This window comes from Leifsonia sp. ALI-44-B, assembly GCF_001984125.1.
Lineage (GTDB): Bacteria > Actinomycetota > Actinomycetes > Actinomycetales > Microbacteriaceae > Okibacterium.
In genome coordinates, this window is record NZ_MTQL01000006.1 from 287,850 (window position 1) to 345,520 (window position 57,671).

Consider the following 57,671-nt stretch of genomic DNA (forward strand, 5'->3'; position numbering starts at 1 on the left):
TGATGTCATCCTTCTCGGCCGCGATCAGCAGGGTGGGCTCGCCGATGCGCGCCGCATACTCGCTGACATCGTGGCTGACCGACGCCTGGAACGCCTGCATGAGCGTGTCCCGATCGGAGAACACGCTGAAGTAGAGGTCGTGCTGGTTGTGCACGAACGCGCGCAGGGTGGGGTTCTTCGTCTTGACCATGGCCAGGCTCATGATCCGCACGATCAGCGGATTGCGCAGCAGCGCGAAGCCGGCCTTCGCCGGCAAAGCCGACGCGGCCCAGTAATAGAAGACGGCCAGACGTGTGAGTACGCCACGAGGCCCTTGGAGCGCTGGCGCGGCGATCGGGTTGACGAGGATGACGCGCGACGCCGACATGCCAGACGCCATCGCCGCGCTGACGACGATCGAGCCGAACGAGTGCCCCAGGATCACGGGACGCTCGGCGAACTCGAGCCGCGCCACGAACGATTGCAGCCACGACGCATAGGCCTCGATGGTGTGCTCGCCGACCGGGAACGGGCCCGACTCGCCGAAGCCGGGAAGATCGGGGCTGATGATTCGGTAGCCTGCGAGCTGGGCGACGACGGGTTCGAGCCCGTGGTGATCGCCGCGAAAACCGTGCACGAGGATGATCGTGCCGCTCTCGCCATCCCACTCGTCGACGTACTCCCAATACCGTGTCGGGGCGCCGTTCACCGTGATCTCGGACGAGACGACGGTGAAACGGCCGAGCTGTTCGGCATAGGGCGAGGTGGCAGACATCCGCGCCAGTTTACGACGCCTTTACGAGGATGCGTCGGCCCACGCTCGGGCGGCGCGCCCCACCGGCCGAAACCGGGCCCGAAACGCGCCCCCACTGCCCGCGACGACCGCGCCTCTGGACATAGACTCGGACAGACCCGAACCACCGGGGTGACCCGCCCCGCCAACGCATCCAGCTTCTCTCCGATTGGATCCTCGTGACCTTCACCGCGCCCATTCAGCTGCCCGGCCTGCAACGAGACCCGCTCTGGTATCGCCGCGCCGTCTTCTACGAGGTCATGGTGCGGTCGTTCGTCGACTCGAACGGCGACGGCTCGGGTGACCTCGGCGGCCTGTCGTCGAAGCTCGACTACCTGCAGTGGCTCGGCATCGACGCGCTGTGGCTGCCGCCGTTCTTCACGTCTCCCCTGCGCGACGGCGGTTACGACGTGGCCGACTACTACTCGATCCTGCCCGAGTTCGGCACGCTCGACGAGTTCCGCGACCTGGTCACGAAGGCGCACGAGCGCAACATGCGCATCATCATCGATATGCCCATGAACCACACGTCCGACCAGCACGATTGGTTCCAGCAGTCGCGGTCAGACCCCGACGGGCCCTACGGCGACTTCTACGTGTGGAGCGATACGGATGAGAAGTGGGAAGACATCCGCATCATCTTCACCGACACCGAGGACTCGAACTGGGCCTTCGACCCCGAGCGTCGACAGTTCTACTTCCACCGTTTCTTCTCGCACCAGCCCGACCTGAACTTCCGCAACCCCGCCGTGCACGACGCCATGTTCGACGCCGTGCGGTTCTGGCTCGACCTGGGCGTCGACGGGTTCCGGCTCGACGCCATCCCCTACCTCTACGAGTCCGACGAGGGCAACGGCGAGGGTGAGCCAGAGACGCACGAGTTCATCAAAAAGCTGCGCGCCATGGTCGACCTCGAATACCCGGGGCGCATCATGATCGCCGAGGCCAACCAGTGGCCGCGCGAGGTGGCCGCCTTCTTCGGCACCGACGAAGAGCCCGAATGCCACATGGCCTTCGACTTCCCCGTCATGCCGCGCATCTTCTACTCGCTGCGGTCGCAGCAGGCCGAAGAGCTCGTGCGTGTGCTGGGCGAGACCACCGATGTGCCGTCGTGGGCGGGCTGGGGCGTGTTCCTGCGCAACCACGACGAGTTGACGCTCGAGATGGTGTCAGAGGACTACCGACAGGCCATGTATGGCTGGTACGCCTACGACCCGCGCATGCGAGCCAACGTCGGCATTCGTCGGCGCCTCGCTCCCCTGGTCGACAACTCGCGCGCCGAACTCGAACTCGCGCACGCGCTCCTGTTCTCGCTCCCCGGCGCGCCGTTCCTCTACTACGGCGACGAGATCGGCATGGGCGACAACATCTGGCTGCCCGACCGCGACTCCTCGCGCACGCCCATGCAGTGGACACCCGACCGCAACGCCGGGTTCTCGGCCGCCGACCCGGGCAAGCTCTTCCTGCCCGTCGTGCAGTCGCTCGTCTACAACTACGCGCTCGTCAACGTCGAGTCCCAGCTGGCGCAGTCGCGGTCCCTGCTGCACTGGATCCGCAACGTCATCCACATCCGCAAGGGTCACCCAGCCTTCGCGCTCGGCAAGATCAAGGTGCTGAAGACCGACCACGAGTCGGTGCTCGCGTTCATCCGCACCTATGAGGGTTCTGGCACACACTTCGGCGACCAGCCCGAAGACGTGCTGTGCGTGTTCAGCTTCTCGCACCACCCCGTTTCGGTGAAGATCGATGCGGGCGATCTGCAGAATGCGCGCCTCTACGACCTCTTCGGCGGCAACGAGTTCCCGAGCGTCGACGAGAACGGCCAGCTCACGCTGACCATCGGCACGCAGAGCTTCTACTGGCTGCACGTCGGCTACACGACCTACGTCTAGCGGTCCCGCAGCCCCGCCCTCTCGGATGTCTGCGGCGAGGGCTCCTCACCGCTGTCGGTGGTCGAACGTAAGGTGAAAACGTGAATGCAGAAGAGATACATCCCTGGGCCCACCGACTCGGCGTCTTCGACCTCGAGACCACGGGCATCGATGTGCGCACGTCGCGCATCGTCAGCGCACACGTCGGCCTGATCGACGCCAACGGCGAGGTCGTGCGCCGCACCGATTGGCTGGCCGATCCGGGCATCGAGATCCCCGCCCAGGCGTCTGCCGTCCACGGCATCAGCACCGAGCGGGCGCGGGCCGAGGGTCGTGACGCGGCCGTCGTGGTGGCCGAGATCCTCGCCGAGCTGAAGGCACTCATCGCCGCCGGCATCCCCATCGTCATCTACAACGCGCCCTACGACTTGAGCCTGCTGCACCACGAGGCCGAGCGCTACGGGCTCGAGCCGCTGAAAGAGCCGGCCCCCGTCATCGACCCGCTCGTGATCGACAAGGCTGTCGATCGCTATCGCAAGGGCAAGCGCACGCTCGAGGCGGCGGCCGCCCACTACGGGGTCGAGCTGACCGATGCGCACGACGCCGGCGCCGACGCCATCGCCGCGGGCCGCGTGGCCCAGGCGCTCGCCCGCGCCCACGGCGAGAAGCTGCTCTTCGAGGCCATCGAGCTGCACAAGTTGCAGGTCGGCTGGTGCGAAGACCAGGCCGCGAGCTTCCAGGACTACATGCGCCGCACGCGCGACCCCGCCTTCACCACGAGCGGCGCCTGGCCGATTCGCTAACGCCGATTCCCTGGCGCCGATTCCCTGACGCCTTCACGGCCGGCGCGTCACGGGCTAGCGCCACGATGGCTAACGCGTCACCTTGCCTGTCGTGGGCGGGTGCCGAAAAGGGCTGAACGATTTCCGACTTGTTCAGCCCTTCGTCGTACGCCGCACCCGGCTTGGCACCTCACCCCTCGACCACCCGCGGGTACGACAAAGGGCCGCGCAACCTGACGGTTGCACGGCCCTTTGGAGCGACTCTGGATTGGGCGACCCGCTCTCGCGGAGCCCGAATCAGAGGGAGGAGCTTATTTGCCGAAGCCCTTGAAGCGCTGGTTGAACTTCTCGACGCGGCCGGCCGAGTCCATGATGCGCTGCTTGCCCGTGTAGAACGGGTGCGACTCGGACGAGATCTCGACGTCGATGACGGGGTACTCGACGCCGTCGAGCTCGATGGTCTTGTTCGACGAGACGGTGGAACGGGTGAGGAAGGTCGCACCCGAAGCGAGGTCGCGGAAAACGACCGGTGCGTACGTGGGGTGGGTGTCAGTCTTCATGAGGTTCCTTGCGATCGTTGTCTGTGTGGTGGCACTAAAAGAATCTGGCGCAGACGCCAGCTACTTACTTTATCAGATGGTTGGCCGTCTGCGTGAGCGTTGCGGCGAGGCGTGTCGCGCGCGGCGAACGCTACTCGGCGCGGGCGTTGAAGCGGCCGTTGTGCTCCTCGAGCACGATCGGCAGCCCGAACGCGTTCGTGAGGTTCTCGGAGGTGAGCGTCTCGGCGAGCGGGCCCTGGGCCACGATGCCGCCGTTTCCGAGCAGCAGAGCGTGCGTGAAACCGATGGGGATCTCCTCGACGTGGTGCGTGACCATGACGATGGCGGGGGCCTCTTCGGAGCGGGCATAGCCACCGAGCAGCGCGACGAGCTCTTCACGAGAGCCGAGGTCGAGGCTGGCGGCCGGCTCGTCGAGCAGTAGCAGCTCGGGGTCGGTCATGACGGCTCGCGCGATGAGGACACGCTTCTGCTCGCCGTCGCTCAACGTGCCGAAGGTGCGGTCGGCCAGACCCTCGAGCCGCCACTCGGACAGCACGCGGTGGGCGCGGCGCTCATCGATCTGCTCGTAGTCTTCTGTCCACCGGCCGGTCACCGAGTAGGCGGCCGTCATGACGACGTTGAGCACCGTCTCGTCGTGCGGCACGCGGCGGGCCATGGCGGTCGATGCGAAACCGATGCGCGGGCGCAGCTCGAAGACGTCGATGCCGCCGAGGCGTGCGCCGAGCAGATCGACCTGACCGCGGGTCGGATGGATGAAGCTCGAGGCCAGCTGCAGCAGGGTGGTCTTGCCGGCGCCGTTCGGGCCGAGGATCACCCAACGCTCGTTCTCCTCGACCGACCAGGTGATGGAGTCGAGGATGGGGCTTCCGCCACGGTTTACGGATACATCGGTGAATTGAACAACGCTCGCCATGGGTCAAGCCTATCGGCCGGTGGTGCGCCCGGAGTGCCGTTTGCGCTCTCCGGACGCACCGAATTTCAGTCCGCGGCGATGGAGCGGTACAGCGCCTCGGTCTGATCGGCTATCCGTTGCCAGCTGAACTCGGTTTCGGCACGCTCGCGGCCGGCGCGCCCCATCTCGCGGGCCCGTTCCGGATCGCTCACGACCTCGATCAGGGCATCCGCGAGGTCGCGCACGAACTTCTCGGGGTCGGTGGGGGTGCCCGTGCCATCCGTCGCCTGGTCGATGGGCACGATGCGGCCCGTCACACCGTCGACGACGACCTCGGGGATGCCGCCCGTTCCCGTTCCGACGACGGCCGCGCCGCACGCCATGGCCTCGAGGTTGACGATTCCGAGGGGCTCGTAGACCGACGGGCACACGAACGTGGTGGCCGCGGTGAGGATGCTGGAGAGCTCACGTCGGGCAAGCATCCGGTCGATCCAGATGACGCCCTCGCGTTCCTGCTGCAGCTGACGCACACCCTCCTGCACCTCGGCGAGGATCTCGGGGGTGTCGGGGGCTCCGGCGCACAGAACGACCTGCACGTCGGCGGGCAAGAATCGCAGCGCCTTGAGCAGGTACGGCAGACCCTTCTGGCGCGTGATGCGGCCCACGAATACCACGGACTGTTTCTGAGGGTCAACCCCTAAAGATCGCACCAACTCGTCGTCGTGCACGGGCGCCCAGGCATCGATGTCGATTCCGTTGTAGATCGTGACGACCTTCTCGGGGTCGATCGAGGGATAGCTGCGGAGGATGTCGGCGCGCATACCGTTCGACACGGCCACGACGCGATCGGCCGCCTCGAACGCGGTCTTCTCGATCCAGCTCGAGACGCGATAGCCGCCGCCGAGTTGCTCGGCCTTCCACGGACGCAGGGGTTCGAGCGAGTGCGCGGTCACGACGTGCGGGATGCCGTGCAGCAGTTTTGCAATGTGACCAGCGGCGTTTGCGTACCAGGTGTGCGAGTGCACGACGTCGGCGCCCGCGGCATCCGCCACCATCTCGAGGTCGGTGCCGAGCGTTCCGATGGCGCCGTTCGCACCCGTGAGGCCCTCGGGCAGGGCATACGCGGTCGTGTGTTCCTCGGACCGCGGCGCGCCGAAGCAACGGACTTCCACATCGATGGACCGGCGGAGCGCAGAGACCAGCTCCGCCACGTGCACACCGGCGCCGCCATAGATCTCGGGGGGATATTCCTTCGTCAACACATCGACTCGCATGTCGAGAACGCTAGTACACCCCTGAGGTTGGCTCTAGTGTGGGGGAATGGTTGCATCGAAGAAGATCTTTGGCATCGTCTTGGCCGGTGGCGAAGGCAAGCGTCTTATGCCCCTCACGGCCGACCGGGCAAAACCGGCGGTTCCGTTCGGCGGTCAATACCGGTTGATCGACTTCGCGCTCAGCAACCTGATCAACTCGGGTCTCACGCAGATCGTCGTGCTCACGCAGTACAAGTCGCACTCGCTCGACCGTCACGTATCGCAGACCTGGCGTCTGTCGGGGCTGCTTAACTCCTACGTGGCCTCGGTGCCCGCGCAGCAGCGGCTCGGCAAGCGGTGGTTCTCCGGTTCGGCCGACGCCATCCTGCAGTCGCTCAACCTCCTGCGCGATGAGAAGCCCGACATCGTCGTCGTCGTCGGCGCCGACCACGTCTACCGCATGGACTTCACCCAGATGATCGAGGCGCATATCGCTTCGGGTCTCGGGGCGACGGTCGCGGCCATCCGCCAGCCCATCGAGCTGAGCGACCAGTTCGGCGTCATCGACGTCGACCAGAACGACCCCACGCGCGTCGAGCGCTTCCTCGAGAAGCCCATCGACGCCCCCGGCCTGCCCGATGCGCCGCACGAGGTGCTCGCGTCGATGGGTAACTACGTCTTCAACGCCGACGCCCTGATCGATGCGGTCACACGTGATGGCGAACGCACCGACTCGAACCACGACATGGGTGGCGACATCATCCCCGATTTCGTGAACCGCGGGGATGCCGGTGTCTACGACCTGCGTCGCAACGACGTTCCCGGTTCCACCGATCGCGACCGCTACTACTGGCGCGACGTGGGAACGATCGACTCGTTCTTCGAGGCCCACCAAGACCTCATCTCGACGCTGCCGATCTTCAACCTCTACAACCGCGAGTGGCCCATCTTCTCGCAGCAGCTCAACTCGCCGCCCGCCAAGTTCGTGCGCGACGCCAAGGGCAACCTCGGCACCGTCATCGACTCGATCGTGTCGCTGGGTTCGCTCATCTCGGGTGCGCACATCGAGCGCAGCGTCTTGGGCCCGTGGGCTCAGCTCGAGTCGGGTGCCCGCGTCGTCGACTCGGTCGTGTTCGACCGGGTGCAGATCGGTCCGGACGCCGTCGTGCAGCGAGCCATCCTCGATAAGAACGTGCTCGTGCGGCCCGGCGCCCAGATCGGCGTCGACCACGACCGTGACCGTGCGCGTGGTTTCACCGTGACCGACTCGGGTCTGACCGTGGTCGGCAAGGGCGTGTGCGTCGAGCCATGATGCATTCGGATGCCGCGACCGCTCCCCCGCGCGGCCGCTTCCTCGTCGTGCTCGATGCCGATTCGACGCTGCTGCAGAACGAGGCCATCGAGCTGCTGGCCGCCGAAGCCGGGTCGCTCGACGAGGTCGAACGCATCACGACGCAGGCGATGCGCGGCGAGCTCGATTTCGCGGCCAGCCTGCGCGCGCGCGTGTCGACCCTGCGGGGACTCGACAGCTCGGCGCTCGACCGGGCCCGCGAACAGATCACACCGACATCCGGTGCCCGAGAGTTGGTCGGCGCCGTTCACGCGGCGGGCGGCCTGATCGGCGTCGTCTCGGGCGGGTTTCACGAGCTGCTGGATGCGACGGCCAACGGGCTCGGACTCGACTTCTGTCTGGCCAACCGCCTGGCGCTGGCCGACGGTCGCCTCACCGGTGAGGTCGACGGCCCCATCATCACGGCTACGACGAAGGCCGAATCGCTCACCGCCTGGGCGTCGGCCTCCAGCATTCCTCTTCACCGCACGCTTGCCGCCGGTGATGGCGCTAACGACCTCGAGATGATGGCAGTCGCCGGCATCGGGGTCGCGTTCAACGCCAAGCCGGTCGTGCGTGAGCGCGCCGACGTCGTGGCGCACGAGGTTGACCTCCGCGCCCTGCTGCCACTCCTCGGCATCCCGCGCGGTTCTCTCTAGTCCTGTTCACGCGGGCGCCGAACGGTGGCGCCGCCTGGTAAGGCGCACGACAGTCGGCGACCCGCTGAGGTGCACGACACTCGGCGACCCGGCCCGCTGAGGCGCACAACAATCGGCGATCCTGCATGCAGGGGCGCACAATAGTCCGCGCCCCGTTCGCGGAGGCACGAGACAGCCGCACCTCCGGGGCTCAGCTGCCCTCGCCAGGCCAGAAAAATTCCTCGGGTCTAGTGGCCCATTCCCAGGCCGCCGTCAACGGGGATGACCGCGCCGGAGATGTAGGCGGCGTCGTCGCTCGCGATCCAGGCAACGACCTTTGCGACCTCGTTGGCCGTGGCGAAACGACCGGCGGGGATGCTCTTCTTGTAGTCGGCCTGCGTGGCCTCAGGAAGCTCGGCCGTCATATCGGTCTCGATGAAGCCGGGGGCGACCACGTTGGCCGTGATGCCGCGGCCACCCAGCTCGCGCGTGATGGACCGCGCCATGCCGACGAGTCCGCTCTTCGACGCCGCATAGTTGACCTGACCGGCCGAACCATAGAGGCCGACGACGCTCGAGATCAGCACGATGCGCCCGTACTTCGCCTTGAGCATGCCCTTCGAGGCGCGTTTGACCAGCCGGAACGAGCCGCCCAGGTTGGTGTCGACGACAGCGTCGAAGTCCTCGGCCGTCATGCGCATGAGAAGCGTGTCTTTGGTGATGCCCGCGTTGGCCACGACGACCTCGACCGCACCGAGTTCGGCTTCGACCTCGGCGAAGGCGGCGTCGACGGATGCCTGATCGGTCACGTCGGCGCGCACGGTCATGCTCCCAGCGGGGCCCTCGCCCGAACGGGCCGTCACGGCCACGCGGTGCCCCTGGGCGATGAACTCTTCCGCGATGGCATAGCCGATGCCGCGGTTGCCGCCCGAGATGAGTACCGTTCGTGCCGTTGCCATCAGATCATTCCTCCGTATTGCCTTCAGGTCCGCGTATCCGCGGAGAATCCGTACCAGCATAGGCGAGGGGAAGACGTAGGCTTGACCCATATGAAAACGCAGGCCATCACGTCCCTGCCACCGTCGCCGGAAGACGATCGACGCAGCAGGATGATCAAGTACACGGTTGCCATGAGCATCCGCGTCGTTTGTGTCGTGCTCCTCGTTTTCGTGCGCGGATGGGCCATGTGGATCATCGCCGCCGGCGCCATCATCCTGCCTTACATCGCCGTCGTGTTGGCCAACGTGGGCAACACTCCCCCGCAGCCCGACGTCGAGCGCCCGGGGGCCCTCGTGCCCGTGGGCCGGCCGGCGCGTTTTGCCGACGAGCCTCGCGGCGAACGTGCCGCAAGACCCGACGGTGGGGACGAGCGTGCCACAGCCTCGAGCGAAGGTTCGGCTCGAGCGGGCGACGACGCACCGCCGACCGGCGCATCTACGCCTACGGCCACAGCCGGTACGACCGCGAACGCGGCCACATCCTCGGCCGCGGCTGCCCAGCCCGGATCCAGCGCGCCCGCTGCGCGACGCACATCGACGAGCGACAATGTGTTCGTCGTTCCCGAGAACGTTCGTGAATCCGACAATGCCACTCCCCCCGGCGATTCCGGTCGGTCGGGCGATGCCACCCGAAGCGTTCCGGACGCCGAGGACGCCGAGGTCGTCGACGACGCCGGACCCACCGCCGATCGGCGCGCCTCATGAGCTTGTTCGATCTCGGCAACGACCCCTCCGTCGCGCAATGCTCCCGAGCCGGATGCCGCGCTGCCGCCTCGTCCCGGGTCGAATGGCGCAACCCGAAGATCCACACCCCCGATCGCGTGAAAGTGTGGTTGGCCTGCGATGAGCACGTCGAGTACCTGCGCGATTTCCTGGCCGCGCGTGAGTTCCCCGTCCGGGTCGTAGCCTTCGAGAGGACCGCCGAATGACGTCTCCCGATCAGCGCACCGCCCGTTCGTCCGCCGCCACCCCCTCCGGCCGCCCGGTTCCGGCCGGCCCCGGCTGGTCCTTTGCCTTCTCCAAACGCTGGGCCGGATATCTCGCCCTCGTCATCGTGTTCGCACTCGTCTGCTGCGCCCTCGGCGCTTGGCAGCTGGCCCGACGTGCCGAGGCCCGCGTCGAGATCGACCGCGTCGCCGCCAACTTCGACCACACGCCCGTGCCCATCGACCAGGCTCTCCCCTCGCTCGACTCCTTCGACGAGGACGACAAGTGGTTGCCCGTGAGCGTCACCGGAACCTACCTCGTGGACGAGCAGGTGCTCGTGCGCAACCGTCCCCTCAACGGCAACCCCGGCTTCGAGGTCATCACTCCGCTCGAGCTGGCGAACGGCGACATCTTCATCGTCGACCGCGGCTGGCTGCCGACGGGGAGCGGCCAAGACTCCCCCGACAACATCCCGGCTCCCCCGGCCGGCGAGGTCACCGTGTCGGCGCGCCTCAAGGCCGGAGAGCCCACGCTGCCCGGCCGTGGCGCCCCCGAGGGCCAGATCGCAACCATCCAGCTCGATGATCTGCAGAAGACGCTGGACGAACCCACCTACACGGGCGCCTACGGTTTGCTGGCGAGTGAGTCACCGGCACCGGCCGAGGCCGCACCCGTCGGCGTCACGCGTCCCACTCCCGATGAGGGCCCGCACCTGTCGTATTCGTTCCAGTGGTTCGTCTTCGCCATCCTGGGCTTCATCGGCTTCGGTTGGGCCGTGCGCCAGGAGTACCGCAACTTGAACGCCGACGACCCGGAGGAGCGTATCCGCGCCGACGAGCGCGCCCGCAAGAAGGCCATCGCCCAGGCGGAGTCGGACAACGAGGTCGAAGACGCCATCCTCGGCTCGGGTCGCTGACCTGAGCCCTCCGTTCCGCTGCGAGCTGTGAGCCGCAACGAGTGCTGCGCGAGCGGCCCCCGTCAGGTCCGCTCGTCCATGGCCATTAACGACGAAGGGGCTGACTGCGCACTGCAGCCAACCCCTTGAGTCCGTTCGTCCGTGCCGGCGTTGAGACCGACCGAACCTACGCCAGCGAAATCAGGTCGGCGTAGTCCTTGTTCCAGTGGTCTTCGACACCGTCGGGCAAAATCAGCACGCGCTCCGGGTTGAGCGCCTCGACGGCACCCTCATCGTGGCTCACGAGCACGACGGCGCCTTCGTAGTGCGCCAGGGCGTCGAGGATCTCCTCGCGGCTCGCCGGGTCGAGGTTGTTCGTCGGTTCGTCGAGCAGCAGCACGTTGGCCGCCGAGACGACGAGCATGGCAAGGGCCAGACGCGTCTTCTCTCCACCGGACAGCACGCCAGCGGGCTTATGTGCGTCGTCACCCGTGAAGAGGAACGAGCCCAGCACCTTGCGCGCCTCGGTCTCGGTGATGTGCGGCGACGACGACACCATGTTCTCGAGCACCGAACGCTTCACGTCGATGGTCTCGTGCTCCTGGGCGTAGTAGCCGATGCGCAGGCCGTGCCCCGGCTCGATCTGCCCGGTGTCAGGCTTGTCGACGCCCGCGAGCATGCGCAGGAGAGTCGTCTTGCCCGCGCCGTTGAAGCCCAGGATGACGACCTTCGAGCCGCGGTCGATCGCGAGGTCGACGGCCGTGAAGATCTCGAGCGAGCCGTAGCTCTTCGACAGGTCGCTCGCCATGAGCGGCGTGCGACCACACGGGGCGGGCGCGGGAAAGCGCAGCTTGGCCACGCGGTCGACCGCCCGCACCTCGTCGAGCCCCGACAGCATGCGTTCGGCCCGCGCGACCATCTGGTGCGCCGAAGCGGCCTTGGATGCCTTGGCCCCGAACTTCGCGGCCTGCAACTGCAGCGCGGTCGCCTTCTTCTCGACGTTGACGCGCTCCTTCTTGCGGCGCTCCTCGTCGGCGGCGCGCTGCCGCTGGTAGTTCTTCCAGTTCATGTTGTACACGTCGATCACCATGCGGTTGGCGTCGAGGTAGAACACGCGGTTCACGGTCTCGCCCACGAGCTCCACATCGTGGCTGATCATGACCACGCCACCCTGGTAGTTCTTGATGAATTCGCGCAGCCACACGACGGAATCGGCGTCGAGGTGGTTGGTGGGCTCGTCGAGCAGCATCGTTTCGGCACCCGAGAAGAGGATGCGTGCGAGCTCGATGCGTCGACGCTGACCACCGGAGAGGGTGCGGAGCGGCTGATCGAGGATGCGATCGGGAAGGCTCAGGTTGGACGCGATCGAGGCGGCCTCGGCTTCGGCGGCGTAGCCCCCGAGGGCGAGGAAGCGGTCTTCGATCGCGCCGTAACGCTTCATGGCCGCGTCGCTGATGGCGGCGTCGGGCGACGCCATCTCCTCCATCGCCTTGCTCATCTGTAAGACGGCCTGGCCGAGGCCGCGGGCGTCGAGGATGCGCGTGCGTGCGAGGTCGTCGGGGTTGCCCGAGCGCGGGTCCTGCGGCAGATAGCCGATCTCACCCGTGTATTCGATCTTGCCTGCCGTCGGGGGCAGCTCGCCCGCGAGGGTCTTGGTGAGCGTGGTCTTGCCGGCGCCGTTGCGACCGACGAGCCCGATCTTCTCGCCGGCGGAAACGCGGAAGTTGACGTCTTCCATGAGGACGCGTGCGCCGACACGAATCTCGAGGTCGTGCACACTCAGCACAGGCAAAGTCCTATTCTTTGGTGACGTTCATACAACGTCGTTCAGGGGGGTCAGCCCTCTAGTATAAATCCTGGGCCGACGGTTCGATAATCGTCCGGCCAGATCCCCCACCGATCTTCATCAAGGAGACCCATGACCAGTGTGACATTCGACCGGGCCCGCCCCACGCTCGCCGACGCGCTCGTGCAGAATCGCAGCCTCGCCACCGATGCAGCCCTCGTGGTCGCAGGCACCGCTGTCGTCGCCGGCCTCGCCCAGGTGAGCATCCCGCTCTGGCCCGTTCCCATCACCGGTCAGACCCTCGCGGTCATCCTCGTCGGCGCGTCGCTCGGCGCCCGCCGTGGGTTCGCGTCACTCGCGCTCTACCTCGTGCTGGGCGTCGCCGGTCTGCCGATCTTCGCCGAGTTCACGGGCGGCCCGCTCAGTGTGCTGAAGCCGAGCTTCGGTTTCATCATCGGCATGGTCTTCACGGCCGGCCTGGTCGGATGGCTCGCCGAACGCAACTGGGACAAGAAGTTCTGGCTCGCCTTCCTCGGCTTCATCCTCGCCAGCATCGTCCCGTTCCTGTTCGGCGTGCCCTACATGGCCATCGTGCTCGGCAACCTGGGCATCGACAACTCGCTCGCCAACGTTCTGGCGCTCGGAGTGCAGCCGTTCATCATCGGCGGCATCGTGAAGGCAGCCATCGCCGCGGGCGTGCTGCCCCTCGCCTGGAAAGGCGTCCGCGCGATCGACGCCCGCAAGGACGGCTCCGCGAAGTAGCGGCTCGCGGGAAACGACCCGCAGCAACGAGAAAGGCGCGCTCCCCGCGAGGGAGCGCGCCTTTTCGTTTGTCGAGTTGCCTGAGCCTGAGCCGTGCCTAGATCGAGAAGCCCAGCGCGCGCATCATGTCCCGACCATCGTCGGTGATGCGCTCGGGGCCCCACGGCGGCATCCAGACCCAGTTGATGCGGAACGCGTCGACGACGCCATCCAGCGCCTGGGCGGTCTGCTCCTCGAGCACGTCGGTCAGCGGGCAGCCGGCCGAGGTGAGGGTCATGTGAATGATGAGGGCGTCGTTCTCGTCATCCCAACCGAGGTCGTAGATGAGGCCGAGGTCGACGACGTTGACGCCGAGCTCGGGGTCCATGACGTCCTTCAGGGCCTCTTCGACCTCGTCGAACTTCTGCGGTGCCAGTGTGGTAACCATGTCGTTATCTTAGGCAGACGCTTCGGCCGTGAGGAAGCGGTCGTAACCCTCTTCTTCCAAACGGTCGGCGAGCTCGGGGCCGCCCTCTTCGGCGACCTTTCCGGCGACGAACACGTGCACGAAGTCGGGCTTGATGTACCGCAGAATGCGCGTGTAGTGCGTGATCAGCAGAACGCCGAGACCGGTGTTCTCCTTGGCGCGGTTGACGCCCTCGGAGACGATCTTGAGCGCGTCGACGTCCAGGCCGGAGTCGGTTTCGTCGAGTACGGCGAAGTTCGGCTTGAGCAGCTCGAGCTGCAGGATCTCGTGGCGCTTCTTCTCGCCACCCGAGAAGCCTTCGTTGACGTTGCGCTCGGCGAACGCGGCATCCATGCGCAGGTCGGTCATCGACTTCTTGACGTCTTTGATCCAGTGGCGGATGGAGGGAGCCTCACCGTCGATGGCCGTCTTGGCCGTGCGCAGGAAGTTCGTGACGGTCACACCGGGGATCTCGACCGGGTACTGCATGGCGAGGAACAGGCCCGCGCGGGCGCGCTCGTCGACGCTCATGGCGAGGACGTCTTCGCCGTCGAGCGTGATGCTGCCCGAGTCGACCGTGTACTTGGGGTGGCCGGCGATCGTGTAGGCCAGCGTGGACTTGCCCGAGCCGTTGGGGCCCATGATGGCGTGCGTCTCACCCGTGCGGATCGTCAGGTCGACGCCCTTGAGGATGGGCTTCGTGCCCTGTTCGGTTTCGACGCTGACGTGCAGGTCGCGGATCTCGAGTACAGACATGGATCTAAATCTCTTTCGTTACGGTCGGGTCGATGAAGATGTCGCCGTCGACCACGTCTACGTTGTAGACCGGGACGGGTTCATAGGCGGGCAGCGTGAGCGGCTTACCCGTGGTGAGCGAGAACTGCGAACCGTGCGCCCAGCATTCGAGCGTGTCGTTCTCGACGAAACCTTCGGAGAGCGAAATGTCTCCGTGCGTGCACGTGTCGCCGATGGCGAAGATGTCGCCGGCCGAGTCTTGAACGAGGGCGATGGGATGTCCCTCGACCACCACGCGCTTGGCCTGGTTGGGCGAGAGCTCCGAGACGGAACAGACGCGGGGGGCCATGTTTATTCGCCCCCGGTGATGGCGGTTTTCGCCAGCTCGTCTTCGATCGCCGCCTGCAGCCGCTCTTCGAGCTCGGCGACGCCGATCTTCTGCACGATCTCGGTCAGGAAGCCGCGCACGACGAGTCGGCGCGCCTGAGCCTCGGGGATGCCGCGGGCCTGCAGGTAGAAGAGCTGCTCGTCGTCGAAGCGACCGGTCGCGCTGGCGTGGCCGGCGCCCTGGATGTCGCCCGTCTCGATCTCGAGGTTCGGCACCGAGTCGGCGCGCGTTCCATCGGTGAGCACGAGGTTGCGGTTCTGCTCGTAGCTGTCGGTGCCGGGGGCGCTCTGCTGGATGAGCACGTCGCCGATCCACACTGTGCGGGCGCCGGCGCCCTGCAGGGCACCCTTGTAGTTGACGCGGCTGCGCGTGTTGGGCGCATCGTGGTTGACGTAGACCTGCTGCTCGAGGTGCTGACCGGCGTCGGAGAAGTACAGGCCGAGCGCTTCGACGTCGGCGCCCTGCGAGGCGAGGTGCGTCGTCGGGTTGACGCGCACGACCTTGCCGCCGAGCGTCACGACGACGTGCTTGAGCTTGGCGTCGCGGCCGATCTTGGCGAAGTGCGATGCCAGGTGCAGGGCGTCGTCGTTCCACTGCTGCACGGTGACGACGGTCAGCGAGGCGCTGTCGCCCACAATGATCTCGACGTTCTCGGTGAGCTGGGCGTCGCCGTCGTTCTGCAGGATGACGAGACCCTGGCTGAACGGCTTGGCCTCGATGATCGTGTGCGCGGCGCGCGGTGCCGTTCCGAGAGCGGAGCGCGCGACGGTGACCGACGCTGCCTCTTCGCCCGAGACAGTGATCGCGAGAGCCTTCTCGAACGAGCTCCACGCGTTGGCCGAGGCACGTTCTTCGGGGATGCCGGCCGTACCCACGCGGGCGTCGGTGCGATCGACCCAGCTGATGTCGATGCCGACGCCCGGCTCGGCCTGGAACTCGTACCCCGAGCCATCCAGCTCACCGTCGATGAGAGATGCGACGGTGGCTACGGGCGTGAGCTTCCACACGGCTTCGCGGCCGGTGACCGTCGGGAAGTCGAGGACGCTCGTCGACGCGAACCGCGCGGAGCGGGTCTGCACGGGAACGTAGCCGCCATCCGAGTGTGCCTTGAATCCGTGCTGACCCGACTCGTCGAGGCGACTCGTTGTTGCTTCTGGTGCTTGGGTCGACATTTAACCGACGGATCCTTCCATGCCCATTTCAATGAGCTTGTTGAGTTCGAGCGCGTATTCCATCGGCAGTTCGCGGGCGATGGGCTCGATGAACCCGCGCACGATCATGGCCATGGCCTCGTCTTCGGGCATGCCGCGCGACATCAGGTAGAAGAGCTGCTCTTCGCTGACCTTCGAGACGGTGGCCTCGTGGCCGAGCTGCACATCGTCGACGCGGATGTCGATCGCGGGATAGGTGTCGCTGCGCGAGATGGTGTCGACGAGCAGAGCGTCGCAACGCACGGTGTTGGCCGAGTGGTGCGCGGCTGCGTCGACACGGACCTCGCCGCGGTAACCGGCACGACCGCCGCCACGGGCGATCGACTTGGAGACGATCGACGACTGCGTGTAGGGAGCCATGTGGATCATCTTGGCGCCGGCGTCTTGGTGCTGGCCGGGGCCCGCGAAGGCCACGGAGAGCGTCTCGCCCTTGGCGTGCTCGCCCATGAGGTAGATGGACGGGTACTTCATGGTGACCTTGGAACCGATGTTGCCGTCGATCCACTCCATGGTCGCGCCCTCGGCGACCGTGGCGCGCTTGGTGACCAGGTTGTAGACGTTGTTCGACCAGTTCTGGATCGTCGTGTAGCGAACGCGGGCGTTCTTTTTCACGATGATCTCGACCACGGCCGAGTGCAGCGAGTCGGACTTGTAGATGGGAGCCGTGCAGCCCTCGATGTAGTGCACGTAGCTGCCCTCGTCGGCGATGATCAGCGTGCGCTCGAACTGGCCCATGTTCTCGGTGTTGATGCGGAAGTAGGCCTGCAGGGGGATGTCGACGTGCACGCCCGGCGGCACGTAGACGAACGAGCCACCCGACCAGACGGACGTGTTGAGCGCCGCGAACTTGTTGTCACCCGAGGGGATGACGGTGCCGAAGTACTCTTCGAAGATCTCGGGGTGCTCGCGCAGCGCCGTGTCGGTGTCTTTGAAGATGACACCCTGCTGCTCGAGGTCTTCGCGGATCTGGTGGTAGACGACCTCGGACTCGTACTGAGCCGCGACGCCACCGACCAGGCGCTGACGCTCGGCCTCGGGGATGCCGAGCTTCTCGTAGGTGTTGCGGATGTCTTCGGGCAGGTCTTCCCACGTCTGGGCCTGCTTCTCCGTGGAACGCACGAAGTACTTGATGTTGTCGAAGTCGATGTCCGACAGGTCGGCACCCCACGTGGGCATCGGTTTGCGCTCGAACAGCTGAAGCGCCTTCAGGCGTCGCTGGAGCATCCACTCGGGCTCGTTCTTCAAGCGCGAGATGTCGGCGACGATCTCGGGGGAAATTCCACGACGGGCGGAAGCGCCGGCCGCATCGGAGTCGGACCAGCCGAACTCGTACTGACCCAGAGACTCGAGCTCGGGGCGGTCGATCAAGACATCAGACATAAATACCTCTTTTCCTACCGCTAGAAACAGGATCTCTGTTCACGGCATTCCCGCCGGGCCCGAATTATCACCGCATGATCAGGTCACCGATGTCTCGGAGGCTGACCGCTCGACGCGCCGCGAGCGACGGGCGAACGTGCAATGGCCTTCGGTGGCCGACTTTCTGGTTTTCCGAGGGCTGCCTCAGTGATGAGCCGCTCGTTGGAACGTGTCGATGGTCGAGCACATCGGTGCAAGTTGTGATCTCGGGCCGCGAACGTGTCCGCGGCCGCGCGATGCGAACTTACAATTGTGAGTGAACTCGAGCTTTGATGTTCAAACGTTCGGCCTGCCTCTGCAGTGCTTCCGACGTGGAACCTGGGCCAATTCTACAGGGAGAGACGGGTAAAAGGCCCCACTCTCCCAGCTTGTTGTGACGAAATATCTGAGAGAACGGACTGCGTCGATCGTGGAGAACCTGAGAGCGCTGACACGCCGATTCTGGAACTGGCTGCCGAACGGTGTCGACGACCGTCGAGTGCGTGTCCTCGGTTGGACCACGCTCGTCGTCCAGACGGTCATCGTGGGCACGGGCGGACTCGTGCGGCTCACGGCATCCGGCCTCGGCTGCCCCACGTGGCCCAAGTGCACGACGGGTTCGCTCGTGAACACGCCCGAGATGGGCATCCACGGTGTCATCGAGTTCGGCAACCGCCTGCTCACGTTCGTGCTCGTCATCGTCGCCATCGCAGCTTTCATGGCCGTCATCCGGTTCCGGGCCGAGCGCCGCGACCTGTTCGTGTTGACCCTGCTCATCGGCCTCGGCATCCCGGCGCAGGCGATCATCGGTGGCATCAGCGTGCTGACCAAGCTCAACCCGTACGTCGTGGGCTTCCACTTCGTCGTGTCGGTCGTGCTCGTGGCGCTGTCGACCGCCCTGGTCTACCGCATCTACACGCCCACCGGGCACCGCATCCTCGACGTGCCCCGCTGGTATGCGATCACGGCTCACGTCACGAGCGCCGTCGTGGCCGTCACCATCGTGGTGGGCATCCTGACGACCGGTTCGGGGCCGCACGCGGGTGACGCCGACGCGCCCCGAAACGGGCTCGACTCCGAGTTCCTGCAGCACGTGCACAGCTGGCCCGCCTACGCCACGTTGGCGCTCACACTCGTGCTCGTGATCGGGGCCTTCGCCTCGCCCTACGTGGGTCTGCGTCGCTGGACCGCCCTGCTCCTCGCCGTCGAGGTCGTGCAGATCATCGTGGGGCTCACTCAGGCGCGCCTCGGGCTGCCCGCAATCCTCGTGGGCATCCACATGGTTCTCGCGTGCTTGCTGGCCTCGGCCATGACCGCGGTCGTGCTCAACCTCAAGTCGCCGGCCATCGCCCTCTCCCCCGGCGACGATCTTGCCGACCTGGATGCCGCAGCGCAGACATCCTCGCGCCGCCGACGCCCCGACGCACTGACGCCCCAACGCGCTGACCCGCTGAACAACTGACCGGGTCCATGCCGGGTCGTAGGCCCTTTGGCCCTCTACATGGGTCGGTTACAGCACCTGTCCGGTGAGGCGGCCCCGCATGCGGTGCTCGACCGTCGTCGTCACCGGATGATCCCCCACAACGAAGAAGCCCCTCGAAGTCGGATGACTGGAGGGGCTTCTTCGTGCTCGCGGGGAGGTGCGGACCGCGCCTAGTTGAAGGGGAAGAAGAGCAGCAGCGGGTCGATGGCCACGGCCAAGAACAGCAGCGTGAGGTAGCTGATCGAGCCGTGGAAGACGCGCATGGGCGACACCTTCTCGCCGCGGATGGCCCTGTTGTACAGGCGGTGCGTCTCGTAGATGAACCAGCCGCCCGCAATGAGCGCCGTCGCCGTGTAGATGAGACCCATGTGCGCGACGGGCGTCAGCAGCAGCGAGCACGCGACCGTGGCCCACGCGTAGAGGATGACCTGCAGGCCCACCTGGGCGCGACCGCGCACGACGGCGAGCATGGGGACGCCGACGGCCTTGTAGTCCTCGCGGTACTTCATGGAGAGGGGCCAGTAGTGCGGCGGGGTCCACAGGAAGACGACGCCGAAGAGGATGAACGGTGCCCACGTGAGATCGCCCGTGACGGCCGCCCATCCGATGAGAACCGGGAAGCAGCCCGCGATGCCGCCCCAGATGATGTTCTGCTGCGTGCGGCGCTTGAGCCACAGCGTGTAGATGAACACGTAGAAGAGGATGGCGGCGACGGACAGTGCGGCGGCCACGAGGTTGGTCGTGAGCGCGAGCCACACGGTCGACAGCACGCCCAGCGCCCAGGCGAAGACATACGCCTCTCGCGGGGTGAGGACACCCGTGACGAGCGGACGATTCTTGGTGCGGTTCATCACCTTGTCGATGTCGCGGTCGATGTAGCAGTTGAATGCTGCAGCGGACCCGGCGCTCATGGCGCCGCCGATGACGGTCGCGACGATCAGCCAGAAATTGGGCAGACCGTTCTGGGCAAGGATCATCACCGGGATGGTGGTGACCAGCAGCAGCTCCATCACCCGGGGTTTCGTCAAAGCGACGTAGCCTTTGAGCTTCGTTCGGAAGTCGATGGGTCTCTGGCCGACCTGGGGCTCTACGGCAACGTCCATTGCTCCTCTAACCGGTGGAAATCTGTTATCGATTCTAGGTCATCCGGCGCGGGGCACAAATTGTAGACCCGTTGCGCCCGAGGCGAAATCACCCGCAACGTTCCCGAAATGTGGCAGGCATCCTCGCTATGCTTGACACGCTCGCCAACCAATACGTGCGCGGCTGCATGCCCGCAAGACGTGTTCGGCTGTGCCGTGCCGTCACTCTGCCAACGATGCCAGCGCGTGCGTGTTATCTCCTCCGGATCGGCCTGGGTTAGGGTCATCCGCAACTCAAGAAGGGTCAATAAGACTGTGGCAGCTCTGCAATGGGATTCCATCGACAACAAGGCGGTAGACACCGTCCGAGTGCTGGCGGCAGACGCCGTCGAGAAGGTGGGCAACGGCCACCCCGGCACCGCGATGAGCCTCGCCCCCGCGGCATACCTTCTCTTCCAGAAGGTCATGAAGCAAGACCCGACCGACACTCACTGGCTCGGGCGTGACCGCTTCATCCTCTCGGTCGGGCACAGCTCCCTGACCCAGTACATCCAGCTCTACCTGGGCGGCTACGGCCTCGAGCTCGACGACCTCAAGGCTCTGCGCACCTGGGGTTCGCTCACGCCCGGTCACCCCGAATACGGTCACACCAAGGGTGTCGAGATCACCACGGGCCCCCTCGGCCAGGGCCTCGCCTCCGCCGTCGGTTTCGCCTACGCCGCTCGCTACGAGCGCGGCCTGTTCGACCCCGAGACCCCCGCCGGTGAGAGCCCGTTCGACCACAACATCTATGTCATCGCCGGCGACGGCGACCTGCAGGAAGGCGTCACGAGCGAAGCATCCTCGCTCGCCGGCCACCAGCAGCTCGGCAACCTGATCGCCATCTACGACTCCAACCAGATCTCGATCGAAGACGACACCAACATCGCCTTCACCGAAGACGTCAAGGCGCGCTACGAGGCCTACGGCTGGCACGTGCAGACGGTCGACTGGAAGAAGACCGGCGAATACGTCGAAGACGTGCACGAGCTGCACGACGCCATCGAGGCCGCCAAGGGCGAGACCGACCGTCCGTCGCTCATCGTGCTGCGCACCATCATCGGATGGCCCTCGCCGAAGAAGCAGAACACGGGCAAGATCCACGGCTCCGCCCTCGGCGCCGACGAGCTGCGCGGTGTGAAAGAAGTCCTCGGCTTCGACCCCGAGCAGACCTTCGAGGTGGCCGACGAGGTCATCGAGCGCACGCGTTCGCTGCAGGAGCGCGGCGCAGCCGACCACCAGGAGTGGAACAAGAAGTTCGACGCCTGGGCCGAGAAGAACCCCGAGAAGAAGCAGCTGCTCGACCGCGTGCTCTCCGGCGAACTGCCCGACGGCCTCGTCGAGGCTCTCCCGGTGTTCGAGCCCGGCAAGGACGTTTCGACCCGCGCCGCCTCCGGCAAGGTGCTCAACGCCATCGCACCGCTCATGCCCGAGCTGTGGGGCGGTTCGGCCGACCTCGCCGAGTCGAACAACACCACCATCGAGTCCGGCGCGTCGTTCATCCCGTCCGAGCACTCGACGCACGAGTGGACCGGTAACGAGTACGGCCGCGTGCTGCACTTCGGCATCCGCGAGCACGCCATGGGAGCCATCCTCAACGGCATCGTGCTGCACGGCCCGACGCGCGCCTTCGGTGGAACGTTCCTCATCTTCAGCGACTACATGCGTCCCGCGGTCCGCCTCGGCGCACTCATGAACGTGCCGTCCATCTTCGTGTGGACGCACGACTCGGTCGCCCTCGGTGAAGACGGCCCCACGCACCAGCCGATCGAGCAGATCGCCTCGCTGCGCGCCATCCCTAACCTCGCCGTGGTCCGCCCCGGTGACGCCAACGAGGTCGGCTACGCCTGGCTCGAGATCCTGCGTCGCCAAGAAGGCCCCGCCGGTATCGCCCTCACGCGCCAGAACATCACCGTGTTCGAGCGCGGCGAAGACGAAGCATCCGGTGACACCTTCGCTTCGGCGAAGCACGTCGCCAAGGGTGCTTACATCCTGGCCGAGGCCCCGAACGGCACGCCCGACGTGATCCTCATCGCCACGGGTTCCGAACTGCAGCTCGCCGTTCAGGCGCGCGAAGACCTGGCCGCCGAGGGCATCAACGCCCGCGTCGTCTCGGCTCCCGCGCTCGAATGGTTCGCCGAGCAGAGCGAGGAATACCGCGAGAAGGTGCTGCCCAAGGCCGTCACCGCTCGCGTGTCGGTCGAAGCCGGGCTCTCGCTCGGCTGGCGCGAGATCGTGGGCGACCGCGGCCGCTCCGTCTCGATCGAGCACTTCGGTGCATCCGCCGACTGGAAGACCCTCTTCCGCGAGTTCGGTATGACCCGCGAAGCCGTCGTCCAGGCCGCCAAAGACTCGCTCGGCGACAACTGATCGCTCCCACGATCAGACCACCGAGCAACAAGGAGAACAGAAGAAAATGACTGAAACCAACACCGCACAGCTGTCCGCCGCCGGCGTCAGCATCTGGCTCGACGACCTGTCGCGCGAGCGCATCAAGTCCGAAGGCCTGCAGAAGCTGATCGCCGAGCGCAACGTCGTCGGCGTGACCACGAACCCCACGATCTTCGCCTCGGCGCTGTCCAAGGGTGAGGCCTACGACGAGCAGGTCCGCGAACTCGCCGCCGCGGGTAAAGACGTCACCGCCGCCGTGTTCGAGATCACCACGGACGACGTGGCCAATGCATCCGACATCTTCCGCCCCGTCTATGACGCCTCCAAGGGCTTCGACGGCCGCGTGTCGATCGAGGTCGAGCCCGGCCTCGCGCACGACGCCGCCGGCACCATCTCCGAGGCCAAGGCACTCTGGGCCAAGGTCGACCGCCCCAACGCCATGATCAAGATCCCCGCGACGATCGAGGGCCTCGAAGCCATCACGGCCGTCATCGCCGAGGGCATCAGCGTCAACGTCACCCTGATCTTCTCGCTCGAGCGCTACCGCGAGGTCATCAACGCCTACCTGACCGGTCTCGAGAAGGCCAAGGAGGCCGGCCGCGACCTGTCGACCATCCACTCGGTCGCCTCGTTCTTCGTGTCGCGCGTCGACACCGAGATCGACAAGCGTCTCGACGCCATCGGTTCCGACGAGGCCCTGTCGCTCAAGAGCAAGGCCGGCGTCGCCAACGCGCAGCTCGCCTACGAGGTCTTCGAGCAGAGCTTCGACTCCGAGCGCGCCCAGGTGCTGCTGCAGGCCGGCGCCAACAAGCAGCGCCCCCTGTGGGCCTCGACGGGTGTCAAGAGCCCCGAGCTGCCCGACACGCTCTACGTGACGCAGCTCGTCGCGCCGGGCGTCGTCAACACCATGCCCGAGAAGACGCTCGAGGCCACGTTCGACCACGCCGAGGTCACGGGTGACACCATCACCGGTTCCTACGACGAGGCCAACGCCATCCTCGACCGCCTGTCGGCCGTCGGCGTCTCCTACGACGAGGTCACCGCGCTGCTCGAGAAGGAGGGCGTCGAGAAGTTCATCGTCTCCTGGAACGAGCTGCTCGACACCGTCACCGCTGCTCTGGAGGCCGCCAAGTGAGTTTCAAGATCCATGTGACCGGCGCAGCCGAAGAGGCGGTGCAGAAGGTCGTCCCGACCCTCGTCGACGACCTCGTGGCTTCCGGTATCACGGCTCAGAACCCGAGCCTGTGGGGCGCGGACGCCGAGTCCGAAGCAGCCAAGCGCCTCGGCTGGGTCGAAGCGGTCAGCATCTCGCGACCGCTCGTGGCCCAGATCGAAGAGCTGCGTGCAACCCTCACGGCGCGTGGCGTCAACCACATCGTCCTGGGTGGCATGGGCGGCTCGTCGCTGGCCCCCGAGGTCATCACCAAGACGATGGATGTCGAGCTCACCGTGCTCGACTCCACCGCCCCCGGCCAGGTGCTCTCCGCCCTGAACGACCGCCTCGAGACCAGCGCCCTCGTGGTGTCCTCGAAGTCCGGTTCGACCGTCGAGACCGACAGCCAGCGCCGCGCGTACGAGTACGCGTTCACCGAGGCCGGCATCGACCCGCGCGAGCGCATCATCGTTGTCACCGACCCGGGTTCGCCGCTCGACGCGTCGGCTCGCGAGGCCGGTTACACGGTCTTCAACGCCGACCCCAACGTCGGCGGCCGCTACTCGGCGCTCACGGCATTCGGCCTCGTGCCCTCGGGCCTCGCCGGTGTGAACCTCAACGAGCTGCTCGATGAAGCGGAGTCGGCCCTGGTCGACATCGCTATCGACGACGCCCACAACCCGGCCCTCATCCTGGCCGCCGCGATCGCGGGCACCTCGCCCCGTCGCGACAAGCTCGGCATCGTGTCCGACGGAACCCACATCGTCGGTTTCGCCGACTGGGCCGAGCAGCTCATCGCCGAGTCCACGGGCAAGCAGGGCACCGGCATCCTGCCCGTCGTCCTCGAACCCCTGTCGACCGAGATCACGGCGGGTTACCCCGACGTGCAGATCGTTCGCCTCGTCGACGACGCCGACCAGCACCACCTGCTGAAGCACGACCGTCACGTGGGAGAAATCCTCGTTTCGGGCACGCTCGGCGCCCAGATGATGGTGTGGGAGTACGCGACCGCGATCGCCGGCCGCCTGCTCGGCATCAACCCGTTCGACCAGCCCGACGTCGAGTCGGCCAAGGTTGCAACGCGAGGCCTGCTCGACGCCCGCCCCGAAGCGACGGCCCCGGCCTTCGTCGACGGCGGCATCGAAGTGCGCGGCACCTCGAACGTGGTCGCGGGCGCTTCCAGCGTCTCGGCCGTCGTCGATGCCCTGCTCGCCGAGCTCGGACCCGACGGTTACGTGGCCATCCAGGCCTACGTCAACCGACTGGCACTCCCCCAGCTCGACGGCATCCGCGACCTGCTCGCGGCTCGCGCCGGACGCCCCGTGACCTTCGGATGGGGACCCCGGTTCCTGCACTCCACCGGTCAGTACCACAAGGGTGGCCCGGCCACCGGCGTGTTCCTGCAGATCACCGAGGTCTCGAACGTCGACCTCGAAATCCCGGAACGTCCGTTCACCTTCGGCCAGCTGATCCAGGCTCAGGCCGCCGGTGACGCCAGCGTGCTCGCCGAGCACGGCCGTCCAGTCGTCACCCTCACGCTCACCGATGCGCAGGCGGATGTCGAAAAACTCTTCGAATCCCTGAACGCTTCCGAGCGTTAGGCACACAAGGAGCAGTATGTCCCCGGTGGAAATCACCCCGGAGTTCAACCCGCTGCGGTTGCCCTCCGACCGCCGTCTCAACCGGATTGCCGGGCCCAGCGGCCTGATCATCTTCGGTGTGACCGGCGACCTTTCCCGCAAGAAACTCATGCCGGCGGTCTACGACCTGGCGAACCGGGGGCTCTTGCCCCCCGGTTTCGCCCTGGTCGGTTTCGCCCGGCGTGACTGGGAAGACCAAGACTTCATGGAGGTCGTCCACGACGCCGTGAAGCAGCACGCCCGCACCGAATACCGCGAAGAGGTCTGGGCGCAGCTTGCCCAGGGCATCCGCTTCGTTCCCGGTGAATTCGGCGACGAAGAGGCGTTCGAGAAGCTCAAGGAGACTATCCACGAGCTCGACCGCGAGCGGGGAACGATGGGCAACCACGCGTTCTACCTCTCGATCCCGCCCAAGGCGTTCCCGCTGGTCACCGAGCAGCTGCGCCGCTCGGGGCTGGCCGAACCCGCCGATGGCGAGTGGCGCCGCGTCGTCATCGAGAAGCCCTTCGGAAGCGACCTCAAGACGGCTCGCGAACTGAACGCTGTCGTCGAGTCGGTCTTCCCGGCCGACTCGGTGTTCCGCATCGACCACTACCTCGGCAAGGAGACGGTCCAGAACATCCTGGCGCTGCGCTTCGCCAACGAGATGTACGAGCCGATCTGGAACGCCAACTATGTCGACCACGTGCAGATCACGATGGCCGAGGACATCGGCGTCGGCGGCCGTGCCGGTTACTACGATGGCATCGGCGCAGCCCGCGACGTCATCCAGAACCACCTGCTGCAGCTGCTCGCGCTGACCGCCATGGAGGAGCCCATCTCCTTCGACGCGGCTGATCTGCGTGCCGAGAAAGAGAAGGTGCTCGCGGCGGTTCGTCTGCCCGAAGACCTCTCCACCTCGACCGCTCGCGGCCAGTACGCCGGTGGATGGCAGGGTGGCGAAGAGGTCCTCGGATTCCTGGACGAAGACGGGATGAACCCCGAATCGACCACCGAGACCTACGCCGCCATGCGCCTCGACATCAACACGCGTCGTTGGGCCGGTGTGCCGTTCTACCTGCGTGCGGGTAAGCGTCTGGGGCGCCGCGTGACCGAGATCGCCGTCGTGTTCAAGCGTGCGCCGCAGTACCTCTTCGAGAAGAGCCAGACCTCCGAGCTGGGCGAGAACGCACTCGTGATCCGCGTTCAGCCCGACGAGGGTGTCACCATCCGGTTCGGCTCGAAGGTTCCTGGTGCCGCCATGCAGGTGCGCGACGTGACCATGGACTTCGGTTATGGTCACGCGTTCACCGAGGCGAGCCCCGAGGCTTACGAGCGCCTGATCCTCGACGTCCTCCTGGGCGACCCGCCCCTGTTCCCCCGCCACGAAGAGGTCGAACTCTCGTGGAAGATCCTCGACCCGATCGAAGAGTTCTGGGCGAAGCAGGGTGGAAAGCTCGAGCAGTACCAGCCGGGCACCTGGGGCCCTGCCGGTGCCGATGAATTGATGGCCCGCGACGGCCGAACCTGGAGGCGTCCATGATCGTCGATCTTCCCGACACGACGACGAGCAAGATCACCAAGAAGCTCGTCACGATTCGCGACGAGGGTGGCGCTGTCGCCCTCGGCCGCGTGCTGACTCTCGTGATCGCCGCCGAATTCGGCACCGAAGAGGTGGCGATCGAGGCGGCCAACGATGCATCGCGCGAGCACCCCATGCGCGTGATCGTGCTGGCCAAAGAGCCTGAGGATGCCGCGGGATCGTCCGCGACCGCCGCGGCCACCAAGACGGCTCGCCTCGACGCGCAGATCCGCGTTGGCGGCGACGCCGGCGCGAGCGAAGTCATCATCCTGCGCGCCTACGGCGAAGCGGGCAACAACGAGGAAAGCCTGATCACCGGCCTCCTCCTGCCCGACGCCCCCGTGGTCGCCTGGTGGCCCGGTAAGGCACCCGAGGTGGCTTCCACGTCTCCTCTCGGACGCATCGCTCAGCGACGCATCACCGATGCCTCGGCTCAGGATGATCCGCACGAAGCCCTGCTGCACCTGGCGCGCACCTACGCGCCCGGTGATACCGACTTCGCGTGGACGCGTCTGACGCTGTGGCGGGCGCAGCTCGCCGCCGTTCTCGACCAGCCGCCGTACGAGCCCGTGCTCGAGGCGCAGGTGTCGGGTGCGGCCGACTCGCCCTCGACGGTTCTTCTCGCCGCCTGGCTGCAACTGCAGCTCAAGGTGAACGTGAAGCACGAGTTGACCTCGCGCGGCGCCGGGTCTTCCGGCATCCATGGTGTGCGGTTGACGCGTGCTTCGGGAGACATCGACCTCGAGCGTCCGGTTGCCAACGTCGCGACTCTCGTCCAGCCGAACCAGCCGACGCACGACCTCGCATTACCACGTCGCAGCCTGCGTGACTGCCTCGCCGAGGAATTGCGTAGACTCGATCCTGACGATTTGTACGGCGACGTGCTCACAACTGGTCTCGGTCAGCTCGACGAGGCTGAATTGCCCACGAAAGGCTCAAACTAGATGACCAACGATCGACGCGTGCTGGTTCACCCAGACAACACCGCTCTCTTCGGATCGGTAGCTGCCCGGTTCATAACCAAAACCGTCGACCTGTTGGACGATCTGGGGACAGCGAACATCGTCCTCACCGGGGGTCGCGCCGGCACCGGCGTGATGAGCGCCATCAACGAGTCCAGCGCACGCGACAGCGTCGACTGGACTCGGGTGCACTTCTGGTGGGGCGATGAGCGCTTCGTTCCGGCCGGTCACGAGGATCGCAACGATGTCGGGGCGCGTGCCGCTCTGCTCGACCACATCCCCGTGCCCGCCGAGAACATCCACCCGTTCCCGGCTTCTGACGAGGTCGCCGATCTCGACGAGGCCGTGGCCGTCTACACGGCCGAGCTCGCGAGGTTCGCGATGGATGGCAACGAGGTCCCGCGCTTCGACATCACCTTCTTGGGTGTCGGGCCCGACGGGCACATCGCGTCGCTCTTCCCCGACCGTCCCGAGGTGGGCGTGAAAGACGTTCCTGTGGTTGCCGTGCGCGATGCGCCGAAGCCGCCGCCCCTGCGCCTCAGCCTGACCCGTCCGGTGCTCAACGGCTCCGACCGCATCTGGCTGGTTCTTTCGGGCGCCGACAAGGCGGCCGCCCTCGGCCTCGGCATGGCGGGCGCGAGCTTCCATGAGGTTCCGGTTGCCGGTATCAAGGGTCGCAAGCGCACTGTCTTCTTCGTCGATCAGGACGCCGCGGCTGAAGTTCCGGAGTCGCTCATCGCGCCGTCCTACTAGGCCCGTCCCGGAGAATCGGAGAATCGCTGAATCGCCTCCTCGCCACCGTGCGGGGAGGCGATTTTGTGTGCGTGCGACGTGTGTGTGGCTGAGCCTTGTTCAGCAGGGAATCGGTATCGCGGCCCAGCTCACGGGCTGCCTTCATTATGCCCACACGTGTGATTCCCAAACCCTTTCCGCCGCGGGCTTGCTGAGCCCTGCGCGGGAGTATGCCGAGGGGTCCTTCGTCTGAATCGTCGAGGCAGCACAGATCGCCGGGTAAGTCCCCCCGCGCGGCTTAGCCGCGCCCGTTCAGGATGGGAGCCTCGGGTAGCGCCTTGCGGACACACAGAGAGGGCCGGGAACGTGTGTTCCCGGCCCTCTCTGCGTGAATCAGTGCGTGCGTTCGCGTCTACTTTTTCGCCGAGGCGAGCGTTCCGCGACGTGCGCGGAGCTGCTGAAGAGCCTCTTCGAGCAGCTGCTCGGCTTCTTCCTCGGTGCGACGTTCCTTCACGTATGCGAGGTGCGTCTTGTAGGGCTCGAGCTTCGACAGTGCCGGCGGGTTCGCCCGGTCGCGACCGGCCGGAAGACCGGATGCGGGGCAGTCGATCGTCTCGGGGATCTCCTCGTCGGGCAGGTTTGCCGCGAAGTGGCGAACCGTCTCGTTGCCGAGGGCGTCCCAGTAAGACACCGCCACGCGCTCGGCGTGGAAACCGTGGTCTTGCTCCCCCATGGGGCCTGCGCCTACGCGGGATCCCCGGATTGCGCTTCCTCCTGCAGCCATGTGCCTATCTCCTTCTGTCTGACTCGGCGATCAAACGCCGGACTGGAACTTGGTGATCAAACCCAACGCCACGATGGTGGCGAACCACACCAGGCCCAGGATGACCGTGATGCGGTTGAGGTTTCGTTCGGCGACACCGGAGGACCCGAGGTTCGACGACATACCCCCACCGAACATGTCGGAGAGCCCGCCACCTCGCCCCTTGTGCAAGAGGATGAGGAACGTGAGCAGGAGGCTCGTGATGCCGAGCACAACCAGCAGTACTACCTGAAGAATTTCCACGGGGGCCTTTCATACGGCGGAACCGGAATTCCGGCGACCGTCGTCAATTATAGCGGGAGAAGCGCGTCAAACCTCGAACGTCACACACCAACATGTTTCTGGTAGCGCACGATGCTCGAGAATTCGTTCAGGTCGAGGCTCGCGCCGCCGACGAGAGCGCCGTCCACGTTGGGCTCACGCATGAAGCCCGCGATGTTGTTGGCTTTCACCGATCCGCCATAGAGAATACGAGTCTTCTGCGCGACCTCGTCACCCAGCGTCTCACGGATGACGTCGCGCAGAGCCGCGGCAACGTTCTCCGCCTGCTCGGGCGTGGCCGCCTGGCCGGAACCGATAGCCCACACGGGCTCGTAGGCCACGACGATGTCGGCGGTCGACGAGATCTTCGACAGGGCGACCTTCAGCTGCGCGACGGGCACGGCACTCGGGCCGTGCTTCTCGAGGTCTTCGCTCGTCTCCCCCACGCAGATGACGGGAACGACGTTGTGCTGCACGGCTGCAGCAACCTTGCCGGCGATCTGTTCGTCGGTCTCGTTGTGCAGCGTGCGCCGCTCCGAGTGGCCGACGATGACGTAGCCGCACTCGAGTGCCCGCAGGAACGTGGCGGAGATCTCGCCGGTGTAGGCGCCCGACTCGTGCTCCGAGACATCCTGAGCGCCATAGGCGATGGGCAGCTTGTCTGCCGCAACCAGCGTCTGCACCGAGCGGATGTCGGTGAACGGCGGGAACACGGCGACCTCGACGGTGCTCGGATCGTGCTTGGCATCGGACAGGCTCCACGCCAACTTCTGCACGAACGCGATCGCCTGCAGGTGGTCGAGGTTGAGCTTCCAGTTGCCCGCGATGAGCGGGGTGCGGGTGTTTACCATCCGAGTACCTCCAGGCCGGGGAGACGCTTGCCTTCGAGGAATTCGAGGCTCGCTCCGCCTCCCGTCGAAATGTGACCGAACTGATCATCGGTGAAACCGAGCGCACGAACCGCCGCTGCGGAGTCACCGCCACCGACGACGCTCAGGCCATCGGTCTCGGTGAGCGCCTGGGCGATGGCCTTGGTGCCCGCGGCGAAGGGCGTGAGCTCGAATACGCCCATGGGGCCGTTCCAGAACACGGTCTTCGAATCGCGGATGATGGCGGCGAAAGCCTCCGACGTGTCGGGACCGATGTCGAGACCCAGTCCGGACGAACCGAACGGGGTGTCCTCGATCGCATCGACACTGCGGATGACGTGCTCGGCCGTCTCGTCGAACTTCGCTGCGACGGCCACGTCGGTCGGCAGAACGATTTTGACGCCGCGCTTCTCGGCCTCGGCCAGGTAGCCGCGAACCGTGTCGAGCTGGTCTTCTTCGAGAAGGCTGGAACCCACGTTGTGGCCCTGCGCCTTGAGGAAGGTGAAGAGCATGCCGCCGCCGACGAGGAGGTTGTCCACGCGCGGGAGCAGGTGACCGATGACTCCGAGCTTGTCGGACACCTTCGAGCCGCCGAGGACGACCGTGTAGGGGCGCTCGGGCTTCTCGGTGAGCTTGTCGAGCACCTCGAGTTCGGTGGCGATGAGCGTGCCGGCGGCGCTCGGCAGGAGTTCTGCAAGCTCGTAGACGCTGGCCTGCTTGCGGTGCACGACCCCGAAGCCGTCCGACACGAAGGCGTCGCCGAACTCGGCGAGCTGCGCGGCGAACGCGCGGCGTTCGTCGGCGTCTTTGCTCGTCTCGCCCGGGTTGAAGCGCAGGTTCTCGAGCAGGACCACGTTGCCGTCGGTCAGCTGTTCGACGGCCTCGTGCGCGCTGTCGCCGACGGTGTCGCTGGCGAAGGTGACGGGGCTGCCGAGCAGCTCGGAGAGGCGCTGGGCTACGGGCGCGAGCGAGTACTTCGTCTCGGGGGCGCCATCGGGACGACCGAGGTGTGAGATGACGATGACGCGGGCGCCCTGGTTGATCAGAACGTTGAGGGTCTCCAGAGACGCGCGAACGCGTCCGTCGTCGGTGATGACCCCATCCTTGAGAGGAACATTGAGGTCACACCGAACGACGACGCGTTTGCCCGCCACCGAACCCAGGGATTCGAGTGTGCGAAGAGACATATTTAGAGGCGATCCGCCACGTACTCGGTCAGGTCGACGAGACGGTTGGAGTAGCCCCACTCGTTGTCGTACCACGCCGACAGCTTGACCTGGTCGCCCAGGACGCGCAGCAGGCCGGAGTCGAAGATGGCCGAGTGCGGGTCGGTCGTGATGTCGCTCGACACGATCTCGTCTTCCGTGTACTTCAGGATGCCCTTGAGGGGACCCTCGGCGGCTTCCTTGTAAGCAGCCTTGACCTCGTCGACCGTGACGGGACGCGACGACGTGACCGTGAGGTCGGTGATCGAGCCGGTCGGGACCGGAACGCGCAGCGCGAAGCCGTCGAGCTTGCCCTTCAGCTCGGGCAGCACGAGGCCGATGGCCTTGGCGGCGCCGGTGGAGGTCGGGACGATGTTGATCGCGGCTGCACGGGCGCGACGAAGGTCGCTGTGCGGGCCATCCTGCAGGTTCTGGTCTGCGGTGTAGGCGTGCACGGTGGTCATGAGGCCACGCTCGATGCCGAACTTGTCGTTGAACACCTTGGCGAGCGGCGCGAGGCAGTTCGTGGTGCAGGACGCGTTCGAGATGATGTGGTGGTTGGCGGGGTCGTAGTCCTGCTCGTTGACGCCCATGACGAAGGTTGCGTCTTCGTCGGTGGCGGGAGCGGAGATGAGGACCTTCTTGGCGCCGGCTTCGATGTGCTTGCGAGCATCGGCTGCCTTGGTGAAGCGGCCGGTCGACTCGATCACGATGTCGACACCCAGGTCGCCCCAGCCGAGGTTGGCGGGGTCGCGCTCGGCGAGAACCTTGATGGGCTTGCCGTTGACGATGATGTTGTCACCCTCGAGCTCGACGGTTGCGTCGAGACGGCCGGTGATGGAGTCGTACTTGAGAAGGTGGGCCAGCGCCTTGTTGTCGGTGAGGTCGTTGACGGCAACGATCTCGAGGTCGCTGCCCTTGGCGAGGGCTGCGCGGAAGTAGTTACGGCCGATGCGGCCGAACCCGTTGATACCGATCTTTACGGACAAGGATCACTCCTGTTGCTGGGGCGCGTGACGCGCATTTATGGGGGTTACTCGAGCGAGTGTCGAGTGGGGGTGATGGATGCCTCAGCGACTGTTCGCCAAGGCATCCACGCCTGCTATGACAGTACCAGCAGGCCTTCGGTCTTCGTGCGGGCCGCGTCGAAGCGTGCCTGAACATTGGACCAATCGACGATGTTCCAGAACGCCTTCACGTAGTCGGCGCGGACGTTCTTGTAGTCGAGGTAGTACGCGTGCTCCCAGACGTCGAGGAGCAGGACCGGGATGGTGCCGACGGGGAAGTTCGACTGCTGGTCGAAGAACTGGCTGATGATGAGGCGCTGGCCGATCGAGTCCCACAAGAGGGCGGCCCAACCGGAGCCCTGCACGCCGAGGGCGGCGGCCGTGAAGTGGGCCTGGAACTTCTCGAACGAGCCGAAGTAGTCGTCGATGGCGCTGGCCAGCTCGCCGACGGGCTTGTCGCCACCGTTCGGGGACATGTTGGTCCAGAAGACGGAGTGGTTGACGTGGCCGCCGAGGTTGAAGGCCAGGTCCTTCTCCAGCTTGTTGATGTTGGCGAGGTTGCCCGAATCGCGGGCCTCGGCCATCTGCTGGAGGGCGGTGTTGGCGCCGGTGACATAAGTCTGGTGGTGCTTGGAGTGGTGCAGCTCCATGATCTGGCCGCTGATGGCGGGCGCGAGTGCGCCGTAGTCATAGGACAGCTCGGGAAGTGTGTATTCTGCCATTTCTTCTCTCCTATCGTGTCCGCTCCCGCGTTTCTGCGGTTGTGCGGGTGTACCCGACCTCGCGCCGGCGGCGCCGAAAGACGTCGTCTGCGCGCGTTCGGGAGGCTTCCAGTCTATCCACGGGAACACAGCCCGCTCTCGGAAACTTCCCGGATTGACAGGTCCGTCACACCTCGTCTAGGTCGGACGGAAGGTTGGCGTCGGTGCCCGGGATGCCCAGGTCGGAGGCCTTCTTGTCGGCCATTGCGAGGAGGCGACGGATGCGGCCCGCGATAGCGTCTTTCGTCATGACGGGGTCGGCGTGGTGCCCGAGCTCGTCAAGGCTGGCCTCGCGGTGGTTGAGTCGCAGCTCGCCCGCGTATCGCAGGTGTTCGGGCATCTCGTCGGCGAGGATCTCCATTGCGCGCTCGACGCGGGAGCAGGCCGCGACGGCCGCCTGGGCGGAACGGCGCAGGTTGGCGTCGTCAAAGTTCACGAGACGGTTGGCCGTCGCGCGCACCTCGCGTCGCTGGCGCAACTCGTCCCACGCCTGCACGGTGCCGACGGCGCCCATGGCGATCAGCATGGCCGAGATCGCCTCGCCGTCGCGGATGACGACGCGGTGCACGCCGCGAACCTCGCGCGCCTTGGCGGAGATGCCGAGGCGGCCGGCGGCGCCGACGAGTGCCATGGCGGTCTCGTTGCCGGGGCAGATGACCTCGATGGCGGCGGAGCGGCCAGGGTCGGTGAGGGTGCCGGCGGCCAGGAAGGCTCCGCGCCAGATGGCCGCGAGGTCTTCGCGTGAGCCGGTCGTGAGTTTGTTGGGCAGGCCGCGGACGGGACGGCGGCGCGCGTCGAGCAGGCCGGTTTGGCGGGCGAGGGTTTCCCCGCCATCCATCACGCGCACGAGGTAGTAGTCGGTGCGGCGCGAGCCGGATGCGGGGATGAGCGAGACCTCGCTGCGAACGCCGTAGACCTCGGCCAGATCGCGGCGCACGCGTCGGGCGAGGTGCGGCGAGTCGAGCTCGGACTCGAGGGCGATGCGCCCCGAGATGACGTGCAGGCCACCGCTGAAGCGGAGCAGTGAGGTGAGTTCGGCGGCTCGGGCGGCCGCGCGCGGTTCGTGGATGCGTGTCAGCTCTTCTTTGACCTCAGCGCTCAGTGCCAGTCGTGATGCCATTGTTGTTCGTCGTCTTTCGTTTGTGGTGCGGAGCCTGGGGGCGCGGCTATTCGCGCCCGAGGTCTCGGTGTTTGGTGGTGACGTCGACGCCGGGGATTTCACGGATCTTTTCGGCGAGCCGTTCCGTGATAGCTACAGAGCGGTGCTTGCCACCGGTGCATCCGATGGCGAAGGTCGCGTGGCGCTTGTTCTCGCGCTGGTATCCGGCGAGAACGGGCGCGAGGGCCGCGGCGTAGGCGTCGATGAATTCTTCCGCACCATCCTGGGAGAGTACGTAGTCACTGACGCTCTCGTCGAGGCCGGTGTGCGAACGCAATTCTGGCACCCAGAACGGGTTGGGCAGGAATCGGGCGTCGGCGACCGTGTCGGCGTCGGTGGGAATGCCGTACTTGAAGCCGAAGCTCATCAGGGTCAGTTGCACGCCTGGCCGGCCCGCTTCGGCGAACATATCGGCGATGATGTTGGCGAGCTGGTGGATGTTGAGCTCGGACGTGTCGATGACGACATCGCTCGATTCGCGGATGGTCGCGAGACGGGAACGCTCGAGGGTGACGCCGTCGAGGATGGTGCCGCGGCCCTGGAGCGGGTGCGGCCGGCGGACCGCCTCGAAGCGACGCACGAGCGCGGCGTCGGTCGAGTCGAGGAATACGACGCGCACCTGGGTGCCTTCGCGCAGGGTTTGGATCATGGAGCGCAGGTCGGTGAAGAAGTCGCGCCCGCGCACGTCGACGACGGCCGCGATCTTGGGCAGTGCCCCCTCGGCGCGTTCGGCGAGGTCGACGAGCGGGCGGAGCATCTGCGGCGGCAGGTTGTCGACCACATACCACCCGTGGTCTTCGAGGGCATTGGCGACCGTGGATCGCCCGGCGCCCGACATGCCGGTGACGATGAGGACTTCCTGTTGGGGCGTTGTTTCATCCGTGCTCATGCGTGGCGCTCTCGATTCGTGTCGATCGTCGTTCGGTCCAGCCTATCGACTGTGGAGACGCTCGTGGATGGTGGCCGACAACTGGGGGCCGACGCCTTTGACCTCGGCGATCTCTGCGGGGGTTGCGAGCTTGAGGCGCGCAACCGAGCCGAAGTGCTTGAGCAGCACCTTGATGCGGCTGGGCCCAAGCCCCGGGATGTCACTGAGAACCGAGCCGATGTCTTTCTTCCGCTTGGCCCGCTGATAGCTGATGGCGAACCGGTGCGCCTCGTCTCGGATGCGCTGAATGAGGAACAACGCCTCGCTGTTGCGCGGCAGGATGACGGGGTAATCGCTGTCGGGCAGCCACACCTCTTCGAGCCGCTTCGCGATGCCGGCGAGTTGGATGTCGGTGCGCCCCGATTCTTCGAGGGCGCGGCGTGCGGCCTGCACCTGGGGCACGCCGCCGTCGACGATCAGCAGCTGCGGCGGGTAGGCGAACTTCTTCGGCTTGGTGACCTGCTCGAGCGGGTCGACCTCGGTGGCGCTCTCTTCTTCGTCTTCTCGCAGATAGGCGAGCCGGCGGGTGAGCACCTGGTAGATGGACTCGGTGTCGTCGGTGGAGTCGGCGATGCTGAAGCGGCGGTACTGATCTTTGCGCGGCAGCCCGTCTTCGAAGACGACCATGGAGGCGACGATGTTGGTGCCCCCGAGGTGGGAGACGTCGTAGCACTCCATGCGCAGGGGCGCTTCCTCCATGCCGAGCGCTTCCTGGATGTCGGACATCGCCTGCGATCGAGCGACGAAGTCGGCGCTGCGCCTGGTTTTGTAAAGCATCTGCGCGTTCTTGGCGTTCATCTGCGCGGTCTGCATGAGGGCGGCCTTCTCGCCGCGCTGAGCCGTCTTGAGGCGCACAGAGCCTTTGCCCCGGCGGGCGGTGAGCCACGCTTCGAGCTCGGTCGTGTCGTCGGGAAGCTCGGGAACGATGATCTCTTTGGGAACATCGGTGCCGCTGGCGGCGTCGTACACCCGCTGCAGGATGGCTTCGACGAGGTCGCTCTCGTCGAGGTCGAGTTCCTTGTCGACCGTCCACGACCGGACACCACGGATGCGCCCGCCGCGCACCACGAACTGTTGCACGGCGGCCGTCAACTCGTCGTGCTCGATGCCGAAGAGGTCGGCGTCGACGTTGTCGGAGAGGACGACGGCGCTCTTGGCGAGGACGGCTTCGAGGGCGAGCAAGCGGTCGCGGTACTTCGCGGCCGCTTCGTAATCCTGGGCGGCAGCCGCCTCTTTCATCTTGCGGGTCGCCTCGGTGACGAAGCGGCGGTCGTTTCCCGTCATGAAGCTGACGAAGTCGTCGACCATGGCGCGGTGCTCGGCGATGGTGACCTTGCCCGAGCACGGGCCGCCGCAGCGCCCGATCTGGCCGGGGAAACAGGGCCGCCCCGTTTGCATGGCCAGCTTGTAGCTGGAGTCGCTGCAGGTTCGGATGGGGAACGCTTTGATCATCAGGTCGATGGTGTCGTGCACGGCCCAGATCTTCGGATAGGGCCCGAAGTACTTCGCCCCTCTGATCTTGGGGTTGCGGGTGACGAGCACACGGGGCGCCTCGTCGGCCAGCGTGATGGCCATGAACGGGTACGTCTTGTCGTCGCGGAATTTGACGTTGAACGGCGGGTCGAACTCTTTGATCCACGTGTATTCGAGCTGAAGGGCCTCGATATCGCTGCCGACCACGGTCCAGTCGACGCCGCTGGCACTCGTGACCATGCGCCGCGTGCGCTCGTGCAGCGAGTGCAATGGTGCGAAGTAGTTGCTCAGACGGGCGCGGAGGTTCTTGGCCTTGCCGACGTACAACACCCGCCCGGCGTCGTTCTTGAATCGATAGACGCCGGGCTGAGTGGGGATCTCTCCCGCTTTGGGGCGGTAGCTGAGTGGATCTGCCACCGCTAACCGGCCTTGCGCGTCTCGGCCCGGTCGGCGTCGAAGATCTCTTTGAGGAACATGCCGGTGTGGCTCTCGCTCACCGTGGCGATCTTCTCGGGCGTGCCCGTGGCGAGCACGCGGCCGCCGCCAGAACCGCCTTCCGGGCCCAGGTCGATGATCCAGTCGGCCGATTTGATGACGTCGAGGTTGTGCTCGATCACCACGACCGTGTTGCCCTTGTCGACGAGGCTGTTGAGCACGAGGAGCAACTTGCGTACGTCTTCGAAGTGCAGACCGGTGGTCGGCTCGTCGAGAACGTAGATGCTGCGCCCGTTGGTGCGGCGCTGCAGTTCGGTCGCGAGCTTGACGCGCTGCGCCTCGCCGCCCGACAGGGTCGTGGCGCTCTGGCCCAGACGCACGTATCCCAGTCCGACGTCGACCAGCGTCTTGAGGAACCGGTGGATGGCGCTGATGGGCTCGAAGAAGTCCGCGGCCTCGGCGATCGGCATATCGAGTACCTCGGCGATGTTCTTGCCCTTGTAGTGCACCGTGAGCGTGTCGCGGTTGTAGCGCGCTCCCCCGCACACCTCACACGCGACATAGACGTCGGGCAGGAAGTTCATCTCGATCTTGATGGTGCCGTCGCCCGAACACGCCTCGCAGCGCCCGCCCTTGACGTTGAAGCTGAAGCGACCGGGCAGGTAGCCCCTTGCCTTGGCTTCGTTCGTCTCGGAGAACAGCGTGCGGATGCGGTCGAACACACCCGTGTAGGTGGCGGGGTTGGAACGCGGGGTGCGCCCGATGGGCGCCTGGTCGACGTGGATGACCTTGTCGAGGTGTTCGAGGCCGGTGACGCGCGTGTGCTTGCCTGGCACCTTGCGGGCACCGTTGAGTTTGTTCGCGAGCACGCGGTAGAGGATGTCGTTGACGAGCGTCGACTTGCCCGAACCGCTGACGCCTGTGACGGCCGTGAACGTGCCGAGCGGGAAGTCGGCGGAGACCTTTTGGAGGTTGTTGGCCGATGCACCCACCACGGAGACCTGGCGGTCTTTGTCGCGCGGTCGTCGCTTGGCCGGGGTCTCGATGGCCTTGCGGCCCGACAGGTAATCGCCCGTGAGGGACTCGGTGTTCTCGAGGAGCTTCTCGTAGGAACCCGAGTGCACGACCTTGCCGCCACCCACGCCGGCCCCGGGGCCGATGTCGACGACCCAGTCGGCGGTGCGGATGGTGTCTTCGTCGTGTTCCACCACGATGAGCGTGTTACCGAGGTCGCGCAGCGTGATGAGTGTCTCGATCAGGCGCCGGTTATCGCGCTGGTGCAGGCCGATGCTGGGCTCGTCGAGCACGTAGAGCACACCCGTCAGCCCCGAGCCGATCTGGGTGGCCAAACGGATGCGCTGGGCCTCGCCACCCGACAACGATCCGGCTGCGCGGGCGAGGTTGAGGTAGTTGAGCCCCACCTGGATGAGGAAGTCGAGCCGCAGCTTGATCTCGCGCAGGACCTGAGCCGCGATCTTGGCCTCACGGCTCGAGAGCTCGAGCTCGTTCATAAACGCGCGAGCGTCGGTGAGGCTGAGTTCGGAGACGTCGGCGATGTTGCGGTCGTTGACGAGGACGGCCAGCACCTCGGGCTTGAGGCGCTTGCCCTCACACACGGGGCACGGAACCTCACGCAGGTATTCGGACCACCGCGCACGCTGCGCGTCAGTCTCTGCCTGCAGGTATTGACGCTCGATGTAGGGCATGACGCCCTCGAAGCCGGAGGTGTAGCTCATCTCGCGGCCGAAGCGGTTGCGCCACTTCACCTTGACCTTGAAGTCGTTGCCGCGCATGACGGCTTCGCGCACCTCTTCTGGCAGCTTCTTCCACGGTGTCTTGAGTGAGAAGTCGAGGTCGCGCGCAAGACCCTCGAGCAGCTTGTCGTAGTACTGGTAGAGACCCTTGCCCTGACTCGTCCAGGGCAGGATGACTCCCCCGGCGATGCTGAGGTCCTCATCGCCCAGCAGCAACTCGGCGTCGACCGACATGCGCGTGCCGAGACCCGTGCACTCGGGACAGGCGCCGAACGGCGCGTTGAACGAGAACGTGCGCGGCTCGATCTCGGTGAGCTGGATGGGGTGGTTGTTCGGGCAGGAGAGCTTCTCGGAGAAGCTGCGCACGGATGCCGGACCCTCGGAGTCGACGAAATCGATGTTGACGAGGCCGTCGGTCAGACCCAGGGCCGTCTCGAGCGAGTCGGTCAGGCGACCGAGGATGTCGGGGCCCGCGACCAGGCGGTCGACGACCACCTGGATGTCGTGCTTGTACTGCTTCTTCAGCGTGGGCGGCTCGTTGAGCTGGATCTGCTCGCCGTCGACGATGGCGCGGGAGTAACCGCTGGCGGCCAGCTCTTTGAAGAGGTCGACGAACTCGCCCTTCTTCTGCGAGACGACCGGGCTGAGGATCATGTAGCGCGTGCCGGCCTCGAGTTCCATCATCTGGTCGGCGATCTGCTGCACGGTCTGCTTCTGAATGGGCTCGCCACACACGGGGCAATGCGGAATGCCGATGCGCGCCCAGAGCAGGCGCATGTAGTCGTAGACCTCGGTGATGGTGCCGACGGTCGACCGCGGGTTGCGGTTGGTGGACTTCTGGTCGATGGAGACCGCGGGGCTCAGGCCCTCGATGAAGTCGACGTCCGGGCGGTCGACCTGGCCGAGGAACTGACGCGCATAGGCCGACAGGGACTCGACGTAGCGGCGCTGGCCCTCGGCGAAGATCGTGTCGAACGCGAGCGAGGATTTGCCGGAACCACTCAGACCGGTGAACACGACGAGCGAATCACGCGGGATGTCGATGTCGACGTTCTGGAGGTTGTGCACCCGCGCTCCGCGGACGCTCAGCTTTGCGGTGGAATCTACCTGAGAAATTGGCACTCCTTGATAGTACGGTGAACCACTGACAGTGGTGATCGGGAAGCGTGGGCCTTGCGTTTCGGCACCGCGTGACGCCTAGAGGTGGCCGGCCTTTTCCATCTGGCGCAGGTCTTTCTTCAAGTCCTGGACCTCGTCGCGGAGGCGCCCCGCCAGCTCGAACTTCAGCTCGGCGGCCGCGGCCAGCATCTGGCCGTTCAGGTCGGCGATAAGCGCCTCGATCTGGTCGGCGCCCTCTGCCGCGATCCCCTGACGTCGGAGGTTGGGTGTCGGCGCCTTCTTCTTGCCGTCGCGCGAGGCGAGGAGCTTGGCCGTGTCGGCGCCTTCGCGGGCGAGCGCTTCGGTGATGTCGGCGATCTTCTTGCGCAGCGGCTGCGGGTCGATGCCGTGCTCGGTGTTGTAGGCGACCTGCTTCTCGCGCCGGCGGTCGGTTTCTTCGATGGCGCGCTTCATGCTGTCGGTGATGCGATCGGCATACATATGCACCTCGCCCGACACATTTCGAGCCGCGCGGCCGATGGTCTGGATGAGCGACGTCGACGAACGCAGGAAACCTTCCTTGTCGGCATCGAGGATGGCGACGAGGGACACTTCGGGAAGGTCGAGGCCCTCTCGCAGCAGGTTGATGCCCACGAGCACGTCGTACACGCCCGCACGCAACTCCGTGAGGAGCTCGACGCGACGGAGCGTGTCGACATCCGAGTGCAGGTAGCGCACACGCACGCCGGCCTCGGTGAAGTAGTCGGTGAGCTCTTCGGCCATCTTCTTGGTCAGCGTGGTGACCAGGATGCGCTCGTCGCGCTCTGTGCGCACGCGGATCTCTTCGAGCAGGTCGTCGACCTGACCCTTGGACGGCTTGACGACGATCTGCGGGTCGACGAGACCCGTCGGGCGGATGATCTGCTCGACCACGCCGTCGGCGATGCCCATCTCGTATTTGCCGGGTGTGGCCGAGAGATAGACGGTCTGACCGACGCGGTCTTTGAACTCGTTCCACTTCAACGGGCGGTTGTCGAGCGCGCTCGGAAGGCGGAAACCGTGCTCTACGAGGGTGCGCTTGCGCGAGGAGTCGCCCTCGTACATCGCGCCGATCTGCGGAACCGTAACGTGAGACTCGTCAATGACGACGAGGAAGTCGTCGGGGAAGAAGTCGAGCAGGCAGTGCGGTGCCTCCCCCGGCGCCCGCGCGTCGATGTGACGCGAGTAGTTCTCGATGCCCGAGCAGAAGCCGATCTGCTGCATCATCTCGAGGTCGAATGTGGTGCGCATGCGCAGTCGCTGAGCCTCGAGCAGCTTGCCCTGTCGCTCCATGTCGGCGAGGCGCTCTTCGAGTTCTTCCTGAATCGTGCCGATCGCGCGCTGCATGACATCGGTGCTCGCCACGTAGTGCGAACCCGGGAACACCGACACCGAGTCCATCTTCTGCACCACGTCGCCCGTGAGCGGGTGCAGCGTGTAGAGCGCCTCGATCTCGTCGCCGAACATCTCGATGCGGATCGCGAGCTCTTCGTACATCGGGATGATCTCGATGGTGTCGCCGCGCACGCGGAAGTGCCCGCGCGAGAAGTCGATGTCGTTGCGCTGGTATTGCATGGACACGAACTTGCGGATGAGCCAGTCGCGGTCGACGCGCATGCCCACCTGAAGGGCGATCATGGCGTTCAGATATTCTTGCGGCGCGCCGAGGCCGTAAATGCATGACACGGTGGAGACGACGATGACATCGCGGCGGCTCAGCAAGGAGTTGGTGGTGGAGTGACGCAGGCGCTCGACCTCGGCGTTGATCGACGAGTCCTTCTCGATGAAGGTGTCGGTCTGCGGCACATAGGCCTCTGGCTGGTAGTAGTCGTAGTAGGACACGAAGTACTCGACGGCGTTGTTAGGGAGCAACTCGCGGAACTCGTTGGCCAACTGCGCGGCCAAGGTCTTGTTGTGCGCCAGGACGAGCGTGGGTCGCTGCACGGCCTCGATCAGCCACGCCGTGGTGGCCGACTTGCCCGTGCCGGTTGCACCCAGGAGCACCACGTCGGTCTCGCCCGCGTTGACGCGCCCCGCCAGCTCGGCGATCGCCTTGGGCTGATCGCCACTCGGGGTGTATTCACTGATGACCTCGAAAGGTCGCACGGCGCGCGTAGGTTGCATGCCTCAAGTCTAAAGATCACCACCGACATTCGTACGGATGTTCGCCCAGGGCGGTCACGACAGAGGCGGACGGGCTACGCCTCGGGAAGTCCGAGCTCGGTCGCCAAGACATCCGCCTGACGCAGTGTGTCGTCGACGGAACCCGCCGTGTCGATCACGACGTCGGCACGGGCGAGCCGCTCTTCATCGGAGGCTTGCGCGTCGACCCGCCGGCGCGCGTCCTCTTCTGAGCTCCCACGCAGTCGGACCAAGCGATCGATGCGCACGTCTCGTGGCGCGTGCGTCACCACGATGAGGTCGAACGGATGCGGCACCTGAGCCTCGACGAGCAGCGGCACGTTGTAGACCACGACGGCGTCCGCGTTGCGCGCCTTGGCCTCGGCGATCAACTCGGCCGTGCGCTGCCGCACAGCCGGATGCACGATGCCGTTCAAATCGGACAGGGCCTCGGCGTCGGCGAAGACGATGGCACCGAGCGCCGGGCGATCGAGACGGCCATCCGGGCTGATGACACCGCCGCCGAATCGTGCTCGAATCGCGTCGAGAGCCGGCGTGCCCGGTTCGACCACCTCGCGCGCCAGCAGATCGGCGTCGATATGGACGGCACCGCGCTGTTCGAGGCGACGTGCAACGGTTGATTTTCCGGACGCGATTCCGCCCGTGAGCCCGACGAGTTTCACTCCCCCAGCGTAGCGCTGCGTCAGAGTGAGGCGGCGTACTCCTGCAGATAGTCGATGGGAAGTCGCCGCGCTTCGGCCAGGATGCGCCGGTCTCCCTCGGAGTCGCGGAGGAACGCCAACGAGGTGAGGGCCGAAGCCTGTTCGAGGGCGACCTCGAGGCGGGTGCGCCAGGCCTTGGACGAGGGCAACCCGAACTCGGCCAGTGATTCGACGATTGCCTCGAGATACAGGGCCGCGCGTCGCAGGTGCGCCTCGCGCTCGGCGGCGTCGGCAGCAAGAAGCGACAGGTGCACGATCGCGAAGGCGGGAATGGTGCGGTAGCACTCGATATTGATCTCGATCATGGTCGAGACGGCCTGTTTCCAGGTGCGCGGGGTCTTGCGGTCGAACGCCGCGATCAGGTGCTCGAGGTAGGTCGTGTAGGTGCGATTGCGCAAAGCCGTGAGCAGCGCCTCGCGGTCGGGGTAGAAGCGGTAGAACGTGCCGATGGCAATACCGGCGCGCTCGGCGATGTCGGCCGTCGTCACGGCGGTGAAACCGTCGGCGGCGACCACAGCCGCTGTCGTGTCGAGGATGACGTCGAGCGTGCGTCTGCTGCGTTCCTGCCGCGGGCTGATGCGCAGGTCGTTGATGGACTTGACCTCGGTGTGCAAATAGCGGTTCAACGGTTCTGTGAACATGGATGCCTCTTCTGATCGAGGGCACGATCGACGCACATGACGCCGAGCCGGCCGAACTGAAACTTCAACTGAAATTCCAGAACTAGCGTATCAGTGATATACCAAATATCAACAGGATAGTTCGGCAGGATAGTTCGCGCCCCGGCATCCGACCTCGGTTTCGGCATCGCCGGCGGCAGAGGCAGGGGTAGAGGCAGAGGCAGAAGCAGAGATCCGGTAACGACAACGGCGCCAGCGGCAGGACCGGCGCCCGCTGCAGCGGCACATCGACGCCTACGCTGCGCTCGGAACCAGGGAATGCCGAGAAACGCCGAAGGGGCCGAACCCTCTCGGATTCGGCCCCTCAGTGCCTTGCGGCGATCTAACCGGTAGTGCTGTGGTGCTTAGGAGTTGCTGGAGAGTTTCTCGCGCAGAGCGGCGAGCGACTCGTCGTCAGCAAGCGTGCCGGCGCCGGCCGACTCGCTCGAGAACGTGGAACCGGCGGCAGCCTGTCCCTCGTTCGATGCCTCTTCGGCAGCGGCGGCAGCAACCTGCTTCTTGTGTGCTTCCCAACGAGCCTGGGCGGCAGCGTAGTCCTGCTCCCACTTCTCGCGCTGAGCCTCGAAGCCCTCGCGCCATTCGTTGGTCTCGGAGTCGAAGCCCTCGGGGTACTTGTAGTTGCCCTGGTCGTCGTACTCGGTGAGCATGCCGTAGAGAGCCGGGTCGAACTCGGTGCCCTCGGGGTCGACACCCTCGTTGGCCTGCTTGAGGCTCAGCGAGATGCGGCGACGCTCGAGGTCGATGTCGATGACCTTGACGAATACCTCGTCGCCCACCGAAACGACCTGCTCGGCCAGCTCGACGTGCTTGCCGCTGAGCTCGGAGATGTGGACGAGGCCCTCGATGCCATCGGCGACGCGAACGAACGCACCGAACGGAACGAGCTTCGTGACCTTACCCGGGGCAACCTGACCGATTGCGTGGGTGCGGGCGAAGACCTGCCACGGGTCTTCCTGCGTGGCCTTGAGCGACAGCGACACGCGCTCGCGCTCGAGGTCGACCTCGAGGATCTCGACGGTGACTTCCTGACCGACCTCGACGACCTCGCTGGCGTGCTCGATGTGCTTCCAGCTGAGCTCGGAGACGTGAACCAGACCGTCGACTCCACCCAGGTCGACGAACGCACCGAAGTTGACGATCGACGAGACGACGCCCTTGCGGACCTGTCCCTTCTGGAGGTTGTTGAGGAACGTGGTGCGGCTCTCGGACTGCGTCTGCTCGAGCAGGGCGCGGCGCGACAGGACGACGTTGTTGCGGTTCTTGTCGAGCTCGAGGATCTTCGCTTCGATCTCCTGGCCCAGGTAGGGCGTGAGGTCGCGCACACGGCGCAGCTCGATGAGCGAAGCGGGGAGGAAGCCGCGGAGTCCGATGTCGACGATGAGGCCACCCTTGACGACCTCGATCACCGAACCCGTGACAACGCCATCGGCGTCCTTGATCTTCTCGACGTCGCCCCAGGCACGCTCGTACTGAGCGCGCTTCTTGGACAGGATGAGACGGCCTTCTTTGTCTTCCTTCTGGAGGACGAGGGCTTCGACGGAATCGCCGACGTTGACGACCTCGGAGGGGTCGACGTCGTGCTTGATAGAAAGTTCGCGCGAAGGGATGACACCCTCGGTCTTGTAACCGACGTCGAGGAGGACCTCGTCGCGGTCGATCTTCACGACGGTGCCCTCGATCAGGTCGCCATCGTTGAAGAACTTCAGCGTCTTTTCGACCGCGGCGAGGAAGTCATCAGCGGATCCGATGTCATTGATCGCAACCTGCTTGGGCGCCTTGTCGGTCGTTGTGTTTGTCATTGAGTGATTACTCCAGTATGGACATGAATCAGGCCGCACAGCCTCGATGATTCTGCGTCTGAAAGCGATGCGGCGAACGGATGTTGGTTGTCACAAATGTGACAGTCAATCCTACGTGTTTTGACGGGTCGCCAGCAACTCCCGCGTCCGGGGCTCGGAGCGCGGGAGTTGCGGCGGAAGATCGGATGCTCGGGGCGGCCGAATCAGTCGGTGAACAGGGCCGTGCGCAGGGTGTCGAGGCCCACTCCCCCGAGGTTCAGCGCCTCGCGGTGGAACTCCTTGATTTGGAAGTCCGCGCCGGCACGGCGGGCGTACTCGTCGCGCAGCTGCTCCCAGATGCGCTGCCCCACCTTGTAGGACGGCGCCTGGCCCGGCCATCCGAGGTAGCGGTTCACCTCGAAGCGCACGAAACCGTCGTTCATGTTGACGTTGCGGCCCATGAACTCGAGCGCGTAGTCCGCATCCCACACGCCCTGGCCGTCGGGACGCTGTTTGCCGAGGTGGACGCCGATGTCGAGCACGACGCGGGCCGCGCGCATGCGCTGACCGTCGAGCATTCCGAGGCGGTCGGCCGGGTCGTCGAGATAGCCGAGCTGCTCCATGAGGCGCTCGGCGTAGAGGGCCCAACCCTCGGCGTGTCCCGACGTGCCGGCCAGCTGGCGGCGCCACGTGTTGAGCGTCTTGCGGTTGTAGACGGCCTGGCCGATCTGCAGGTGGTGTCCCGGAACGCCTTCGTGGTAAACGGTGGTGAGTTCGCGCCAGGTGTCGAATTCGGTGACGCCCTCTGGCACCGACCACCACATGCGGCCGGGGCGCGAGAAGTCGTCGGTGGGGCCGGTGTAGTAGATGCCGCCCTCTTGCGTCGGCGCGATCATGCATTCGAGCGCCCGGATCTCGTCGGGAATGTCGAAGTGGCTGCGGCCGAGCTCCTCGACCGCGCGGTCGCTCGTCTGCTGCATCCATTCGCGCAACGCGTCGGTTCCGTGCAGCTTGCGCGAGTCGTCCTGCTCGAGGAACGCGATCGCCTCGGCGACGGATGCCCCTGGCTTGATCTGCCGCGCGATGGACTCCTGCTCGTCGACCATGCGCTGCAGCTCGTCGACACCCCACTCGTAGGTCTCGTCGAGGTCGATCGTCGCGCCGAGGAAGCGTCGGGATTGCAGGGCGTAGATCTCGCGGCCCACGGCGTCGTTGTCGCCGGCCACGGGTTCGAGTTCGTGCGCCAGGAAGTCGGCGAGCTCACCGTAGGCGACCGCCGCGGCTCCGGCGTTGGCCGACAGATCGTTGGCGAGGGATGCCGGCAGTGAGCCCTCGTCGGGGCCGGCGTTGGCTCCGAGCGCCACGAAGAAGCCGTCGGATGCACCATACCGCTTGACCTGCTCGAAGACCTCGGCGACCTGGCGACGGGCGGGAACGATGCCCTGGCGGATGCCGGTGCGCAACGTTTCGATGTAGCCGTCGACAGCCGCGGGGAGCGCCTTCAGTCGGGCGGAGATGTCGTCCCAGTCGGCGACGGTGGCCGTGGGCATGAGGTCGTAGATCTCGCGGATGCCCTGAGCCGGCGAGGCGATGACGTTGAGGTCGCGCAGGTGCAGGCCCGCGTCGCTCGATTCGACGTCGAGGAGCAGCTCGTTGCGGAGGTCGGTGGGTCACGTCGTCGACGCTGTCGACGGGGGTGGCGGCATCCAGGTCGCGGATGGTGTTCTTGGCGGCGTCGAGGTAGGCCTCGTGGCCGGCGGGCGAGAAGTCGCCGTAGCGCCGGTTGGCCTCGGGGCGGCCGATGTATGTTCCGAGCAGCGGGTCGAGGTCGACGAGCGTGTCGACCCATCGTTCGGCTATGGCGTCGATGGGGGTGGCGTCGCGGGGGGTGTCAGCACTCATGGATCCGAGCCTAGGCCCGGACCGTCGGCGACCGCCACCGCCCGGCGACGGACGGCCTAGTGCGCCGCCTCGTTCCAGTTGGCGCCGCGGCCCACCTGCACGTCGAGCGGAACGGCGAGATCGGCCGCGCCCGCCATGTGCGTGCGCACGATCGACTCGACGTCGTCCCATTCGTCGCCCATCACGTCGAAGATCAATTCATCGTGCACCTGCATGAGCATGCGGCTGCGCAGCCCGCGCTCGGCGAACTCGTCTTCGATGCGGATCATGGCGATCTTCATGATGTCGGCCGCGGACCCCTGGATGGGCGCGTTGAGTGCAGCGCGCTCGGCGTTGTCCCGCAGCACGCGGTTGGGGCTCTTGAGCTCGGGGAAGGGACGTCGGCGGCCGTAGATGGTGGTCGTGTAGCCGTCGACCTTGGCCTGCTCGACCACGTGGCGCAGGTAGTCGCGCACGGCTCCGAACCGGGCGAAGTAGTCGGTCATGAGCTGCTTCGCCTCGGACTGGTCGATGCGCAGCTGCTTCGACAGACCGAAGGCGCTGAGCCCATAGGCAAGCCCGTAAGACATCGCCTTGACCTTGCTGCGCATGGCGGAGGTGACGTCTTGCGGGTCGACGCCGAAGATGCGCGAACCGACGAAGCGGTGCAGGTCTTCGCCCGCCTGGAAAGCCTCGATGAGGCCGGGGTCGCCCGAGAGGTGCGCCATGATGCGCATCTCGATCTGCGAGTAGTCGGCCGTGAGCAGCGTGTCGTATCCCTCGCCCACCTCGAAAGCCTGGCGGATGCGGCGACCCTCCTCAGTGCGCACGGGGATGTTCTGCAGGTTGGGGTCGGTGGACGACAGGCGGCCCGTGGACGTGCCGGTCTGCACATAGCTCGTGTGGATGCGCCCGTCGGGTCGGATGGTCTTGTCGAGAGTCTCGACGATCTGACGCAGCTTCGACGCGTCTCGGTGCTGCAGCAGCAGGTCGAGGAACGGGTGCGGGTTGCTGGCCTGCAGATCGGCGAGGGCCCCGGCATCCGTGGAGTAGCCGGTCTTGTTGGCGCGGGTCTTGGGCATGCCCAGCTGGTCGAACAGAACCTCTTGCAGCTGCTTGGGCGAGCCGAGGTTGACCTCGCGACCGATCTCGGCGAATGCCGACGCCGCGAGCGTGTTCGAGCGCTCGAGGAGTTGTGTCGACAGCTCGCTGAGCTGCGTGTGGTTGACCGCGACACCGCGCAGTTCCATCGCAGCCAGCACCCGAAGCGTGGGCAGCTCGATGTCGCGCAGCACCCGCAGCGAGCCGTCGTCGAGGGCTTCGGTGAGCGGCTCGACCAGGCGCAACACGTACCACGCATCGGTTGCGGCCGAACCCGAGTCTTCGGAGGGGACGAGCTGATTGGGGTCGGTGACGGGCATGGTCTCGCCCAGACGCCGCGCCACGAGATCGGCCAGACCCTTTTCGGCGCCTCCAGGCTTCAGGAGGTAGGCGGCGAGTTCGGCGTCGAAAGCCAAGCCGCCTAGGGTGAGACCCGCGCGAGTGAGCGCCTTCAGTTGCGGTTTCGCGCCATAGAACAGCTTCGGAGCCTCGCTGGCGAGCCAGGCCTCGAGCGGCGCGTAATCGGCGCGCTCGGGGATCCACTCGAGCAGGACCGACTCGGTGGGAGTGGCGACACCGATGCTGACGGGAACGCCGTCGACCGTGTGAACCATGACGCCCAGCCCATCCGGGTTGGCCTTTTCGGCGCGAGCGAGCCAGGCGCCCAGCTCTTCGTCGAGCAGGTGTTGTGCGGTCGGAGCGGTCGGCTGGGCCTCGATGACCGCGGCTTCGGCGCTGCCATCGGGGACGACACCCTCGAGCTTGAGCACGCGATCGAGCAGCGTGCGGAACTCGAGTCGGGCGAAGATCTCGCGAACGGCCTGTTCTTCGAGCGGCTGTTTGGCGAGCTGGTCGAGCGACACGGGGAGGTCGAGGTCAGTGACGAGCCGGTTGAGCTTGCGGTTGCGCACGGCGTTCTCTTGGTGCTCGCGCAGACTTTCGCCCACCTTGCCCGTGATCTCGTCGGCGTGCGCCAGGATCTCGTCGAGGCTGCCGTACTTGAGCAGCCACTTGACCGCCGTCTTTTCGCCCACCTTGGGGATGCCGGGCAGGTTGTCGCTCGTCTCCCCCACCAGGGCTGCGATCTCGGGGTATTGCTGGGGCTCGATGCCGTAACGCTCAAACACCTTCGGCGGGTCGTAGCGCGTGAGGTCGGTGACGCCCTGGCGGGACGGGTAGAGCAGCGTGACGTCGTCGTTGACGAGCTGGATGGTGTCGCGGTCGCCCGAGACGACCTTGACGTGATAGCCCTGCGCCGTGCCCTGAGCCGCCAGCGTGGCCAGGATGTCGTCGGCCTCGAAGTCTTCCTTCGTGATGGTGACGATGTTCATGGCCGCGAGGGCCTCTTGCAGCAGCGGGATCTGGCCGATGAACTCGGCCGGCGTCTCGCCGCGCGTGCCCTTGTAGTCGGGGTATTCGCGCGTGCGGAACGAGAACCGCGAGATGTCGAACGCCACCGCGATGTGCGTCGGCTTCTCGTTCTTTAGCAGGTTGAGCAGCATGGAGATGAAGCCGTGGATGGCATTCGTGTGCTGCCCGTCGCGGGTTTGGAAACTGTCGACCGGCAGGGCGTAGAAGGCCCGGAAGGCGAGCGAGTGACCGTCGATGACGAGGAGGGTAGGCTTTTCGATGTCCGACACCACACCAGCCTACAAGCGAGCACCGACACTCCGCTGGGCGGGTCGGGAACGGACATCCGGTTCGATGCGATGGCGCAGCTGCCCGCCTCGAACGGCCACGATGCCCGCAGGAAGACAACGGCCGACAAGCGCCGACGACCACCGACGAGAGGACCGCGCGTGACCGACGCAACGACATCCCAGGACGATGCCCTCGAGTGGGTCCGCGAACGCGGGGCCGGGGCCCTCGCCGAGAAGATGGGGATCGAGTTCGTGGAGTTCGGCATCCAGCGTGCCGTGGCCCGCATGCCCGTCGAGGGCAACACGCAGCCCGCCATGTTGTTGCACGGAGGCGCCTATGTCGTGCTCGGCGAGTCGCTCGGGTCGATGGCTGCCAATCTGCACGCAGGGCCCGGCAAACTTGCCGTCGGCATAGATATCAACGCTACGCACACGCGATCCGCGACGAGCGGTTTCGTCACAGGCGTCTGCACACCCATCCACCTCGGTCGCAGCCTGACCGTGCACGAGATCGCCGTGGATGACGAGCAAGGGCGTCGCTGCTCCACCATCCGCATCACCAACATGATCAAGGATGCCCCGGGCGCCTCGGCCTGACACCTGCCGCGTCTCGTGCGAGCGAGAACGACGAAGGCCCGCGACTGTTGCGTCGCGGGCCTTCGTCGTATCGGGCCTGTAACCCGGCCGAATGTGTCGGCGCCGAACTACTTCTCGGCGCTGCTACTTCTTGGCGCTGCTACTTCTTGGCGCTGCTATTTCTTGGCAACGCTACTTCTTGGCGCTGAGCTGCTCGATGATCGCCTGGGCAACATCGTGCATGGTCAGGCGGCGATCCATGGAAGCCTTCTGAATCCAGCGGAAAGCCTCGGGCTCGGTGAGGCCCATCTTCTCGTTGAGCAGGCCCTTGGCGCGATCAACGAGCTTGCGCGTCTCGAAGCGCTCGACCATGTCGGCGACTTCGGCCTCGAGCGTGATGATCTGCTGATAGCGGCTGAGAGCGATCTCGATGGCCGGCAGCAGGTCGTTGGGCGTGAACGGCTTGACGACGTAGGCCAGCGCACCGGCTTCGCTCGCGCGCTCGACGAGCTCCTTCTGGCTGAAGGCCGTGAGGAGGACGACCGGGGCGATCTGGGCCTTGTTGAGGCGCTCGGCCGCCGAGATGCCGTCGAGCTGGGGCATCTTCACGTCCATGATGACGAGGTCGGGGCGCAGCTCGGTAGCGAGCTGGACGGCGGTCTCGCCATCGCCGGCCTCACCGACCACCTCGAAACCGTTGTCGCGCAAAATTTCGACGATATCGAGGCGGATGAGGGACTCATCTTCGGCCACGACGACACGGCGGGGGGCTGCTGGAGTTGCTTCTTGCTCAGTCACGCCTAAATCCTACGGTAATCTTGTCGATGTTGTTGTGCGCCGGTGTGGCGGAATGGCAGACGCGGAGCACTCAAAATGCTTTGTTCGAGAGGACGTGTGGGTTCGAGTCCCACCACCGGCACAACCACCCTCCCCGCTGGGGACCCCGTAGGAAAGGGGTAGCCAGCGGGGATTTCATTTGGCCCGGCCCCGTGAGCGCCGGAACAATCCGCCAGAATTTCCGACCCTTCGGGGCACGATCGAAAGAGCAGGCGATGACCGAACAGCGAAACGATTCCTTCGCGCAGATCAAGGCCTTGCTGGCCAAGCGGCGCGGCAAGAAGGCACCCGAGAAGCGGCGACTTCAGGTTTCCGACGTCAATGTGGTCGATAAGGCGATGTTGAAGAAGGCCGTCGGCGGCACCGTGGTGGGCAACACCATGGAGTGGTACGACGTGGGTGTCTACGGCTACCTCGCCGTCATCATGGGCCAGGTCTTCCTCTCCGACGCGCCGAGCAACGTGCAGGTGCTATTCAGCCTCGGCGTCTTCGCCGTCACGTTCATCGCCCGCCCCCTCGGTGGTGTGATCTTCGGTCGTCTCGGCGATCGTCTCGGCCGCCAGCGCATCCTCGCGATGACGCTCATCTTGATGGCTGCCTCCACGTTCCTGATCGGCGTGTTGCCGAACTACGACACGATCGGATTCTGGGCGCCCATCCTGCTCATCGTATTGAAGCTCATCCAGGGCTTCTCGACGGGCGGCGAGTATGCCGGCGCCACGACGTTCGTCAGCGAGTACGCGCCCGATGCGCGCCGAGGTTTCTTCGCGAGCATCCTCGACCTCGGAAGCTACTTCGGCTTCGCGATCGGCGCGGGTGTCGTGTCGGTCATGCAGCTCATCTTGTCGAGCGAAGAGATGGTCGAGTGGGGCTGGCGCTTGCCGTTCCTCGTGGCCGGTCCGCTCGGTGCCATCGCGATCTACTTCCGGTTGAAGATCGAGGAGTCGCCCGCGTTCCAGGCGACGATGGACGCTCAAGAGAACAAGAGCGAGGCGGATGTCGCGGCCGAGGGCCCCAAGGGAACGCGCGCCCTCATCCGTGCCTACTGGCGCCAGATCGTGCTCGCCATCGCGCTCGTGGCGGCCGCCAACACCGTGGGCTACGCGCTCACGACCTACATGCCCACCTACCTGACCGATTCGCTCGGGTACGACGCCGTTCACGGCACGCTCTTGACCATCCCCGTGCTCGTGGCGATGTCGCTGTGCATCCCGCTCACGGGTCGACTGTCCGACCGCATCGGTCGCCGGCCCGTGCTGTGGATCGGCGCGGGAAGCACCATCGTCCTGAGCGTGCCCGCTTTCCTGCTGCTCGGCGTCGGTGAGATCTGGTCGACGCTGGCCGGGCTCGCACTCATCGCCTTCCCCGTGACGTTCTATGTGGCCAACCTGGCGTCGTCCCTGCCGGCGCTGTTCCCGACATCCAGCCGGTATGGCGGCATGGGCATCGCCTACAACGTCGCGGTGGCGATCTTCGGCGGTACGGCTCCGTTCATCATCGAGGGGCTGCTGCAGTGGACCGGTAATGATCTGACGCCCGCGTTCTACCTCATCGCGACATCCATCGTGGGTGCCATCGCCATCTACTTCATGAAGGAGTCTGCGAAGCGGCCCCTGCCGGGTTCGATGCCGAGCGTCGAGACCGACGCCGAGGCGCAGGAGCTCGTCGACACACAGGACACGAACCCCAACATCGACCTCGACGAGCTGCCGTTCCCGGAGAACGCGCGAGCCTGAGGTTTCTCACACATCGGCGCCCGGCCGTTTCGCACTCGCGTGCGGGCGGCCGGGCGCCTTTTCGTCGCTCGTCGGTTGTCGGTCACCGGTCACCGGTCACCGGTCGACCGCCTAGGCGTGGATGCCGTCCACGTAGAACCAGACGCCACTCTCTCGGACGAAGCGCGAGGTTTCAGTCAGGCGATGTCCGCCGTCGGCATCCCGATAGATGGCGGTGAACCGCACGACTCCCTCGCTGTCGGTCGGCCCACCCCGCCGCACGTCTTCGATATCGAGCCGCGTCCACCGGGTCTCGTCATCGAGATCGACGCTATCGGGACGGGTGGACGGATGCCAGGAGTTCAGGAGGTACCGCTCCAGGCCCAGCGCAAAAGCTGAATAGCGCGACCGCATGAGCACTTCCGCCGTGGGGGCGGTATGAGCGCCGCTGTGATACCGGCCGCAGCAGGCGCCATAGACCTCGCCACTCAGGCACGGGCAGCGGATGTCGGGAGCGATCGTCACTCCCCCATTATCGGTGCTGGGCAACCGCCGCAAGGCGCATGCGCGGCCGGGCCTCGGTCGTCCCCGCGGAGTAATCTGGGGGTGAGGACCATCGACGGTTCCCACAACGAGAGGAAACCTCATGAGCGACCACCGCGCACAGCCCACGCAAGACGGCCCCCGCATGGATCAGAACGAGACCGACGACGCCGCAAAGGCCGAGGGAATCATTGCTCAGACGGCTCAGGACCTGCCGGGCCAGCCCGACGACATCGTCAAGGAAGCCCTCTCGCAGCGGTTCGAGCAGTCGAACGTCGCCGCGACCGACGAAGAGCTCGACGGCCACACCGAAGAGGTCGGCAAGCGCGCGAACGGCGAATAACCCCCGACCGGTGAGCGCGCCATGATGGCGCAGGCTCACCGGAGAACGACGAAGGCGGGACATCCGAGGATGTCCCGCCTTCGTCGTTGACAGCGCTAGTTCTTGGCGTAGGCCGGAGCCGCCTCGTGGTGGGCGTCACCCACCTTGTGCACGCGCATGTCGTTGGTGGAGCCGGCGATTCCGGGAGGGGAACCCGAGATCACGACGACCTTGTCGCCGACGTTGGCACGCTTTTTGGCGAGGATCTCGTCGTCGACCTGACCGAACATGGCGTCGGTGTGGGTGACCCGCTCGACCAGAACGCTCTCGACGCCCCAGATGAGCGACATGCGACGACGGATGGCCTCGTCGGGCGTGAAGCCCAGCACGGGGATCTGCGAACGCAGACGCGTCATGCGGCGCACCGAGTCGCCCGATTCGGTGAAGACGCAGAGGAACTTGGCCTCCACGAAGTCGGCGACCTCGGCGGCAGCGAGCGTGATGGCGCCACCCTGCGTGCGCGGCTTGGTGCCGAGCGGGGCGATGCGGTCGAGGCCGTGGATCTCAGTCGACTCGACGATCTTCGCCATCGTCTCGACCGTGATGACGGGGAATTCTCCCACGCTGGTCTCACCGGAGAGCATGACGGCGTCGGCACCATCGAGGACGGCGTTCGCGACATCCGACGTCTCGGCGCGCGTGGGACGCGGCGAGCTGATCATCGACTCGAGCATCTGCGTGGCGACGATGACGGGCTTGGCCATGCGGCGGCACAGTTCGACGGCGCGCTTCTGCACGATCGGGACGGCCTCGAGGGGAAGCTCGACACCGAGGTCACCACGGGCGACCATGATGCCGTCGAAGGCGTCGATGATCTCTTCGAGGTTGTCGACGGCCTGCGGCTTCTCGATCTTGGCGATGACGGGGATCTTGCGACCCTCTTCGGCCATGATCTCGTGCACGCGGACGATGTCGGATGCATTGCGGACGAAGGACAGCGCGATGAAGTCGGCGCCGAGCTTGAGGCCCCAGCGGAGGTCGGCCTCGTCCTTGTCGCTCAGAGCGGGAACGTTGACGGCGACACCCGGCAGGTTGATGCCCTTGTTGTTGGACACGGGGCCCGGGACGACGACCTCGGTCGTGACGACCGTTCCGTCGGTCTCGAGAACGCGCAGCGTGACCTTGCCGTCGTCGATGAGGAGCGGGTCGCCCGGCTTGACATCGTTGGGCAGGCCCTTGAACGTGGTGCCCGAGATGTCTTTGTTGCCGACGATGTCTTCGATGGTGATCTTGAAGATGTCACCCTCGGCCAGGTGGTAGGGGCCGCCCTCGAACTTGCCGAGGCGGATCTTGGGCCCCTGGAGGTCGACCAGGACGGCGACGGGCTTGCCGGCGTCGGCAGCGGCCTTACGCACGTTGGCGTACACACCCTCGTGGACGTCGTAGCTTCCGTGGCTGAGGTTCATGCGCGCCACGTCGACACCGGCATCGATGATGGCTCTGATGTTCTCATAGCTCGATGTTGCCGGTCCGAGGGTTGCGACGATCTTGGCTCGTCTCATACTGGGGTTTCTCCGTGCTTCTGCGCCGAGGCGGCGCGTCTGGCTGCTGGGGTGGGTGGTGATCGCGAACGACCGCCGGGGAAAGTCTAGAGCGAGATGGCCCGGTCCGTCGGCCGGACCGGTGCGGGAAGCTCGGTTTCGCCCTCGAGGTAGCGGTCGACCGCTGCGGCGGCCGCACGGCCCTCGGCGATGGCCCAGACGATGAGCGACTGGCCACGGCCGGCGTCACCGGCCACGAACACGCCCTCTTCACTCGTCTGGTAGTCGTCGCCGCGGCCCACGTTGCCGCGACCGTCGAAGGGGACGCCGAGCTGGTCGCCCAGCTGGTCGCTCTCGGGGCCCGTGAAACCGAGTGCCAGGAGCACCAGGTCGGCGGGGATCTCGCGTTCGGTGCCCGACTTCGGCACGCGGCGTCCGTCGACGAACTCGGTCTCGGCCACGCGGATGGCGCGCAATTCGCCCGCGGCGTTCGGCAAGAATTCAACCGTCGATACGAGGTATTCACGCGAGCCGCCCTCTTCGTGGGCGCTGGCGACCTCGAAGAGCGTGGGCATCATGGGCCAGGGCTGGGCGTCGGTGCGTTCCGAGGGGGGCTGCGTGCCGATCGCGAGGTTGGTGACCGAGGCCGCTCCCTGGCGGTGCGCCGTGCCGATGCAGTCCGCGCCGGTGTCACCGCCGCCGAGTACGACGACGTGCTTGTCTTCGGCCGTGATCTGATCGGGAACGTCGTCGCCCGCGCCGACCTTGTTGGCCTGAACGAGGTATTCCATGGCGAAGTGCACGCCGGGAAGGTCGCGCCCCGGGATGGGCAGGTCCCGCGGCACCATGGCACCCGTGGCAACGACGACGGCGTCGTAGCGCGCCTTCAGTTCGTCCCACGTGATGTCGACGCCGATGTTGACGCCGGCCCGGAAACGCGTGCCTTCGTCGGTCATCTGCTTGAGACGCGCGTCGAGGTGCTTCTTCTCCATCTTGAAGTCCGGGATGCCGTAGCGCAGCAGTCCGCCGATGCGGTTGTCGCGCTCGTAAACGGCCACGGTGTGACCGGCGCGCGTCAGCTGCTGGGCGGCGGCGAGGCCAGCGGGGCCAGAGCCCACGACGGCGACGGTCTTACCCGTGAGGCGCTCCGGCGGGTGCGAGTCGACCCAGCCGTTGGCGAACGCTTGGTCGATGATCGAGACCTCGACCTGCTTGATGGTCACGGCCGGCTGGTTGATACCGAGCACGCACGACGACTCACACGGTGCCGGGCAGAGGCGACCCGTGAACTCGGGGAAGTTGTTCGTGGCGTGCAAGCGCTCGATCGCGTCGCGACCCTCGCCGCGCCACGTCAGGTCGTTCCACTCGGGAATCAGGTTGCCGAGCGGGCAGCCCTGGTGGCAGAACGGGATGCCGCAGTCCATGCAACGCCCGGCCTGGCGACGCACCTGCGCGGGGTCGTTCTGCTCATAGACCTCTTTCCAGTCCATGAGGCGGACGGGAACGGGGCGACGCTTCGGCAGTTCGCGTTCCGTGACTTTCAGGAAGCCTTTCGGGTCAGCCACCGGTTACCTCCATAATCCGGCCCCACACGATGTCGCCGTCGGGGTCGAGACCCTCGCGTTCGGCGTCTTCGCGCGTCTGCAGCACGGCTGCGTAGTCGCGGGGCAATACTTTGACGAATTTCTGTGCCGTGGCATCGAAGTCGGCGAGCAG

50 protein-coding genes, 1 tRNA gene and 1 pseudogene (2 of these 52 cut by a window edge) are annotated in these 57,671 nt (G+C 65.9%); 19 read left to right on the forward strand and 33 right to left on the reverse strand.

Translation table 11 applies throughout. From position 1 onward, the window contains the following. Window positions 1-754, reverse strand: partial view of an alpha/beta fold hydrolase gene (locus tag ALI44B_RS02415; protein WP_077053164.1) — the 5' portion only. Its footprint begins 140 nt before the window's first position; 754 of the gene's 894 nt are visible here — the first part of the coding sequence; the start codon lies at window positions 752-754; its stop codon lies beyond the left edge, outside the window. A 197-nt stretch (window positions 755-951) separates the two neighbouring features. On the opposite strand from ALI44B_RS02415, the gene treS reads away from it, so the two are divergent. Together treS and ALI44B_RS02425 are read left to right on the forward strand one after the other, a co-directional pair. Continuing rightward, window positions 952-2,664: a maltose alpha-D-glucosyltransferase gene (treS, locus tag ALI44B_RS02420; protein ID WP_077053165.1), complete on the forward strand. Its 1,713-nt coding sequence runs from the start codon at window positions 952-954 to the stop codon at window positions 2,662-2,664. A gap of 80 nt (window positions 2,665-2,744) precedes the next feature. Next, the gene (locus tag ALI44B_RS02425; RefSeq protein ID WP_238592010.1) at window positions 2,745-3,446 is read left to right on the forward strand and encodes a 3'-5' exonuclease; all 702 of its coding nucleotides are present in this window, start codon (window positions 2,745-2,747) and stop codon (window positions 3,444-3,446) included. 290 nt (window positions 3,447-3,736) lie between these two features. On the opposite strand, the gene ALI44B_RS02430 is transcribed toward ALI44B_RS02425, so the two are convergent. The 3 genes from ALI44B_RS02430 to glgA all read right to left on the reverse strand — a co-directional run bounded on the left by ALI44B_RS02430 (window position 3,737) and on the right by glgA (window position 6,151). Beyond that, window positions 3,737-3,985 (reverse strand): type B 50S ribosomal protein L31, encoded by a 249-nt coding sequence (locus tag ALI44B_RS02430; RefSeq protein ID WP_077053166.1) that lies wholly within the window; start codon window positions 3,983-3,985, stop codon window positions 3,737-3,739. A gap of 130 nt (window positions 3,986-4,115) precedes the next feature. Next, window positions 4,116-4,898, reverse strand: coding sequence for an ABC transporter ATP-binding protein (locus ALI44B_RS02435; RefSeq protein WP_077053167.1), 783 nt, complete (start codon window positions 4,896-4,898; stop codon window positions 4,116-4,118). Window positions 4,899-4,963: 65 nt separating this feature from the next. Then, window positions 4,964-6,151 (reverse strand): glycogen synthase, encoded by a 1,188-nt coding sequence (gene glgA, locus ALI44B_RS02440; RefSeq protein WP_077053168.1) that lies wholly within the window; start codon window positions 6,149-6,151, stop codon window positions 4,964-4,966. Between the two features lie 46 nt (window positions 6,152-6,197). On the opposite strand from glgA, the gene ALI44B_RS02445 reads away from it, so the two are divergent. Together ALI44B_RS02445 and serB are read left to right on the forward strand one after the other, a co-directional pair. Further along, entirely contained in the window at window positions 6,198-7,442 is a 1,245-nt protein-coding gene (locus ALI44B_RS02445; protein ID WP_077053169.1) for a glucose-1-phosphate adenylyltransferase, read from the forward strand. Next, on the forward strand, window positions 7,439-8,119 hold the full coding sequence (serB, locus tag ALI44B_RS02450; RefSeq protein WP_238592014.1) for a phosphoserine phosphatase SerB: 681 nt from the start codon (window positions 7,439-7,441) through the stop codon (window positions 8,117-8,119). Before ALI44B_RS02445 ends, serB begins: the two co-directional genes overlap by 4 nt. A gap of 227 nt (window positions 8,120-8,346) precedes the next feature. On the opposite strand, the gene fabG is transcribed toward serB, so the two are convergent. Continuing rightward, on the reverse strand, window positions 8,347-9,057 hold the full coding sequence (gene fabG / locus ALI44B_RS02455; protein WP_077053170.1) for a 3-oxoacyl-ACP reductase FabG: 711 nt from the start codon (window positions 9,055-9,057) through the stop codon (window positions 8,347-8,349). A gap of 90 nt (window positions 9,058-9,147) precedes the next feature. On the opposite strand from fabG, the gene ALI44B_RS02460 reads away from it, so the two are divergent. From ALI44B_RS02460 to ALI44B_RS02470, 3 genes are read left to right on the forward strand one after another with little or no spacing between them, the layout of a single operon-like run. Continuing rightward, window positions 9,148-9,801: a DUF3099 domain-containing protein gene (locus tag ALI44B_RS02460; RefSeq protein WP_077053171.1), complete on the forward strand. Its 654-nt coding sequence runs from the start codon at window positions 9,148-9,150 to the stop codon at window positions 9,799-9,801. After that, the gene (locus ALI44B_RS02465; RefSeq protein ID WP_077053172.1) at window positions 9,798-10,025 is read left to right on the forward strand and encodes a hypothetical protein; all 228 of its coding nucleotides are present in this window, start codon (window positions 9,798-9,800) and stop codon (window positions 10,023-10,025) included. The genes ALI44B_RS02460 and ALI44B_RS02465 overlap by 4 nt, the downstream gene beginning before the upstream one ends. Continuing rightward, window positions 10,022-10,939, forward strand: a complete 918-nt coding sequence (locus ALI44B_RS02470) for an SURF1 family cytochrome oxidase biogenesis protein (RefSeq protein ID WP_083709436.1) — start codon at window positions 10,022-10,024, stop codon at window positions 10,937-10,939. The genes ALI44B_RS02465 and ALI44B_RS02470 overlap by 4 nt, the downstream gene beginning before the upstream one ends. 166 nt (window positions 10,940-11,105) lie before the next feature. Here ALI44B_RS02470 and ALI44B_RS02475 read toward each other — a convergent pair whose 3' ends face one another. Next, complete coding sequence (locus tag ALI44B_RS02475) at window positions 11,106-12,704, reverse strand: ABC-F family ATP-binding cassette domain-containing protein (protein ID WP_077053173.1); 1,599 nt, start codon at window positions 12,702-12,704, stop codon at window positions 11,106-11,108. Window positions 12,705-12,836: 132 nt separating this feature from the next. Here ALI44B_RS02475 and ALI44B_RS02480 point away from each other — a divergent pair, with 132 nt between their 5' ends. Next, the gene (locus tag ALI44B_RS02480; protein WP_077053174.1) at window positions 12,837-13,466 is read left to right on the forward strand and encodes a biotin transporter BioY; all 630 of its coding nucleotides are present in this window, start codon (window positions 12,837-12,839) and stop codon (window positions 13,464-13,466) included. Window positions 13,467-13,563: 97 nt separating this feature from the next. Here ALI44B_RS02480 and ALI44B_RS02485 read toward each other — a convergent pair whose 3' ends face one another. Genes ALI44B_RS02485 through sufB form a run of 5 tightly spaced genes read right to left on the reverse strand, consistent with a single transcriptional unit; the run spans window position 13,564 to window position 17,625 of the window. Beyond that, on the reverse strand, window positions 13,564-13,893 hold the full coding sequence (locus ALI44B_RS02485) for a metal-sulfur cluster assembly factor (RefSeq protein WP_077053175.1): 330 nt from the start codon (window positions 13,891-13,893) through the stop codon (window positions 13,564-13,566). A 9-nt stretch (window positions 13,894-13,902) separates the two neighbouring features. Beyond that, window positions 13,903-14,667, reverse strand: coding sequence for a Fe-S cluster assembly ATPase SufC (gene sufC / locus ALI44B_RS02490; RefSeq protein WP_077053176.1), 765 nt, complete (start codon window positions 14,665-14,667; stop codon window positions 13,903-13,905). A 4-nt stretch (window positions 14,668-14,671) separates the two neighbouring features. After that, window positions 14,672-14,995 (reverse strand): non-heme iron oxygenase ferredoxin subunit, encoded by a 324-nt coding sequence (locus ALI44B_RS02495; protein WP_077053177.1) that lies wholly within the window; start codon window positions 14,993-14,995, stop codon window positions 14,672-14,674. 2 nt (window positions 14,996-14,997) lie between these two features. After that, complete coding sequence (gene sufD / locus ALI44B_RS02500; protein ID WP_077053178.1) at window positions 14,998-16,206, reverse strand: Fe-S cluster assembly protein SufD; 1,209 nt, start codon at window positions 16,204-16,206, stop codon at window positions 14,998-15,000. Beyond that, window positions 16,207-17,625 carry a Fe-S cluster assembly protein SufB gene (gene sufB, locus ALI44B_RS02505; protein ID WP_077053179.1) on the reverse strand — a complete coding sequence of 473 codons (1,419 nt, stop codon included), beginning with the start codon at window positions 17,623-17,625 and terminating at the stop codon, window positions 16,207-16,209. A gap of 457 nt (window positions 17,626-18,082) precedes the next feature. Here sufB and ALI44B_RS02510 point away from each other — a divergent pair, with 457 nt between their 5' ends. Next, window positions 18,083-19,105, forward strand: coding sequence for a COX15/CtaA family protein (locus ALI44B_RS02510; RefSeq protein ID WP_496507422.1), 1,023 nt, complete (start codon window positions 18,083-18,085; stop codon window positions 19,103-19,105). A gap of 191 nt (window positions 19,106-19,296) precedes the next feature. On the opposite strand, the gene ALI44B_RS02515 is transcribed toward ALI44B_RS02510, so the two are convergent. Further along, window positions 19,297-20,229: a heme o synthase gene (locus tag ALI44B_RS02515; protein WP_077053181.1), complete on the reverse strand. Its 933-nt coding sequence runs from the start codon at window positions 20,227-20,229 to the stop codon at window positions 19,297-19,299. Window positions 20,230-20,523: 294 nt separating this feature from the next. On the opposite strand from ALI44B_RS02515, the gene tkt reads away from it, so the two are divergent. Genes tkt through pgl form a run of 6 tightly spaced genes read left to right on the forward strand, consistent with a single transcriptional unit; the run spans window position 20,524 to window position 28,707 of the window. Then, entirely contained in the window at window positions 20,524-22,617 is a 2,094-nt protein-coding gene (gene tkt, locus ALI44B_RS02520) for a transketolase (protein ID WP_077053182.1), read from the forward strand. 46 nt (window positions 22,618-22,663) lie between these two features. Beyond that, complete coding sequence (gene tal / locus ALI44B_RS02525; protein WP_077053183.1) at window positions 22,664-23,773, forward strand: transaldolase; 1,110 nt, start codon at window positions 22,664-22,666, stop codon at window positions 23,771-23,773. After that, on the forward strand, window positions 23,770-25,392 hold the full coding sequence (locus ALI44B_RS02530; protein WP_077053184.1) for a glucose-6-phosphate isomerase: 1,623 nt from the start codon (window positions 23,770-23,772) through the stop codon (window positions 25,390-25,392). Before tal ends, ALI44B_RS02530 begins: the two co-directional genes overlap by 4 nt. Window positions 25,393-25,408: 16 nt before the next feature. Further along, window positions 25,409-26,953: a glucose-6-phosphate dehydrogenase gene (zwf, locus tag ALI44B_RS02535; RefSeq protein ID WP_077053185.1), complete on the forward strand. Its 1,545-nt coding sequence runs from the start codon at window positions 25,409-25,411 to the stop codon at window positions 26,951-26,953. Further along, window positions 26,950-27,936 (forward strand): glucose-6-phosphate dehydrogenase assembly protein OpcA, encoded by a 987-nt coding sequence (locus tag ALI44B_RS02540; RefSeq protein ID WP_077053186.1) that lies wholly within the window; start codon window positions 26,950-26,952, stop codon window positions 27,934-27,936. Before zwf ends, ALI44B_RS02540 begins: the two co-directional genes overlap by 4 nt. Beyond that, window positions 27,937-28,707: a 6-phosphogluconolactonase gene (pgl, locus tag ALI44B_RS02545; RefSeq protein WP_077053187.1), complete on the forward strand. Its 771-nt coding sequence runs from the start codon at window positions 27,937-27,939 to the stop codon at window positions 28,705-28,707. 391 nt (window positions 28,708-29,098) lie between these two features. Here pgl and ALI44B_RS02550 read toward each other — a convergent pair whose 3' ends face one another. The 16 genes and pseudogenes from ALI44B_RS02550 to polA all read right to left on the reverse strand — a co-directional run bounded on the left by ALI44B_RS02550 (window position 29,099) and on the right by polA (window position 50,421). After that, on the reverse strand, window positions 29,099-29,470 hold the full coding sequence (locus ALI44B_RS02550) for an RNA polymerase-binding protein RbpA (protein WP_077053188.1): 372 nt from the start codon (window positions 29,468-29,470) through the stop codon (window positions 29,099-29,101). Between the two features lie 30 nt (window positions 29,471-29,500). Then, complete coding sequence (secG, locus tag ALI44B_RS02555) at window positions 29,501-29,752, reverse strand: preprotein translocase subunit SecG (RefSeq protein WP_077053189.1); 252 nt, start codon at window positions 29,750-29,752, stop codon at window positions 29,501-29,503. An 80-nt stretch (window positions 29,753-29,832) separates the two neighbouring features. Further along, entirely contained in the window at window positions 29,833-30,621 is a 789-nt protein-coding gene (gene tpiA, locus ALI44B_RS02560) for a triose-phosphate isomerase (RefSeq protein WP_077053190.1), read from the reverse strand. Further along, complete coding sequence (locus ALI44B_RS02565) at window positions 30,615-31,826, reverse strand: phosphoglycerate kinase (protein WP_077053191.1); 1,212 nt, start codon at window positions 31,824-31,826, stop codon at window positions 30,615-30,617. Before ALI44B_RS02565 ends, tpiA begins: the two co-directional genes overlap by 7 nt. A 2-nt stretch (window positions 31,827-31,828) precedes the next feature. After that, on the reverse strand, window positions 31,829-32,833 hold the full coding sequence (gap, locus tag ALI44B_RS02570; RefSeq protein WP_077053192.1) for a type I glyceraldehyde-3-phosphate dehydrogenase: 1,005 nt from the start codon (window positions 32,831-32,833) through the stop codon (window positions 31,829-31,831). 113 nt (window positions 32,834-32,946) lie between these two features. After that, window positions 32,947-33,573: a superoxide dismutase gene (locus tag ALI44B_RS02575; RefSeq protein ID WP_077053193.1), complete on the reverse strand. Its 627-nt coding sequence runs from the start codon at window positions 33,571-33,573 to the stop codon at window positions 32,947-32,949. Window positions 33,574-33,739: 166 nt separating this feature from the next. Then, window positions 33,740-34,732, reverse strand: a complete 993-nt coding sequence (gene whiA, locus ALI44B_RS02580) for a DNA-binding protein WhiA (protein ID WP_464607431.1) — start codon at window positions 34,730-34,732, stop codon at window positions 33,740-33,742. Between the two features lie 46 nt (window positions 34,733-34,778). Next, entirely contained in the window at window positions 34,779-35,660 is an 882-nt protein-coding gene (gene rapZ / locus ALI44B_RS02585; protein ID WP_077053194.1) for an RNase adapter RapZ, read from the reverse strand. A 42-nt stretch (window positions 35,661-35,702) separates the two neighbouring features. After that, the gene (uvrC, locus tag ALI44B_RS02590; protein WP_077053195.1) at window positions 35,703-37,589 is read right to left on the reverse strand and encodes an excinuclease ABC subunit UvrC; all 1,887 of its coding nucleotides are present in this window, start codon (window positions 37,587-37,589) and stop codon (window positions 35,703-35,705) included. 2 nt (window positions 37,590-37,591) lie between these two features. Beyond that, a complete protein-coding gene (gene uvrA, locus ALI44B_RS02595) occupies window positions 37,592-40,483 on the reverse strand; it encodes an excinuclease ABC subunit UvrA (RefSeq protein WP_077053196.1) in 2,892 nt (963 codons plus the stop codon). A gap of 75 nt (window positions 40,484-40,558) precedes the next feature. Continuing rightward, window positions 40,559-42,622 carry an excinuclease ABC subunit UvrB gene (gene uvrB, locus ALI44B_RS02600; RefSeq protein WP_077053197.1) on the reverse strand — a complete coding sequence of 688 codons (2,064 nt, stop codon included), beginning with the start codon at window positions 42,620-42,622 and terminating at the stop codon, window positions 40,559-40,561. A 74-nt stretch (window positions 42,623-42,696) separates the two neighbouring features. After that, window positions 42,697-43,302, reverse strand: coding sequence for a dephospho-CoA kinase (coaE, locus tag ALI44B_RS02605; protein WP_077053198.1), 606 nt, complete (start codon window positions 43,300-43,302; stop codon window positions 42,697-42,699). A 20-nt stretch (window positions 43,303-43,322) separates the two neighbouring features. Next, window positions 43,323-43,982 carry a TetR/AcrR family transcriptional regulator gene (locus ALI44B_RS02610; RefSeq protein ID WP_077053199.1) on the reverse strand — a complete coding sequence of 220 codons (660 nt, stop codon included), beginning with the start codon at window positions 43,980-43,982 and terminating at the stop codon, window positions 43,323-43,325. A gap of 383 nt (window positions 43,983-44,365) precedes the next feature. Continuing rightward, on the reverse strand, window positions 44,366-45,820 hold the full coding sequence (gene rpsA / locus ALI44B_RS02615) for a 30S ribosomal protein S1 (protein ID WP_077053200.1): 1,455 nt from the start codon (window positions 45,818-45,820) through the stop codon (window positions 44,366-44,368). A 203-nt stretch (window positions 45,821-46,023) separates the two neighbouring features. Then, window positions 46,024-47,701: pseudogene (locus ALI44B_RS02620) on the reverse strand (DUF885 domain-containing protein). A gap of 56 nt (window positions 47,702-47,757) precedes the next feature. After that, window positions 47,758-50,421: a DNA polymerase I gene (gene polA / locus ALI44B_RS02625; protein ID WP_077053917.1), complete on the reverse strand. Its 2,664-nt coding sequence runs from the start codon at window positions 50,419-50,421 to the stop codon at window positions 47,758-47,760. Window positions 50,422-50,658: 237 nt separating this feature from the next. Between polA and ALI44B_RS02630 the strand changes: the two genes are divergently transcribed. Beyond that, window positions 50,659-51,018, forward strand: coding sequence for a hotdog fold thioesterase (locus tag ALI44B_RS02630; protein ID WP_238592129.1), 360 nt, complete (start codon window positions 50,659-50,661; stop codon window positions 51,016-51,018). A gap of 171 nt (window positions 51,019-51,189) precedes the next feature. Here the strand turns inward: ALI44B_RS02630 and ALI44B_RS02635 are convergent, their stop codons facing one another. Then, a complete protein-coding gene (locus ALI44B_RS02635) occupies window positions 51,190-51,795 on the reverse strand; it encodes an ANTAR domain-containing response regulator (protein ID WP_077053202.1) in 606 nt (201 codons plus the stop codon). A 38-nt stretch (window positions 51,796-51,833) separates the two neighbouring features. On the opposite strand from ALI44B_RS02635, the gene ALI44B_RS02640 reads away from it, so the two are divergent. Together ALI44B_RS02640 and ALI44B_RS02645 are read left to right on the forward strand one after the other, a co-directional pair. Beyond that, window positions 51,834-51,916, forward strand: a tRNA-Leu gene (locus ALI44B_RS02640). A gap of 133 nt (window positions 51,917-52,049) precedes the next feature. Then, window positions 52,050-53,570: an MFS transporter gene (locus ALI44B_RS02645; RefSeq protein WP_083709440.1), complete on the forward strand. Its 1,521-nt coding sequence runs from the start codon at window positions 52,050-52,052 to the stop codon at window positions 53,568-53,570. 111 nt (window positions 53,571-53,681) lie between these two features. Here ALI44B_RS02645 and ALI44B_RS02650 read toward each other — a convergent pair whose 3' ends face one another. Then, complete coding sequence (locus tag ALI44B_RS02650) at window positions 53,682-54,068, reverse strand: YchJ family protein (protein ID WP_238592131.1); 387 nt, start codon at window positions 54,066-54,068, stop codon at window positions 53,682-53,684. A 127-nt stretch (window positions 54,069-54,195) separates the two neighbouring features. On the opposite strand from ALI44B_RS02650, the gene ALI44B_RS02655 reads away from it, so the two are divergent. Beyond that, entirely contained in the window at window positions 54,196-54,435 is a 240-nt protein-coding gene (locus ALI44B_RS02655; protein WP_077053204.1) for a hypothetical protein, read from the forward strand. Window positions 54,436-54,530: 95 nt separating this feature from the next. Here ALI44B_RS02655 and pyk read toward each other — a convergent pair whose 3' ends face one another. From pyk to gltB, 3 genes are all read right to left on the reverse strand, one after another. Then, a complete protein-coding gene (gene pyk, locus ALI44B_RS02660) occupies window positions 54,531-55,976 on the reverse strand; it encodes a pyruvate kinase (protein ID WP_077053205.1) in 1,446 nt (481 codons plus the stop codon). An 86-nt stretch (window positions 55,977-56,062) separates the two neighbouring features. Beyond that, window positions 56,063-57,520, reverse strand: a complete 1,458-nt coding sequence (locus ALI44B_RS02665) for a glutamate synthase subunit beta (protein WP_077053206.1) — start codon at window positions 57,518-57,520, stop codon at window positions 56,063-56,065. Beyond that, window positions 57,513-57,671: the 3' portion of a glutamate synthase large subunit gene (gltB, locus tag ALI44B_RS02670; RefSeq protein WP_077053207.1), read on the reverse strand. It continues 4,419 nt past the right edge of the window; only the last 159 of its 4,578 coding nucleotides appear in the window; the start codon falls outside the window, past its right edge; it ends in the stop codon at window positions 57,513-57,515. Before gltB ends, ALI44B_RS02665 begins: the two co-directional genes overlap by 8 nt.

Bases quoted from the DNA above. Each gene is read 5' to 3' on its own strand.
- ALI44B_RS02430 (WP_077053166.1), bottom strand. From the start codon at position 3,985: ATGAAGACTGACACCCACCCCACGTACGCACCGGTCGTTTTCCGCGAC.
- ALI44B_RS02435 (WP_077053167.1), bottom strand. From the start codon at position 4,898: ATGGCGAGCGTTGTTCAATTCACCGATGTATCCGTAAACCGTGGCGGA.
- glgA (WP_077053168.1), bottom strand. From the start codon at position 6,151: ATGCGAGTCGATGTGTTGACGAAGGAATATCCCCCCGAGATCTATGGC.
- ALI44B_RS02445 (WP_077053169.1), top strand. From the start codon at position 6,198: ATGGTTGCATCGAAGAAGATCTTTGGCATCGTCTTGGCCGGTGGCGAA.
- serB (WP_238592014.1), top strand. From the start codon at position 7,439: ATGATGCATTCGGATGCCGCGACCGCTCCCCCGCGCGGCCGCTTCCTC.
- fabG (WP_077053170.1), bottom strand. From the start codon at position 9,057: ATGGCAACGGCACGAACGGTACTCATCTCGGGCGGCAACCGCGGCATC.
- ALI44B_RS02460 (WP_077053171.1), top strand. From the start codon at position 9,148: ATGAAAACGCAGGCCATCACGTCCCTGCCACCGTCGCCGGAAGACGAT.
- ALI44B_RS02465 (WP_077053172.1), top strand. From the start codon at position 9,798: ATGAGCTTGTTCGATCTCGGCAACGACCCCTCCGTCGCGCAATGCTCC.
- ALI44B_RS02470 (WP_083709436.1), top strand. From the start codon at position 10,022: ATGACGTCTCCCGATCAGCGCACCGCCCGTTCGTCCGCCGCCACCCCC.
- ALI44B_RS02480 (WP_077053174.1), top strand. From the start codon at position 12,837: ATGACCAGTGTGACATTCGACCGGGCCCGCCCCACGCTCGCCGACGCG.
- ALI44B_RS02485 (WP_077053175.1), bottom strand. From the start codon at position 13,893: ATGGTTACCACACTGGCACCGCAGAAGTTCGACGAGGTCGAAGAGGCC.
- sufC (WP_077053176.1), bottom strand. From the start codon at position 14,667: ATGTCTGTACTCGAGATCCGCGACCTGCACGTCAGCGTCGAAACCGAA.
- ALI44B_RS02495 (WP_077053177.1), bottom strand. From the start codon at position 14,995: ATGGCCCCCCGCGTCTGTTCCGTCTCGGAGCTCTCGCCCAACCAGGCC.
- sufD (WP_077053178.1), bottom strand. From the start codon at position 16,206: ATGTCGACCCAAGCACCAGAAGCAACAACGAGTCGCCTCGACGAGTCG.
- sufB (WP_077053179.1), bottom strand. From the start codon at position 17,625: ATGTCTGATGTCTTGATCGACCGCCCCGAGCTCGAGTCTCTGGGTCAG.
- ALI44B_RS02515 (WP_077053181.1), bottom strand. From the start codon at position 20,229: ATGGACGTTGCCGTAGAGCCCCAGGTCGGCCAGAGACCCATCGACTTC.
- tal (WP_077053183.1), top strand. From the start codon at position 22,664: ATGACTGAAACCAACACCGCACAGCTGTCCGCCGCCGGCGTCAGCATC.
- zwf (WP_077053185.1), top strand. From the start codon at position 25,409: ATGTCCCCGGTGGAAATCACCCCGGAGTTCAACCCGCTGCGGTTGCCC.
- ALI44B_RS02540 (WP_077053186.1), top strand. From the start codon at position 26,950: ATGATCGTCGATCTTCCCGACACGACGACGAGCAAGATCACCAAGAAG.
- pgl (WP_077053187.1), top strand. From the start codon at position 27,937: ATGACCAACGATCGACGCGTGCTGGTTCACCCAGACAACACCGCTCTC.
- ALI44B_RS02550 (WP_077053188.1), bottom strand. From the start codon at position 29,470: ATGGCTGCAGGAGGAAGCGCAATCCGGGGATCCCGCGTAGGCGCAGGC.
- tpiA (WP_077053190.1), bottom strand. From the start codon at position 30,621: ATGGTAAACACCCGCACCCCGCTCATCGCGGGCAACTGGAAGCTCAAC.
- ALI44B_RS02565 (WP_077053191.1), bottom strand. From the start codon at position 31,826: ATGTCTCTTCGCACACTCGAATCCCTGGGTTCGGTGGCGGGCAAACGC.
- ALI44B_RS02575 (WP_077053193.1), bottom strand. From the start codon at position 33,573: ATGGCAGAATACACACTTCCCGAGCTGTCCTATGACTACGGCGCACTC.
- whiA (WP_464607431.1), bottom strand. From the start codon at position 34,732: ATGGCATCACGACTGGCACTGAGCGCTGAGGTCAAAGAAGAGCTGACA.
- rapZ (WP_077053194.1), bottom strand. From the start codon at position 35,660: ATGAGCACGGATGAAACAACGCCCCAACAGGAAGTCCTCATCGTCACC.
- uvrB (WP_077053197.1), bottom strand. From the start codon at position 42,622: ATGCAACCTACGCGCGCCGTGCGACCTTTCGAGGTCATCAGTGAATAC.
- ALI44B_RS02610 (WP_077053199.1), bottom strand. From the start codon at position 43,982: ATGTTCACAGAACCGTTGAACCGCTATTTGCACACCGAGGTCAAGTCC.
- rpsA (WP_077053200.1), bottom strand. From the start codon at position 45,820: ATGACAAACACAACGACCGACAAGGCGCCCAAGCAGGTTGCGATCAAT.
- ALI44B_RS02630 (WP_238592129.1), top strand. From the start codon at position 50,659: ATGGGGATCGAGTTCGTGGAGTTCGGCATCCAGCGTGCCGTGGCCCGC.
- ALI44B_RS02645 (WP_083709440.1), top strand. From the start codon at position 52,050: ATGACCGAACAGCGAAACGATTCCTTCGCGCAGATCAAGGCCTTGCTG.
- ALI44B_RS02655 (WP_077053204.1), top strand. From the start codon at position 54,196: ATGAGCGACCACCGCGCACAGCCCACGCAAGACGGCCCCCGCATGGAT.
- pyk (WP_077053205.1), bottom strand. From the start codon at position 55,976: ATGAGACGAGCCAAGATCGTCGCAACCCTCGGACCGGCAACATCGAGC.